This window comes from Stutzerimonas stutzeri (assembly GCF_013522825.1).
Taxonomy (GTDB): Bacteria; Pseudomonadota; Gammaproteobacteria; order Pseudomonadales; family Pseudomonadaceae; genus Stutzerimonas; species Stutzerimonas stutzeri_AK.
The window spans coordinates 57,487-115,157 of record NZ_JAAMQZ010000010.1; the positions used below are offsets into that span (position 1 = coordinate 57,487).

The following is a 57,671-nucleotide window of genomic DNA, read 5'->3' on the forward strand; positions in this document are numbered from 1 at the left end:
GAACCCTCCGGGCTTCGCGGCTCAGGTGGTGGCACTGGCGTTCGGTCTGGCCGCATCGAGCCTGTTCCCGGCGCTGATGATGGGGATCTTCTCCAAGCGCGTGAACAGCAAGGGCGCCGTTGCCGGCATGCTGGTTGGTTTGGTGAGCACCTCGGTGTACATCTTCCTGTACCTGGGCTGGTTCTTCATCCCTGGCACCAACACCTTCGCCAACGTACCGGGTGAATGGGTATTCGGTATCTCCCCGCAGGGCTTCGGTGCCATCGGTGCGGTGCTGAACTTCGCTGTAGCCTATGCCGTATCCATGGCTACCGAGGCTCCGCCGAAGGAGATCCAGGATCTGGTAGAAAGCGTTCGTACCCCGAAAGGTGCTGGCGCTGCGCTTGATCACTAAGTGATAATTCGGCCAGAAGTCGGGTTGATAAATCCGATCCACGGTTGAGATACAAGTCGGGCTTCCATTTGGAAGCCCGATTTTTTTGAGGAAAGTTTCTATGATCTGGCATCTCATTGCTGCAATCTGCGCCGGCCTGGCGGGTGCTGGGATTGCGCTGGTGTTGCGTAATCTGACTCGCAATCGACTGCCGAAATGGATCATCCCGGTATTTGCCGGTCTAGGTATGCTCGGTTACACCATTCATTATGAATACACCTGGTTCGAGACCAAGCAGGCACGTCTGCCGGAGGGCTCGGTGGTTGTTTCGAGCGAAGATGGGCATATGTTGTGGCGGCCCTGGACGACCCTGTTTCCCATGCCGTTGGCCTATACAGTACTTGATGGCGCCAATGTGCTGGTCGAGGATACGGCCAATGGGCGAATTGCCCGTTTCGTACTGTATCGCTTTGAAAAGCATCACCTGATGTCCACTGTAAAAAGTGATTCTTATCAACTTCTCTGTGATGAGAAGGTAATGTTCAGGCTGAATGAAAAAGGCGAAGCGAAGTTCGAAAGCATGATCAAACTGGATGCCGATGCGCCGCTTTACCGGGCCACTTGCGCGTCTGATCGCTATTGAAATAACGCTGAAAGGTCGCTGCTTTGCGTAATGGCTAACCTGTCGCGTGCATGGTTAGCTGGGGCGCATGCTTCGAGGGTTGGTTTTTCAGGCGATACAACGGCTTGCCAAGGATGATGATCCTCGGCAGTCGATGTCTGTAGCGGTCAGATGGAGTGGGAGGCAGCCTTGCGCGAGCGCTGCCAGGAACTGAGTGCCTGGGCCAGTTCGTCGATCTGGCCAATGCCCCTGCGCTGGGCACGATTGAGCAGGATCAGGGCGATCTCGGCAGTGGCCATTGCGTCTGCGGAGGCGTGATGCCGTTGCGGCATCTGAATCTTGAAATAGCTGAGCCAGTTGTCCAGACCGTTACGCCGGACCGGTGCTTCCGGAAACAGCATGGGAGCCAGGTCGGCCACATCGAGAAAACTGTGCTTCAGGCTGTAGCCCAGCTCCTGCTTCAGGGCGCGGGCAAGCATGCGCTGGTCGAAAGGTGCATGGAAGGCCAGTATTATGCTGTCGCCTACGAACTCCATGAAACTGAGCAGTGCTTCTTCAGGGGCCTGACCCCTGGCCAGTTCACTGGGCGCAATGCCGTGGATCAGTACACTCTCCGTGACCTCGACGTGGCGACGCAGGGTGCATTCGAACTGTTGTGAATAGTCGATGGCGCCATTTTCGATGGTGACCGCGCCGATTGAAATGACCTTGTCACGCTTGAGATGCAGCCCGGTGGTCTCGAGGTCGAGAACCACCAGCCGCTGCTTGCGCAGCGACACGGCTCCCGGCGGGACGGGCAGTGGCAGTTCATCCAGCCGCTGCTGTTGTTCGTGCGTGAGTTTGGGGCCGCGTGGGTTGAGCCAGAACATGTTCATAGTTGATAGCGCAATGCGAGACTGCCTTGAAGGCGCTGGGCTTGTCGGAAGGACTCGCGCAGGATGCGCCGGTCCAGATGGTTGAGGTCTTGCGGGTCCAGCCGGTTGGAGAAGGGCAGGCCATTGCGCGACTGTTGCTGATGGTGCTGCATGCGCGTCTGCTGGATGAAGTGATAGGCCTCTTCGTAAGCCTCGCCATCCTTGGGTTCCATGGCGCCTTTTTCCACCAGCTGGCGCAAGCGCTCCAGCGTGTTGCACTCACCGATGCCATTGGCCAGGGCCAGCAGCCGTGCGCCGTCTACAAAGGGCGTCAGGCCCTGAATCTTGAGGTCGAGCGTGTCCTTGCCATCGCCCTTGCGCTCCAGCACGAAATCGCGGAAGCGGCCTACCGGCGGGCGGTGGCGCAGTGCGTTGCCGGCCATCAGGCGCTGGAATATCGGGCTTTCGGCAACTTCGTCGAGCATGTGCTGACGCAGTTTCTCGCAGCCCTCTTCCGGGCCCCAGATCGAGCGAAGGTCGAAAAAGATGGTGCTGGACAGCAGATTTTCCGGTGTTGCTTCGCGGACGAACGAGCTGAAGCGTCGTTTCCACTCCTGGCGTGACAGGCACAGCTCGGGGTTGCTGGCCATGATGTTGCCCTTGCACAGGGTGAAACCGCAGACATCCAGATCACGGGTGATGCGTTCGGCCAGCGGCAGCAGCTTGCCGCGAATGAGTGCGGCCTCGGAGGCATCGCTGGCCTCGAAGAGAATGCCGTTGTCCTGATCGGTGTGCAGCGTCTGTTCCCGGCGCCCTTCGCTGCCGAAGCACAGCCAGGTGAAGGGAATGCCGGGATCGCCCAGGTCGGCAATGGCCATCTCGATGACGCGGCGTACGGTGTGGTCGTTGAGCAAGGTGATGATATGAGTGATCTGGGCGGACGACGCGCCATGGGCCAGCATGTTGTCCACCAGCTGATTGATGCTTGCGCGGATGGCCACCAGCGTTTCCACACGGTCGGCGTGGAGGATGGTCTGCGCCAGATGGACCAGATCGACCCGTTGCAGCGAGAACAGATCGCGCTCGGAAATCACACCACAAAGCAGGCCGTCCTTTACCACGCAGATATGCCCGATATGCCGCTCGGTCATGGCGATGGCTGCGTCGAAGGCCGTGGCCGCCGGCGGCAGATGGAAGGGCTCGTGAGTCATGAACACCGATATGGGGCTGCTCAGATCGCCCTGCTGGGTGCCGACGACCCGGCGCAGGTCGCGCAGGGTGAAGATGCCGAGCGGGTGCTGTTCTTCATCGACGATGACGATGCTGCCGACGTTCGACTCCTGCATCAGGCCGACCGCCTCGCGCAACGGCATCGAGGGCTGACAGGCGATCGGGTGATGCACGGCCAGCTCGCCGACGGTGGTTTCCAGCGAATAGCGTTCGCCCAGGCTTTCCACCGCACGGGTTTGTGCCTGCTGGTTGACCAGGTCGAGCAGGCTGCTCACGCCACGCATGGCGAAGTCGCGAAACGCGGCGGACTTGGATACCAGTTTGATGAATGCCGGCTTGTTCAGCAGCAGGCAAAAGGTGTCTTCGGCAGCGAAATGCCCGGTTCGGGTGGCGCGCTCACCCATCAGCGCAGCCATGGGAAAACACTCGCCTACGATGACCTCGAAAGTGGTATCCGTGCCGCGCTTGGCCGTATGCGGGCGCTGACCATGAACCCGGCCCTGTTTGACGATATAGAAATGCTGGACCGTGCCGTCTTCGGGAGAAATGATGCAGTCGCCTTCGGCATAGAAACGCAGCTCGCAGTTTTCCACCAAGAAGGCGAGATGCGTCGGCTCCATCTGGATGAAGGGCGGAAACTTGCGCAGGAACTCCATGGTTCCGTGGATGTTCTGCAGTACGGCAGTCTTGCCTGCCTCGGCGAAAGCGTCAGCTTTGCTCATGGTTCACTTCCAGTTTTGTTCCATGTTGGGCCGCGGGCCGCTCTGGCCCAATTGGACGTAAGTCTAGTCGTGGCTGGAATGGGGCAGGCTGATCCGTGTCAGCTTGGCGGTTGGGGCGCCTGCGTAACATCAGCAGGCTTGGCTCATCGTGGGAGCGGGCCATGCCCGCGAACGGGACCACATTTTTCCAAGGCCCAATGGCCTGTTGCACAAGGCTGCTTTTGCAGGCTCGAATTCATTCGCGAGCTTTTCGCGGAATATTCGGTGCCGGGGCATAAAAGCTCGTGGACAAGTCCGCTCCCACAGGGTATGCGGTGCGCACGGGCCATTGTGTGGGAGGGGCCTTGGCCGCGAACGGAGCCACTCGGATGGTTCGGGTATTGCCAATAAAAAACCGCCTGGGCAGGCGGTTTTTTCTGATGTGGCAGCGTGGCTACGGCAGGGTGAACAGTACCTTGACCGAATCGTTGACCGCAGCGCTGTCGACATAGCCGATGGCATCGGCTTCGGCAGCGACCCTGGCGACCATGGCCGCATCGTCCTCGACACTGGCCAGGGGCTGGCCCTTGCCGGTGAAGATCAGGCCGGACCAGTAGGATTTCAGCTGCGACTCGTTCTTTTTGGTGACCGTGGCGTAAAAGCTTTCCTTGGCCGGGGTCCAGTCCTTGAGGTCGACGCCCTTCATGGACTTGTCCTTGCCCAGAAAGATGTTGGCAACTTCCGCTTGCGAAGGCGCTTTGGCCGCGCCTGGATTGACGATCACGGCGACCTCGGCCTGAGCCAGGGAGACCGTGGCAAGCAGCGCGACGGCGCAGAGGGTGCGAAGGGATGTTTTCATCTGGACGCTCCTCAGAATACGAAATCGACGCCAACGGAGACGATGTCGCCGTCGTAGTTGCGGGCCGGGGTACCAGCGGCACCGGAAGTCATGCCATGAACCGTGTTGTCGAAAACCTCCTGGGCGTTACGGGTGAAGACGCCGTCATAGCCATTGGACGTATCGACGCGCTTGTATTCGCCCTTGACCACCACGGTCGGGGTCGCCTGGTAGTTCAGGCCCAGGGTCCAGGAACTCTGGCGACCACCGTTGTCGTCCAGTTGCGCGTAGGTCAGGTGCGGCAGGAAATCGCCGAAGCGACGACCGCCCATCAGGTAGAAGGAGTCGATTGCTTTCATACCGTCGTTTTCGATCTGTCGCGAAGTCCATTCGTTGCTGCTGATCCAGGTGCCGTTGTCGTACTGGTAGCCGATCGAGATGAACTTGCCTTTCTCTTTATCCAGGCTCAGCAGCGAGAGTGATTCGTTTGCGCCTTGGCCAATAGCGCTGGCGTCTACCACGCCGCTGATATCGGTCTTGATATCGGCTTCGACGTAGCCGATGCGCAGCGTGCCGAAATCATTCGTGGCCAGGCTCAGGCTGGCGCCGAAGAGGTTGCCGTAGTCGATATCGAACAGCTCGTCGTAGGCGTAGTAATCACGGTTCTTCGCCTGACCGCCGGCAATCTGGACAGTCACCGAACCGTAGGACAGCGGAAGCGTGTAGACCGCATCGACGCCTTCGTAATTGGTCACCTGGACCTGGCTGTAGACCTCGTCGGGCAGGCGCAGCCAGGGGTAGCTGTAGCCGACGTCGAGGCTTTCGGAATACATGTAGACCGGGCTGCGCAGACGCCCGGCACGGAGCATCAGTTGATCGCTGGTCTGCCAGGACAGGTAGGCCCACTCCAGGTTGGCCTTCCACTCGTCCTGCTCGGCCTTGGCGGTAGCCTGGACGGTCACGCCGACGGCATCGGTCAGGACGTAGCTCAGCTGGGCGCCGAACTTGGACAGCTGGTCGCCGCGCCAGGAGTCGTTGGTCTGGCCCTGAATGCCATAGCTGCGGCCATCATCTTCGCCACCCAGATGGGTGAAGCCAACGGTGCCGAAGCCGTTGAAGCGGTATTCGCCCTGATCCAGCGCAAGCGCCGGTGTTGCGGCCAGGCAGGCGGCTGCCAGGCTCATGACACGTAATGCGGTCATCGGTGATGCCCCTAAGCAAAGTTAAACACGGAACTGGGCGGTGGCCGCCCGCAGGTGGTCGCCGGTGCTGACCAGTTGCTCGCCAAGACGAGCGGTGGCTTCGGCGCCGTTTGCGGTTGCTTGTGCGTCCTGCTGCAACACTTGGGTTTCTTGTTGGATGGAACTCGACAGGCCGATCTGCTCCTGGGTGAACTGGGCGATGCCGGCGTTGAGTTCGTCGATCTGGTTGACGGTCTGGGCGATGGCTTCCAGCAGCTGGTTCGCTTCCAGCGAGCGTTCGATGCTCGCGCGGGATTTCTCGCCATTGCGGGTCATCACGTCGAGCACCGTGTTGGCGCTGGTTTGCAGGCGCTGAATGATCTGCTGGATCTCGGCGGTCGAGGTGGCGGTCTTCTGCGCCAGGTTGCGCACCTCGTCGGCGACGACGGCGAAGCCCCGGCCCTGCTCACCGGCGCGGGCCGCCTCGATGGCCGCGTTGAGTGCCAGCAGGTTGGTCTGCTCGGCGATAGCGCGAATCACGGTCAGTACGGAGCCGACTTCCTGGGTTTCTTCCTCCAGTTGCTCCATGGCCCGCACGGCGCTCTGCACGCTGTCGCCCAGATCATTGATGCCGCTCGAAAGGCTGCCGACATGTTCGCGCGCCGCTGCCGTCTGGCGGGCTGCGGCGTTGGCTTCGTCCGAGGCCTGGCGCGAGCGCTGCGCAACTTCCTGGATGCTGCCGGTCATGGTGAGGATGTCGCGGGTGATGGAGTCGGTATGCCGCTGTTGTGACTTGGCGCTTTCTTCCGAGCCTTGGGTCAGCTTGTACAGCTCTTTCGAGACCTGGCCCAGCGGGGTGGCCGCCTCGATGATCTGGCGAATGGTGCCCTGCAGCTTGTCGAGAAAACCGTTGAACAGTTCGATCATGGCGCCGATTTCATCGTTCGACTCGACGTTGACGCGCTGGGTCAGATCACCGTCGCCACGGGCGATGGACTGCAGCGAGGCGATCACGCCGCGCACGTTGGCCATCACGCTGCGGATCACCAGCCAGGCGCCAAGGCTTACCAGAGTCACCAGGGCGAGGCTGAGGATGATGCCCAGGCGTGTGGTCGCCGCGTTGGCTTCGCGGGTCTGCGCGAGCGTCTGCTGGAAGTCCTCGTAGGCACCGGAGCGGAAGTCGGCGGCCAGTTTCTGTGCCTGCGCCAGATCGCTTGCCATGCGGTCGAGGCTCGGGCGCAGGTCGTCGAACGAGGCGCTGCCGTCGATCAGTTTCGCCGAGGCGTTGAAGGCGTTGTCGGCGTAGCCCTTCACGGCGTTGCGCCAGTTATCCAGCGCCGAGTGTCGTTGCGGTTGATCGCTCAGCAACGCGGCCAGTGCCTGATGCTGGACATCGATATCCTGCAGCACGTCTCGCGCATCGCCGAGCACTTCGGCTTCGCCAGCCGCCACCGCATTGTTGAGCAGCCCCGGTATGCGCGAGAACTGGAAGATCGCCGCATCGGTTTTTTCCAGGGTGGGGTAGCTTCGGGTTTCCAGAACCACCAGGCGCGAATCGGTGGCCGACAGCTGCAGGGAGGTGTAGCCCACATAGAGAATCAGCCCGAACAGGGCGACGGCAGGCACCAGCAGCAGCTTGGCGGTCAGGGAGAAGTTCTTGAACATTGGTGGACGAAGGGCAGCGGATACTACGCAAGCGAAACTGATACCGAAAGGCCATCAGTCGGAAATATTGTGACTGAAGTTGTAATTTGAGTCATATATCGGTTGTCGCAGGTAGAAGTTGAATACCGTTGGGCGGATTCAGGTTTTTCGTGGGGGCGGCGGCTGGTGGCGTTGCGCTTCAGCCGCGAAAATTGCTAACAAGTCCGCTACAGAGGATGGTCGGGCATCTATTCGCGGGCATGGCCCGCTCCCACAGGGTATGCGGTGTACGCGGCCATCGTGGGAGGGGCCTTGGCCGCGAAGGGAACCGCTCGGGCATCGCTTCGCAGGCATGGGCTCAGTGTCCCTGTCCCGTCCTTCCCGGAAACAGGGTTGCTCCAACAACCCGCAACGGAGACATAGCCATAAAAAAACCGCCCCGAAGGGCGGTTTCTCTGACTTGCTGTGCGGTTTACAGGCCGTTCTTGGCCTTGAACTCGCGGCGGCGGCGGTGCAGGACCGGCTCGGTGTAGCCGTTGGGCTGCCTGGTGCCTTCGAGGACCAGTTCCAGCGCGGCCTGGAAGGCCACGCTGTCATCGAAGTTCGGTGCCATCGGGCGGTACAGCGGATCACCTTCGTTCTGGCGATCAACCACCGGCGCCATGCGCTTGAGGCTTTCGACGACCTGCTCCTGGGTGACCACACCATGGCGCATCCAGTTGGCCACGTGCTGGCTGGAGATACGCAGGGTGGCGCGGTCTTCCATCAGCGCGACATCGTTGATGTCCGGAACCTTGGAGCAACCGACGCCCTGCTCGACCCAGCGCACCATGTAGCCGAGGATGCCCTGAGCGTTGTTGTCCAGCTCGTTGCGCTTTTCCTCGTCGCTCCAGTTGGTGTCCTTGGCCAGCGGGATGGTCAGGATGTCGTCGACCGAGGCCTTGGTGCGCTGGGCCAGTTCGGCCTGGCGGGCGAACACGTCGACCTTGTGGTAGTGCATGGCGTGCAGGGTGGCGGCGGTCGGCGACGGTACCCACGCGGTGTTGGCGCCGGCCAGCGGGTGGCCGACCTTCTGTTCCAGCATGGCGGCCATCAGATCGGGCATGGCCCACATGCCCTTGCCGATCTGCGCCTTGCCCTGCAGGCCGCAGGCCAGGCCGACGTCGACGTTGTTGTCCTCGTAGGAACTGATCCACTTCTCGGCCTTCATCGCGGCCTTGCGTACCACCGGGCCGGCTTCCATGGAGGTGTGGATCTCGTCGCCGGTGCGGTCGAGGAAGCCGGTGTTGATGAACACCACGCGCTCGCGCGCTTCCTTGATGCAGGCCTTGAGGTTGATCGAGGTGCGGCGCTCTTCGTCCATGATGCCGACTTTCAGAGTGTTGCGCGGCAGCCCGAGAACATCCTCGACGCGACCGAACAGTTCGGTGGCGAAGGCCACTTCTTCCGGGCCGTGCATCTTCGGCTTGACGATGTAGACCGAGCCGGTACGGGTGTTCTTGCGCGTGGTATTGCCGTTGAGGTTGTGCATGGCGGCGAGGCTGGTAAACAGACCGTCCATGATGCCTTCCGGCACTTCGTTGCCTTCCTTGTCGAGGATGGCGTCGTTGGTCATCAGGTGCCCGACGTTGCGGATGAACAGCAGGGAGCGGCCATGCAGGGTCAGCTCGCCGTTGCCGTCGGCCTGGGTGTAGACGCGGTCGGGGTTCATGGCGCGGGTGATGCGCTTGCCGCCCTTTTCCAGTTCCTCGACCAGATCGCCCTTCATCAGACCGAGCCAGTTGCGGTAGACGATGGTCTTGTCGTCGGCGTCGACGGCCGCGATGGAGTCTTCGCAGTCCATGATGGTGGTCAGCGCCGCTTCCATCAGGATGTCCTTCACGCCGGCGGCGTCGGTCTGGCCGATGGGGCTGGACGGGTCGATCTGGATCTCGAAGTGGATGCCGTTGTGCTTGAGCAGCACGGCGATCGGCGCGCTGGCTTCGCCCTGGAAGCCGAGCAGCAGTTGCGGGTCTTTCAGGCCGGTGGTGCTGCCGTCTTTCAGGGAGACGACCAGCTGGCCGCCGTCGATGCGGTAGCCGGTGGAGTCGACGTGGGAGCCGTTTTCCAGCGGCGCGGCCTCGTCGAGGAAGGCGCGGGCGTAGGCGATGACCTTGTTGCCGCGAACTTCGTTGTAGCCGGGACCTTTGCTGGCGCCATCGTCTTCGGAGATGGCGTCGGTGCCGTACAGCGCGTCATACAGCGAACCCCAGCGGGCGTTGGCGGCGTTCAGCGCGAAGCGGGCGTTCATGATCGGCACCACCAGCTGTGGGCCGGCCATGCGGGTGATTTCTTCGTCGACGTTCTGGGTGGTGGCCTGGAAGTCTTCGGCTTCGGGCAGCAGATAGCCGATTTCCTGCAGGAAGGCCTTGTACGCTACGGCGTCATGAGCCTGGCCGGCACGGGCCTGATGCCAGGCGTCGATCTGTGCCTGCAGGTCGTCACGCTTGGCCAGCAGCGCGCGGTTCTTCGGCGCCAGATCGTGGATGACGCTGTCGGCACCGGCCCAGAAAGCCGCGGCATCGACGCCAGTGCCAGGGATCGCTTCGTTGTTGACGAAGTCATACAGGACTTTGGCGACCTGCAGGCCACCGACTTGAACGCGCTCAGTCATTACTCGCCTCACTTGGTTTTCTTAAAATCTGTCGGGCCGCAAAATTTCTTGTAGTCCGGGCCGGTCGATACTACATGAAGCGCAGGGGAAAATCAGTCCACTGAAAGGGGTGACTTCTCAGGGGTATCAATGCCTTGCAGCCCTTTCGCGCATCTCGAAAGGCAGCTTGAAACCTGTCGCTCACACCGCCTTGCGCATGATTCGCCAGGCATCGTAGCTGTATACCGCCAGCCCCGCCCAGATGCAGATAAAGGCCAGCTGGCGGTCAGCCGGGAAGGGTTCGTGAAACACCCACACGGCAAGAATCAGCAGCAGGGTCGGCGTGATGTATTGCAGGAAGCCCAGGGTCGAGTAGGGCAGGTGCCGTGCCGCCGCGTTGAAGCACAGCAGCGGAACCAGCGTCACCGGCCCCGCCGCCACCAGCCAAAGTGCGTCGAGCGTGGTCCAGAATGCTGGTTCGGTGCTCGGGCCGCTGCCGAAGAACAACAGCCAGACCAGCGCCAGCGGCAACAGCAGCCAGGTTTCCACCACCAGGCCGGGCAAGGCCGCCACGGGCGCCTGCTTGCGCAGCAGGCCGTAGCTGCCGAAACTCAACGCCAGCGCAATCGACACCCAGGGAAACTCACCCAGCGTGATCAGTTGCAGTGCGACCCCGAGGGCCGCCATGGCCACCGCCAGCCACTGCAAGGGTCGCAGTCGCTCGCGCAGGATCAGCAGGCCCAGCACCACATTGACCAGCGGATTGATGTAGTAGCCCAGGCTTGCCTCGACCATATGGCCGTTGTTCACCGCCCAGACATAGATCAGCCAGTTGCTGGCGATCAGCACGCTGGAAATCATCAGCACGGCGATTCTTTTCGGGTGCGCGAGTAGCTCCTGCCACCAGCCGGGATGCCTCCAGAACAGGAGCACCAGCGAGCCGAACAGCGCCGACCAGATGGCACGCTGGGTGACGATTTCCAGCGCGGCATATTGCTCGACGGCTTTGAAATACAGCGGGAACAGACCCCAGATGCAGAAGGTCGTCAGCCCCAGCAGATAGCCCTTGCGTAAGTCGGCGGTGGCCATGGATGTCCTGAATGAGCAACGGAGAGCTCGCCATTCTGCGCCTGATAGAGCTGTCTGTCTGCCGTTGCGAGCCCCTTGCACAGAGCCGTGAAGCATCTGCAAACATGCGCCGTTGAACCGCAGCGCAGGGCTGGTCGTCACAGGTAATGAGGTCCAGATGAGGTGCATGATGAAATTGCTGAACAGGATTGCCCTGGTCACTGGCAGTTCCCAGGGGATTGGTCGCGGCATCGCCGTGCGCCTGGCCGAGGAGGGTGCCGACCTGGTCGTCAATGGCCGGGAGGACAGCGGCGAGGCACGCGAGACCGTCGAACGGATTCGCGCCCTGGGGCGCCGGGTCTGCTTTATCGCCGCCGATATTGGCGTAGTCGCCGAGTGCCGCCGGCTGGTGGACGAGGCGGTCGCGCAGATGGGCCAGCTCGACATTCTGGTCAACAACGCCGGGGTGCAGCGGCACAGCCCGTTTCTCGAAGCCGACGAAGCGGATTACGACCGGGTGCTCAGCGTCAACCTGCGCGGTCCGTTTTTCCTCGCCCAGGCCTTTGCGCGGCATTTGCGCGATAGCGACCGTGGCGGGCGGATCATCAACAACAGCTCGGTTCACGAAGAGCTGCCATTTCCCAACTTCACCAGCTATTGCGCCAGCAAGGGCGGACTGAAGATGTTCATGCGCAACCTGGCCATCGAGCTGGCGCCGCTGGGCATCACCGTCAACAACGTCGCACCGGGGGCAATCGATACGCCGCTCAACCGTGCCCTGATGAACCAGCCGGACAAGCTCGCCAGGCTGCTCGGCAACATCCCCGCCGGGCGCCTCGGCCAGCCGCGAGACGTGGCCGGCGCGGTGGCCTTTCTCGCCTCTGACGAAGCCAGCTACATCACCGGCACTACGCTGGTGATCGATGGTGGACTGCTATGGAACTACAGCGAACAATGACCGATAGCGACCGGATCTCCTGCAATGAGCCACCCTTCAATCATGATATTCATGCGGTTTCCGCTGCCGACACCCTGACGCCGGCGGATCGCTATCAGGAACTCTTCATCGCGGTGCAGATGCAGCGCGTCTTTTCTGACAGCAAGACCTTCGTCGATTGCGCGCCGCGCCAGCATCCCGAGGAGATTCTGGAGGCTTATCGGGCGCGCTGTGATGATCCGGATTTCGACTTGCCGGCCTTTGTCGCGGAGCATTTCAGCACGTTCGAAATGCCGTCCAAGGAATTCGTCGCCAACCCCGACGACAGCCTCGGCGATCACATCGACCGGCTCTGGCCGGTGCTGATCCGGCATCCACAGGATCATCCGGCGCACTCCTCGCTGTTGCCACTGCCGCATGACTACGTGGTGCCGGGTGGGCGTTTCACCGAGCTGTACTATTGGGATTCGTACTTCACCATGCTGGGGCTGGACGAGAGTGGGCATTGCGATCTGCTGCGGTCCATGGCTGACAACTTCGCCTACCTGATCGATACCTACGGCCATGTACCCAACGGCAATCGCACCTATTACCTGGGCCGCTCGCAACCGCCGGTGTTCGCGTTGATGGCCGACCTGTTCGAGGAGCACGGCGTGCATCGCGCCAGCGATTACCTGCCGCAACTGCTCAAGGAACATGCCTTCTGGATGGCGGGTGGCGACGCGTTGCGACTGGGCGAGGTGAGTCAGCGCTGCGTTTGTCTGGCCGATGGCAGCGTACTCAACCGTTACTGGGACGAGCGTGATACGCCGCGCGAAGAGGCCTATCGGGAAGATATCGAAACCGCGCGGGCCTCGGGCCGCCCGGCGCACGAGGTCTACCGCGACCTGCGCGCAGGCGCTGAATCCGGCTGGGATTTCAGCTCTCGCTGGCTGGACGACTCCGAGCAGCTGTCGAGCATCCGCACCACCTGCATCATCCCGGTGGATCTGAACAGCTTTCTCTACAAACTCGAATGCCAGATCGCCCGACTCAGCGAGGTGAAAGGGCAGGATGACCACGCCAGGGCATTCCGCCTGCGTGCCGAGGCGCGCCTGGCGGCCATCGACCGTTACCTGTGGAGCGAGCGCGAGGGCGCCTATTTCGACTATGACTGGACGCTGCAAAGGCAGCGCGACAATCTTACGGCGGCGACGCTGACACCCTTGTTCGTGCAGGCGGCCAGTTCCGCTCAGGCCGAGCGCGTGGCCGATATCGTGCGGCGGCGCCTGCTTGCCCCCGGAGGCCTGGCAACCACCGAGAGCAGTGCCAGCGGCGAGCAATGGGACCGCCCCAACGGTTGGGCGCCCCTGCAATGGATGGGCATCCGTGGGCTGCAGCATTACGGCCAGGACGCGCTGGCGCTGCAGATCGAGGAGCGCTGGCTGGGTATCGTCGCCTACCTCTTCGAGCGGGAAAGCAAGCTGGTGGAGAAGTATGTCCTGCGAGCCTGCACCGAGCATGCCGGCGGCGGCGAATACCCGCTGCAGGACGGTTTCGGCTGGACCAACGGTGTCACCCGCAAACTCATGCAGGAAGACCCGACCCATGAGGCGAACCGTTGCCGGGCGGGTCGCTGTTGCGAGTAGTTCGTGAGTGTCGTGTGCCCTTTCAGGGTACGCGCCGATAGGGGTTGGTGCTGACGTCGGGCAGCTTCAGCGTGCCTTTCTCGACGAAGCGCTGGGTGCCGAACAGACCGCCGGCCAGCTTGCCGCGCAGCACATAGGGCACCTGCTCCTGACCGAGGCGCTCGGCCAGCCCGAACGCCTGGCGCGCCGCCGAGAAGGCGGAGACGGTTACCGGCACCTGCAACAGGCTTTCACCGAAGCGTGGCACGCTGCCCTGGTGGTCGCTGACGCCGCTGGCCAGACGTCGACCATTGACCTCCAGTTCGAGCGCCACGCCGTTGTAATCGAGGGCTATATCGTTGGGGTTCTGGATCCGCAGCTTTACCAGCATGCGCAGTTCCAGACCTTCACCGGGCAGCGGCTCGATACCGGCGACCTGCACATTCAACGGATCGCGCGGGGTGAACAGCGCACAGGCGCTCAGGCTCAGCAACAGGCTGACGAGCAGCAGACGGGCAAGGACAGCGGTGGGGCGCATCGGCATCGGGAGTCTCCTGGGCAGGAACGTGTCTACCGCAGTATGGCTGAACGCGGCAACGTGGCTCACCGTGAAACGTCAACAGAGCCTCGAAAGCTCGGCTGCTTCTTGTCGGAGCGAGCCATGCTCGCGAAAGCAGCCGCGCCGGTGCGTGACTTCGCGGGCATGGCCCGCTCCTACAGCGCAGGCGTGCAGGTGGCCATGATGGGAGGGCCTTGGCAGCCTTTTCCCAAGGCCATAGCCTAATGACCTGTTGCACGAGCCAACTGCCTTCGTGAGCTTTTCGTGGAAGATTCGCGTCACGGTCCATGTTCGACTTTCAGCGAATGGCAGCGGTTCGTTATTTCTGAGATGGTTAGCTTGCTAAGCGTAAGTTTGGTGGTGCGTATGGCTCACAAGGCGGCTCGCATCGACGCAGCAGGACTGGCCCAACCCTGGCCAGTCGCGTCTCTTTCCCTTTGCGCTTGGTTGCGCCTCGGCGACTCAAACGGTTGCCGCTGATTCCGACAACCGCTGCCCCGGTGGCGGTTGCCGCTTTCCTTTCTGCGATGACCTTTCTCGTTCCCTCACTACGGAACCCGTCGACAGCGTTCGGGTCGATTCAGCGTGGGTTTTCTGCTGAGAGGACATTGAAGATGGATCTGCTACGCATACTGATCGCGATTCTTTTGCCACCGTTGGGTGTTTTCCTGCAGGTCGGTTTTGCTGGGGCGTTCTGGCTGAACATTCTGCTGACGCTGCTGGGCTACATTCCAGGAATCGTGCACGCGGTCTGGATCATCGCCCGGCGCTGACAGTTTCCCGGCACTTGCCAAGCAGTGGTTGATACGCCAAAGAGCCCGGCTATTCGTCAGGCTTTTTGTGCTGGTAAACAGGCCGGTGGTAGAGTCGCCAGCTGGCTTGTTTCCTGACAAAAACCTCGAACGCGTCGAGAACAAAGCGTTTACCGTACGACGCATCGATCAGCTTGCCGAAGGCAACTGTCACCAACCGCCATCGTGCAGCGACTGGAAAGGAATCACATGGGCGACTCTTTCATCGAACAAAACCAGTTCAGGCGCATTCTCAACCGTAATGTGGCCGTGCCGCTTGGTTTCGGATTTCTCAGCGCGTTCTTCTTCAGCGCCATCGTCTACTACCTGCTGAACGTCAGTCACTGGGTCGATCAGTCGGTCCGGGGCGTGTCACACGCTCACGAGACGCTGAAAATAATCGGCGACCTGGAGGCTTCGATGCGCGGTTATCTGATCGCTGGCGAGGACATCTTTCTCGAACCCTACCGACGCGAATTGCCCCTGCTGACCGACGAACTGAAGCAACTGAAGGCGTACGCCAGCAATAATCTGGTACAGCTCAATCGCATCGAGCGTATTGCCGCACTGCAACGCGAATGGGCCGAGTTTGCCGAAACAGCCATTGCCCGTCGTGCCCTGAACGAGCCGATAACCGACTACATCCGCAGCCAGCGAGGCCTGGAATTGAAGCAGGAACAGCGCCGGCTGCTTGCTGAATTCGTTGCCAGCGAGCGCCAGGCCAGGGAAGAACGCACCGATACCTCGGAAACGATCACCACCTTGCTGATCGGCGCTTTTCTGCTGTTCAGCCTGATCTTCAGCGGCTTGCTGGTGTATTTCGGTCGGCGCGACCTGCTCAGCCTGTCCGACAGCTACGCCAGCTCGCTGAGTCAGCAACAGGCGCATGCGGCTGCGCTGGAAAAGCAGGCCTGGTATCGCACCGGGCAGACGCAGCTGAGCGAGTCGATCATCGGCGAGCAGACGTTGCCGATGTTGGGCCAGAACATCCTCAACTTCCTTTCCGGCTACCTGGGCGTCGCTGTCGGCGCGCTGTATGTGACCCAGGATGGCAAGCTGCAGCGTGTCGCCGAGTTCGCCTGGAGCAAGGGCAGCGCGGACCGGGCACGGACGCTGGAACTCGGCGAGAGCCTGGTCGGTCAGGCTGCGCTCGAGCGCCGGGCGATGGCGCTGGAGAACATTCCGCCAGGTTATCTGAAGGTCAGTTCGGCGCTGGGCAGCACTGATGTGCAGTCGTTGCTGATCATGCCAGTGGAAGACAGCGGCCTGCTCAATGCGGTGCTGGAAGTGGGCTTTCTGCGGCCCTTGCGTGAAGAGGACAGCGAGTTGCTGCGGCGCATCAGCGAGAGCGTCGGTTCGGCCATCGAAGCGGCGCGCTATCGCCAGCGTCTGCAGCATGTGCTGGCCGAAACCCAGCAGCTCAACGAGGAATTGCAGGTTCAGCAGGAAGAGCTGCGCGCGGCCAACGAAGAACTCGAAGAGCAATCCAGTGCACTGCGCGAGTCGCAGGCGCATATGGAAGAACAGCAGGCCGAACTGGAACAGACCAATGAGCAGCTTGCCGAGCAGGCTCAGGAACTGGCGCGCCAGCGTGACGAAATGGACCTGAAGAACCGCCATCTGCATGATGCCCAGCTGATGCTTGAAGAGCGCGCAGAGGACCTGCAGCGCGCCAGTCGCTACAAGTCCGAATTCCTCGCCAACATGTCCCACGAGCTGCGCACACCGCTCAACAGCTCGCTGATCCTGGCCAAGCTGCTGGCAGACAACCCCGAGGGCAACCTCAGCGGTGATCAGGTGCAGTTCGCGCGCTCCATCTACTCGGCGGGCAATGACCTGCTCACCCTGATCAACGACATCCTCGACATTTCCAAGGTCGAGGCCGGCAAGCTCGACGTGCATCCTGAACTGCTGGTGCTTGCGCGCATGCTCGACGGCTTGAAAAGTCTGTTCCTGGCTCAGGCGCTGGAAAAGTCGCTGCGCTTCGAGGTCACCCTCGATGGCGACTTGCCGACGAGCTTGTACACCGACCGCCAGCGGCTTGAACAGATTCTCAAGAATCTTCTGTCGAATGCCTTCAAGTTCACTGACAAGGGCTCGGTCGAACTGCGGATCAGCCGCCATGACGAAGGTCACATCGCCTTTGCCGTGCGCGATACGGGCATCGGCATCGCTGAAGAGCAGCAGGCGGTGATCTTCGAAGCCTTCCGTCAGGCCGATGGCACCACCAACCGGCGTTACGGCGGTACCGGTCTGGGCCTGTCGATTTCCCGCGAACTGGCCCAGTTGCTCGGTGGCACCATCGAAGTGGACAGCGCGCCGGGAGGCGGCAGCCTGTTCACCCTGATCGTGCCGGAAAACTACAGCGAGCCTGCGGCGGAGCAACTGCCGGCGCCCGTCGCAGCCGTCGCGGCGCCGCTGCTCCAGGCAACGATGCCGCCAGCGCCGCCCGTCACGACTGAGCCGGCACCGATGGCGCTGGAGGATGATCGCAGGAACTTCCCCTTCAGCGAACGTTCGGTGCTGGTGATCGAAGACGAACCGCAGTTCGCCTGTATCCTGCGCGATCTGGCCCACGAGCTGAAATACAGCTGTCTGCTCGCGCAGAATGCCGATCAGGGCTTCGACCTGGCCGTGCAGTACCGACCCGATGCCGTCCTGCTGGACATGCGCCTGCCCGACCATTCCGGCCTGACCGTTCTCGAACGGCTCAAGGAAAACCCGACCACCCGGCATATCCCGGTGCACATCATCTCAGTCGAGGACCGCAAGGAGACTGCGCTGCAGATGGGGGCCATCGGCTATGCCATCAAGCCGGCTACGCGAGATGAGCTGAAAGAGGTGTTCAAGCGGCTGGAGGCCAAGCTCGCGCAAAAGGTCAAACGCATCCTGCTGGTCGAGGACGACGCACTGCAACGTGAAAGCATGGCGCGTCTGATCGAGGACGAGGACGTGGAAATCACCGCCGTCGAGTTCGGCGCGCAAGCCCTCGAACACCTGCGCTCGACCGTATTCGACTGTATGGTCATCGACCTCAAGCTGCCCGACATGGACGGTCACGAACTGCTCGAACGCATGGCGCGCGAGGATATCTGCTCCTTCCCGCCGGTGATCGTCTATACCGGGCGCAACCTGACCCGCGATGAAGAAGCGGCACTGATGAAGTATTCGCGTTCGATCATCATCAAGGGTGCACGCTCGCCCGAGCGGCTGCTCGATGAGGTCACGCTGTTCCTGCACAAGGTCGAATCGGACATGCCGCCCGAGCGACAGAAGATGCTCAAGAGCGTGCGCAGCCGTGAAAAGGCTTTCGAGGGCCGCAAGATCCTGGTGGTCGATGACGATGTGCGTAACGTCTTTGCCCTGACCAGTGCGCTGGAGCAAAAGGGTGCGCTGATCGAAATCGCCCGCAATGGCCATGAAGCCATCACGCAATTGCAGAACGTGGATGACATCGATCTGGTGCTGATGGACATCATGATGCCGGAAATGGACGGCTTTACCGCGATGCAAGAGATCCGCAAGGATCCGCAATTCGCCAAGTTGCCGATCATTGCAGTCACTGCCAAGGCGATGAAGGACGACCAGGAGCGCTGTCTGCGCGCCGGCGCCAACGATTATCTGGCCAAGCCCATCGACCTCGACCGCCTGTTCTCGCTGATTCGCGTCTGGCTGCCGAAAGTGGAGCTGCTGTGACATGCCGGAGCGCAACCAGGCCATCGAACTGAAGCTGCTGATCGAAGCAATTTACCTGCGCTACAGCTACGATTTTCGCGATTATTCCCAGGCTTCGCTCAAGCGCCGGGTACTGCTGGCGCTGCGGCAGATGAAGTGCGACAGCATCTCGCAGCTACAGGGGCGGATTCTCTACGATGCCCAGGCATTCATGGAGCTGTTGCAGTTTCTCACCATCCCGGTCAGCGAGATGTTTCGTGACCCCGGTTATTACCGGGCATTGCGTGAACAGGTCGTGCCGGTGCTGCGCACCTATCCCTCGCTGAAGATCTGGATTGCCGGTTGCAGCACCGGCGAGGAAGTCTATTCGATGGCGATCCTGCTCAAGGAAGAGGGCCTGCTGGAGCGGACCATTCTGTATGCTACCGATATCAATCCGCGTTCGCTGGAGCGTGCTCGCCAGGGTATTTTCAATATCGCCGACATGAGCCAGTACACGGCCAACTACCAGCGGGCCGGTGGCAGGCACAGCCTCAGCGACTATTACACGGCAGCCTATGACTCGGCGATCATGGACAAGTCCCTGAAGGAGCAGATGACCTTCGCCGACCACAGCCTGGCGACTGACAGCGTGTTCGCTGAAACCCAGCTGATTTCCTGCCGCAATGTACTGATCTACTTCAACAAGCCGCTGCAGAATAGGGCCTTCGAGCTCTTTCACGACTCCTTGTGCCATCGCGGCTTTCTCGGCCTGGGCAGCAAGGAAACCGTCGAGTTTTCCGCGTGTGGCGACCGCTTCGATGCCTTCGACAAGGAACAGAGGATCTTTCGCAAGCTATGAAAGGCTTGGCCCCCAACGCACATGCCCAGCGACCTGCAGTGGATGCCGTGGTGATCGGTACCTCGGCGGGGGGACTGGCTGCGTTGAGCGCTCTGGTCAGCGGCCTGCCGGCGACATACCGGCTGCCGCTGCTGGTGGTGCAGCACGTGCCCGACAGCGGGCCGACGCAACTGGTGGAGATCTTCCGGCGCAAGACCGGGCTGCGGGTCAAGGAGGCCGACGACAAGGAGGCGCTAGGCGGCGGAACGCTGTATTTTGCAGCGCCGGGCTATCACCTGCTGGTCGAGGCAGACCTGACCCTGTCGCTCAGCCAGGATGATGCGGTGCATTTTTCCCGCCCCTCGATCGATGTGCTGTTCGAGTCCGCCGCCGATGTCTGGGGTGAGCGGGTCGCCGGGATCCTGCTGACCGGCGCCAACGAGGACGGGGCTGCGGGTCTGCGGATGATCGCGCAGGCCGGTGGTCTCACCATCGTTCAGGACCCCGTCGAGGCCGAGATGCCGACCATGCCGCTCGCCGCACTCCAGCGCTTTGCGCCGGACCATATTCTGCCCCTGCGCGATATTCATCGACTGTTGCGCGAACTGGAGTGACCCATGCCTGACCAAACCGATGAAGCGAACCTGCTGATCGTCGATGACCTGCCGGAGAACCTGCTGGCGCTGGATGCCGTACTGCGGGCGCCGGGCATCCATGTGCATCAGGCCGAGTCGGCGGAGCAGGCGCTGGAGCTGTTGTTGCGTCATGAGTTCGCCCTGGCCATTCTCGACGTACAGATGCCCGGCATGGATGGCTTCCAACTGGCCGAGCTGATGCGCGGCACCGAGCGCACCAAGCAGATTCCCATCGTCTTCGTCAGCGCCGCCGGGCGCGAACTCAACTACGCATTCAAGGGCTACGAGAGCGGCGCGGTGGACTTCATGCACAAGCCGCTGGACACCCATGCGGTGCGCAGCAAGGTCAGCGTGTTCGTCGACCTGTACCGTAACCGCAAGCGCATGGCCCGCCAGCTCGAAGCGCTCGAACGCAGCCGCCGCGAGCAGGAAGTGCTGCTCACCGAGCTGCGCAGCACCAAGGCCGAGCTGGAGGAAGCCGTGCGCATGCGCGACGACTTCATGTCCATTGTCTCCCATGAACTGAAAACGCCGCTCAACACGCTGATTCTCGAAGTGCAGTTGCGCCAGATGCAGCTGGCGCGCAACAACTTCGCGGCATTCGACGAGGGGCGGTTGCGACAGATGGCGGACAAGGACGAGCGGCAGATCCAGAGCCTGATCCGCCTGATCGACGACATGCTCGATGTATCGCGCATTCGCACCGGCAAGCTGTCGATCAGGCCGACGACGGTCGATCTCGGCAAGCTGGTGGCCAGCGTGGTGGAGAACTTCGCGCCGCAGATGGAGGCCTGTGGCTGCGCTCTGTTGTTTCAACGACCGGAGCCGCTGCTTGGCATCTGGGACGAGTTTCGTATCGAGCAGGTGCTGGCCAACCTGCTCACCAACGCCATGCGCTACGGCGCCGGCAAGCCGGTGCAGGTCAGCGTCTGCGCCATCGCCGAAGGCGCCTGCATCGAGGTGCGTGATCGTGGCATCGGCATCAGCCAGAAAAGCCTGGAACGCATCTTCCATCAGTTCGAACGGGCCGAAGGCAGTGAAAGCAGCGCGGGCCTGGGCCTTGGTCTGTTCATCGCCGAACAGATCGTCAAGGCCCATGGGGGCCGCATCCAGGTGGAAAGCGAGGAAGGCCAGGGTGCGTTGTTTCGCGTCACGCTGCCCTTGAATCCATACAACGCTGGGTAACGTATCCGAGCTCCTCCCGGATTACGCCTTCGGCTAATCCAGGCTACGGTGGCGATGCTTCGTAGGATGGAATCGCCAACGGCGCTTCCCTCGCACCGGTCGTATCGCTTGTACAACCACCGGGCCTGTCACGACGAACAGCTGATCTCCAGATGCTTGCCCCACTCCGGTGGGCGTTCGGCGTAGCGCTGCATGCCGGGTTGTTCGTCGAAGGGGCGTGAGAGTACCGCGTGCAGCTCGCGCACCGGGCCGTAGTCGCCCTGTTCGGCGGCTTCGATGGCCTGCTGGGCCAGGTAGTTGCGCAGGATGTACCTGGGATTGACCGCGCGCATCCGCACCTGGCGTTCGGCCTGGGCAGTGCCTTCACGCTCGCAGCGCTGTCGATATTGCTCGGCCCAGGCGTCGAAGCCCTTGATATCGATGAAATCTTCCCGCAGCCGGCGCAAGGCCTGCTCGGGCGCGCTGTCGCCGAGTTCACGGAAAAAGCGCGTGTAGTCGATGGCGCTGTCCTGCATCAGCTGCAGCAGGCGTTGTACCAGCGCCTTGTCGGCCTCTTCGACCGTGCGCAGGCCCAGGCGCTGGCGCATCAGGTCGAGCCAGGCGGCTTCGTAGCGGGGCAGGAACAGGCTCATGGTTTCGCGTAGCTGCTCCACTGCGACGAAGGGTGTCAGCGCCTGGGCCAGGGCGGCGAGGTTCCAGTGGGCGATGGGCACCTGGTTCTCGAAGGAATAGCGGCCCTGGTCGTCGGAATGGTTGCAGATGAAGCGGGCGTCGAAGTCGTCGAGGAAGGCGTAGGGGCCGAAGTCGAAGGTGATGCCAAGGATCGACATGTTGTCGGTGTTCATTACCCCGTGGCAGAAACCATAGGCCTGCCAGTAGGCAATCATGTCGGCGGTGCGTTCGAGCACCTGTTGGAAGAACGCCTGACCAGGCTCGGGCTGTCCCAGGCATTCGGGGAAATGGCACGCGATTACATGATCGAACAGTTGCCTGAGCGCTTCGTGCTGCCTGGTGTAGTAGAAAAATTCGAAATGGCCGAAGCGTACATGGCTGGGTGCCAGGCGCAGCAGCATGGCACCTCGCTCCTGGCGTTCGCGATACACCGGCTCGCTCGAACCGGTCACGCAGAGCGCGCGCGAACTGGGGATGCCGAGTGCATGCAGGTGTTCGCTGGCGAGGAACTCGCGAATCGAAGAGCGCAGCACCGCGCGACCGTCGCCCATGCGTGAGTAGGGCGTCTGCCCGGCTCCCTTGAGGTGCAGGTCCCAGTATTCGCCGGCCTGGTTGCGCACCTCGCCGAGCAACAGGCCACGGCCATCGCCGAGCTGCGGGTTGTAGCTGCCGAACTGGTGGCCGGAATAGACCATCGCGCGCGGCTCGGCGGTGGACCACAGCTTGTGCCCGGCGAACAGTTCGGTGAACAGCGGCAGCTCGGCCTGTGCCGGGTCCAGGTCCAGCAGGGCCATGGCCGCCTCGCTCGCCACCACCAGCGTCGGGTCGCTCAGGGGCTGCGGTTGCACAGGTGTGGAAAAGGTGTCGCCCAGGCGGGCGAAGCGGTTGTCGAAGGTCAGCTGGGTCAGGGTTTTCACGGCAGCTCCAGGTGCGCGGCGGGTAACGGGAGACGAAAGGGCGCCCGTATTATGACCCCGCTCCAGTGGCGGGGTTGTCAGCTGGCATGGCCGAACAAGTTCGGCCCTACGCTTCGTTTGGCCGCTCCGGCAAGGCCAGCTCCTGGCCCGCACGGTTTTTCAGGTGCACATCCAGCTGGCGGAAGGCGATGGTGATGCCGCGCTCGCGGAATTCGCGATCGACCCGGCGGTTGATCTCGTCGATCACCGGGTTGCGGTCGGCCAGATCACGGACGTGCAGGCGCAGCTCATGTTCCAGGCGGCTGTCGCCGAAACTGAGGAAGAACACCTGGGGTTCGGGCTCCTTCAGCACGCGGGGGTTTTCCCGTGCGGCCTGGAACAGCAGCTCGCGAACCTGTTCGAGGTCGGAGCCGAATTCCACGCCGATGCGGATGGTCACCCGCGTGACCGTGTCGCTCAGCGACCAGTTGACCAGCTGGTCGGTGACGAAGGTCTTGTTGGGGACGATGATTTCCTTGTGATCGAAATCGGTGATGGTGGTAGCGCGGATACGAATGCGACTGACGGTGCCGGACAGGTTGCCGATGGTCACCACGTCGCCGATGCGCACCGGCTTCTCGAACAGGATGATCAGGCCGGAGACGAAGTTGGCGAAGATTTCCTGCAGGCCGAAGCCCAATCCCACGGAAAGCGCGGCCACCAGCCACTGCAGCTTGTCCCAGCTCACCCCCAGGGTCGAGAGCACCGAGACGATGCCGGTGCCCACCAGGGTGTAGGACAGCAGCGTGCCGGTGGCGTAGGCGCTGCCCGGCGCCAGGCGCAGGCGCGAGAGCACCAGCACCTCCAGCAGCCCCGGCAGGTTGCGCGCCAGGATCAGGGTGATGCCGCCGATGGCCAGGGCGCCGAGCAGGTCGTTGAGGCTGATGGCCGAGGTCGTCAGGGCATCGCCCGAACCGCTGGTGAATTCGTACAGCGCGACATTATCCAGATAGGACACCACCGAAATCAGGTCCGACCAGACCCAGTAAAGCGCCACGAGGAACAGGCCGAAGGTGGCCAGGCGGGTCAGGCGCAGCGATTGCTGGTTGACCTGCTCGATATCCAGGTTGGGTTCTTCGATGTTTTCCAGGTGCTCGCCTGTGCCTTCCTCTTCCGCCGCCTGGCGTCTGTCCATGACCCGCTGGTAGGCCAGGCGCCGCGCAGCGATGGTCAGCGAGCGGACCAGCATGGATTCCAGGGCGATCCAGATCATCAGCAGGTAGAGGGTGTCGATCAGGCGCTCGGTGAGTTTCAGCGCGCTGTAATAGTAGCCCGTGCCGACCACCACGATCAGCGCCAGCGGCAGCAGGCTGAAGATCACCCCCAGAAACAGCCGGGCCGGTGGTGCGTTCTCGCTGGCCGGCCCCTTGAGCAGGATGCGCATCAGGCGCCAGCTCATCAGCGCGTAACAGGTGAGGATGACTACCAGCCCGAGGGCGTCCTCGGCCAGGCTCGCCGGCTGTTGCTCGGCAATGCTGACGACCACCACCAGCACTAGTACCACCAGGCCGAGGCGGCGGATTTCATTGCGCAGAAAGGCGACCTGCGGCAGGGACCAGCGGAAATGCAGTTCGGCCAACCGCCCTGGCGACAGCAGTCGGTAGGCCGTGTAGAACACCAGCCAGGCCTGGGCCATCTGATACATCGCCGCGCTCAGCCCCAGGTTCTGCCCGCGCGCATCCATCTGCAGCAGATAGCCGCACAGGGTCAGGAACAGGGCGCCGGGCAATGCCAGCAACACGTTGAGCAGCAACGCCAGTGGCGTATGCCGCTGGCTGTCATTGCGAAAATGCCCCACGTCCCGGCTCAGCTCGTCGAGCTTGTCGTTGATCATCCGGCGACGCCAGAGCAGCCAGGCAATCGACAGCAGCAGGGGCAGGAAGAGCAGGGGCCGCTCCTTCAGTCCGGCAGCCATCTGTGACAGGGCCGAGTGCCAGCCGATGGTGCCCAGTTGCCGCTCCAGGCGTTGCGGGAAACTGGTCAGCCAGCTGAAGTCCAGCGGCTTGTTGCTGGGAATCCAGAACATCTGCTCGTCCAGCGTGGCGCTCAGCGCGCGGGCGGTGTCGTGCAGTTGTTTCTGGTTCAGCTGCAGGGTGATGGATTCGTTGAGCAGCGCATTGAGCTCGCGGTTCAGGCGGTCCAGCAGTTCGCTGCGGGTCTTGAGCAGGTCGAGCAGGGCGCTGCGCAGTTGCGGCGTGATCTGCTCCTCGGGCTGCCCCGCCAGCAGCTGATCGACATAGCTTTGCGGGTTGCCGGCACGGTCGCGCGCCTGGTTCAGCTCGAACTGGTAGAGGCGCAGGTCGGCGATTTCGTCGGCGAGGTTCTTGTCCAGCTGCACCTTGGGCAAGTTGAGCTTCTGCTGGTAGAGGATTCTGGACAGCAGCAGGCTGCCTTCGAGTACGGCGATCTGCTCTTCCAGCGCCTGGTCGGCCTGGTTCAGAGTGTCGAGCTGCTGGCGTGCCTGCAGGTTCATCTGGTTCAGCAGGTTGAGCCGCTCGGTGGCGCGCAGCAGATAGTCGGAGAGCTTCAGGTTCTCGGCGCTTTCAGCCGCCAGCAGCGTGTCGGAGCCGGCCAGCTGCGCCCTGGCCGAGAGCTCGGCCACGGTCTGCTCGGACTCGGCGCGGCGCTTGGCATTGATCAGGCCCTGCAGGGCCTGGGTTTCCTGCTCGGCGCGGGTTATGCGCTCGGCGAGCAGGTTGCGCCGGGCCTTGCCCAGATCCTGCAACAGGTTGTTGCCTGACAGCTCCTGGCGACGCAGTTCGATCTGGGCCTGCAGCGCGGCAATCTCCGCTTCGAACAGGCTGCGCTGCTCATCGCTGATCGCCTTGCCATTGTCGAGCCCGCTCTTGAGGCGATTCTGCAACGCCTGAATGCGCGACTGGCTGGTGCTGATCTGCGCCTGGGAGCGCTCGGGACGCGTCTGGGCGGTGATGATCAGGCTGTTGGCATCGGTCAGCTGTTTGTTCCACTCGCTCAGCTCGGCAAGGCGGGTGGCCAGGCGCTGCTCGAGCGCCGCGACGCCCAGGGTGGCGAAGCGTTCGCTCGGCTCGGGTGCCGGGCCTGCCTTGAGCCGGGCCAGATCGCGCTGGGCGGTGCTGATTTCCTGGGGCGCCTGGGCCAGCTGTTTCTGCAGGGTTGCGAGCTGCTGGCTGCGGGCGGTGGTCTGCTCTGCGTACTGTTTCACCTGGTCGGCCAGGCTGGGTTGCGCCGGCCTGGCTTCGCTTTCGGCCGCCTGCTGGCCGCCGGTCAGGCTGTCGAAGGGCTGCGCCTGAAGAGTGCCGGGAATGTGCAGAAAGCTGACCAGAAGGGTCAGCAGAAAGACGCGTGAAAAGGACATGTCTGCCGTCGAAGAACTGAACGAGCGCTGAGTCTACGGGCTGCGAATCAGGAGTGCGAGCCCGGGGACCTCAGTGTTCCGTGCATGCGACTGAAGGTCAGAACATCAGCTGCGGACCTGGCTTTTCCGCTTCGGGGAAGCGCAGGCCGACCTTGAGTACATCGTCGCCATCCATCTCGGCAATGGTCCAGATCAGCCCGTTCCATTCCACCTGGTCACCGACGACGGTGTGTTTGCTGATCTTGTCAGAGATGAACTGGCCAATGGGTTGATTGCCATCCACATCGCCAAGCTTGAGGCCGTAAAGCATTGCAACGGCGCCCAGTTCGGCGTCGCCTTCGAGAATGAAATCACCGAAGAAACGCATGTCCCGGCCACGTTGCGGCGCCTGACTGAACAGCTTGCCGAGCGCCGGTAGGTCGTCTTCGTGGCCGATGACGCAGAGGATGTCGTTTTCCTGCAGCCGGGTACTGCCGGACGGGTGGAGCAGGGCGTGACCACGAAACAGGGCGGCGATGCGCGTGCCCGGAGGCATCTTCAGTTCGCGAAGTGCCGCGCCGATGCACCATTTCTTTGTGGTCAGACGATAGATGAAAAGCTCCCACTGGCTGGTGGTATGCACCTGTATGCCGGTGCGAGAGATCGGCGCGGGTGACGGCGGTACTTCGACCTTGGCCTTTTTTGCCGCCCAGCCGAGGGTTGTGCCCTGCAACAGCAGTGAGACCAGCACGATGAAGAAGGCGACATTGAAAAACAGCTGGGCATTGTCGAGGCCGGCCACCAGCGGGAATACCGCCAGAATCACCGGGACCGCGCCACGCAGGCCGATCCAGGAAATGAACAGCCGCTCGCGCAGTTTGAAGCTCTTGAAGGGCAACAGGCCGACGAACACCGACAGCGGGCGCGCGATGAGGATCATCCACAGCGACAGGAGCAGGGCGGGAATGGCGATCGGCAGTAGTTCGCTGGGCGTCAGCAGCAGGCCAAGCACCAGAAACATCCCGATCTGGCTGAGCCAGGCCAGGCCATCGAACATGTGCAGAATGCCGTGACGGTTGCGAATTGGCCGGTTGCCCAGCATCAGGCCGCAGACATACACGGCGATGATGCCGCTGCCGCCCACCGCGCCGGACAAGGCGAAGATCATGATGCCGCCGCTGACCGCCAGCAGGGGATAGAGGCCATCGGCTACGGAGAGGCGATTGATCAGCAGCAGCAGCAGCCAGCCACCCGCCAGGCCGAGCACGATGCCGATACCGAATTGCTGGATCAGGCTGACCAGCACGGTCCAGCTGAATGAGGTCTGCCCCGAGGCAATCATGCTGATCAGGGTGACGGTGAGGAACATCGCCATCGGGTCGTTGCTGCCCGATTCGATCTCAAGGGTCGGGCCGACACGTTCGTTCAGGCCCTTGCCGTTGAGCAGGTTGAACACGACCGCAGCGTCCGTGGAACCAACGATGGCACCGATCAGCAGACCTTCAATCAGGCGCAGGTCGAACAGCCAGGTGGCGGCGACGCCGGTCAGGCCCGCGGTGATCGCCACGCCGAAGGTAGCCAGTGACATTGATGGCCAGAGCGCGACGCGGAAGGTGGCCTTGCGTGTTCGCATGCCGCCGTCGAGCAGAATAATCGCCAGCGCCAGGTTGCTGATGATAAAGGCGAGGCGGTAATCCTCGAAGACGATGCCGCCGATGCCGTCGACTCCGGCCAGCATGCCGACGCCGAGAAAGATGACCAGAATCGGTACGCCCAGACGCGCAGACAAGGAGCTCATCAGGATACTGGCAGCAACCAACAGGGCACCGACTAAAAAAAGGTGGTTGAGGTTGCCGACGTCCAAATGCTGCCTCCGGAAAAAACAAGGTTTCCCGGCAACTTATGCACGGGACATGCCAGCGATTCTAACCCGATGATTTGACGGGCTGTCAAAAAAAATGCCTCTTGGGCAAGAGGCATTCATGCGCGTCAGTAAATCAGAACCAGGCAGCCGTTCAGCGTTGGATGCCTGCCTCGCCTACGTTCTTCAAAGGCCTGTTAACAGGCCTTTGGCCCTTTGTCAGGGAACTTCTGGCATCCTGCGTGCGCTCCAAACTGACAAGGGGGAAGCAGCGCATGAACGAAACCGAACTGACGACGCGCAAGAACCAGCATCTGGATATCGTCCTGGCGTCGCAGCGCACCAAAGCGGTTGTCGGCAGTGGTTTCGAACGCCTGCACTTCGAGCATTGCGCGCTGCCGGAGCTGGACCTGGCGGCGGTGGACCTTTCCACCTCCCTGTTGGGCAAGCCGCTGGCCGCGCCGCTGCTGATCAGCTCGATGACCGGCGGGGCGAAGCGGGCCGAAGCGATCAATCATCACCTTGCCGAGGCCGCCGAAGAGTTGGGCATTGCCCTGGCGGTGGGCTCGCAGCGGGTTGCACTGGAGCGGGGCGGCGACGGCACCGGTTTGACGCGCGAACTGCGACGTCTGGCGCCGAGCGTGCCGCTGCTCGGCAATATCGGAGCGGCGCAGCTGGTGCGGGGCTATGGCGTGGATCAGGCGCGCCGGGCACTGGAAATGATCGGGGGCGATGCGTTGATCATCCACCTGAACCCGCTGCAGGAGGCCGTACAGCATCGTGGCGACCGCGACTGGCGCGGCGTGCTGAGTGCCATCGAGCGCCTGGCTGCCGTTCTGGAGGCGCCACTGGTGGTCAAGGAGGTCGGTTCGGGATTGTCGGCGCGGGTTGCCCGGCAACTGCTGGATGCCGGCGTTGCGGTGCTGGATGTGGCCGGTGCCGGGGGCACCAACTGGGCGGCGGTCGAGAGCGAGCGTGCCGCCAATGCTCAGCAGCGTGCCGTGTCCGAAGCCTTCGCAAACTGGGGGATTCCCACCGCGCAAGCCATCGCCGAAGTACGTCGGGCCTGCCCGGATGCAGTGGTGATCGGCTCTGGCGGCATCCGCGACGGCATCGATGCGGCCAAGGCGATCCGTCTCGGCGCCAACCTGGTCGGCCAGGCCGCCGCCGTGCTGGAAAGCGCGCTGATCTCCAGCGAGGCGGTGGTGGAGCACTTTCGCGTATTGATCGAGCAGTTGCGCATCGTCTGCTTCTGCACCGGCTCGGCGAGCCTGGCCGAGCTGGCGCGGGCGCCCTTGCTGTGCGCTACGAATTGTAGGTCGGATTAGCCAAAGGCGTAATCCGACGATGCGGGGCGTAATCCTGCGGATGGCCCTGAGCCCGCTCGTCGGGTCGGTGAAGCGTGCCCCGACCTACACCAGACCGTAGCCTGGATTAGCCGAAGGCGTAATCCGGGTTTCCGAAGGCGTAATCCGACGATGCGGAGCGTAATTCCTGCGGATGACCTCGAGCCCGCTCGTCGGGTCGGTGAAGCGTGCCCCGGCCTACACCAGACCGTAGCCTGGATTAGCCGAAGGCGTAATCCGGGTTTCCGAAGGCGTAATCCGACGATGGGGAGCGTAATTCCTGCGGATGACCTCGAGCCTGCACGTCGTGTCGATAGCGCGTGCCCCGACCTACGAGAAACAGCGCCGTACATCACCTGTGCGGCTCGTGACCCTAGGCCGCCTGCACGCGGAACTGCCCCACCAGTTGCTTCAAGCGCAACATGCTCTGCCTGATTTCCTCCACGGCGCTGACCGTCTCGCTGGCCGCCCTGGTGCTTTCCTCGGCGATAAGCTCGATCTCGGAGATGCTGCGGTCCATGTCGATGGCAACGCTGCTCTGCTCTTCGGCGGCGGTGGCGATCTGTGCCGTCATCTGGTTGATGGTTTCGGCGGATGAAACGATGCGCAGCAGGGCGCTGCCGGACTCCCTGGTCAGGGCGACACTGGCATCGGCCTCCTGCTGGCTGCGCTCCATCGTCTCGACCGCCTGGTGCGCCTGGCCCTGTAGCAGGCTGATCATGGCGTTGATTTCCTCGGTGGACTGGCCAACCCGCGTGGCCAGGCTGCGCACCTCATCGGCGACCACCGCGAAACCGCGCCCATGTTCACCGGCGCGAGCGGCCTCGATGGCGGCATTGAGCGCCAGCAGGTTGGTTTGCTCGGCGACGCTGTTGATTACTTTGAGGATCACGCTGATCTGGCTGCTGTCCGTCTGCAGGTTGCGTATGGTCTGGGCCGCCTGGCCGATTTCGTGCGCCAGCTGATCGATACTGTTGGCGGTGTTCTGCACCACGTCACGACCGCTGCGGGCCTGGATGTCGGTTTCCTGGGTGGCTTGCGCCGCCAGGCTGGTATTGCCCGCCACCTCCTGCACCACGGCGGCGATTTCAGTCATGGCAGTGGCCACCTGGGCGATGGCGTCGCGTTGGCGGCTGACGCCCATTTCGGTCTGCGTGGCGGCGGTCGCAACCTGTTCGGTGCCGCTGCTGACCGTAGCGGCGGCTTCATTCACCGCCTCGATAATGTTGCCGAAGCGTTCCAGCATGGTGTTGTAGGCGCGCCCGAGCTGAGCCAGCTCGTCATGCCCGGCCTCGTCCAGGCGCAGGCTGAGGTCGTTGTCGCGTTCGACCTGCTGAATGGAGGCTACCGACAGTTGCAGGCGAGTGCAGATCGTCCTGACCAGCACAAACAATGCGGCCGTGATCAGCAGCACCCCCGCACTCATGACGATGGACACCCAGAAGCCGCGCAGGGCTTCATCGTTGGCCTGGGCCGCATCGGTCGCCGCGCTGCCACTGATGACCTGGCCGAAGGCGAGCAGGCTGTCGATGGCCGTCGTGGCAGCCTCCAGCCACTGTCGGTCGGTAAGTGGATAGTTGCCCGTGGCGCCAGCGGCGTAGACCTGGCTGCGCACGCTCTCGAAGTCGGCGATAAAGCTCTCGTGCAGCCTTTTCCAGGCATCGGCAATCGCCGGGTTCGCCTCGCTGCCCAGGGACGGCAGTCCGACTTCCTTGAGGTACGTCAGCTGCGCATCGACCACGTTGCGGTTGCTCAGCAGGCTTTCACGCGCTGCTGCATCCAGTGGCTGGCGGCTGGCAATGATCACGGCCAGTTGCGCGCGCTCGCGCCCGGCGTATTCGGATGCCAGCCAGATCGACTGTTTGAGCTCGGTGTTCTTGAAGGCGGCGCTGGCGAGTGCGCTGTCGGGGAGAAAAGCATCGTTGCGCAATCGCGCGCCTGCCGAGATCAGTGCGGACATGGCGCCGACCCAGTGGGCGGCCTCCATGGCATTGCCGGTATCGAGCCGCTGGCGAAGGGTGTGGATGTTCTCCTGATTGCGCCGGACGTTGGCGATGCTCTGTGTGAGTTGTTGCACGGCCCACCCGCTGTCGACCAACTCGTCGGCCAGTTCGAGCGCTCGCGACATCGCCGCATCGCCTTTTTGGCGAGCCTCACGGATCTGCGCCAATGAGGCCTGGCTGCGCCCGACAGCTGCGACGCTGCCCAGCAAGCCTGTCGTGAATCCGCGCTCTTTCGCCTGTTCGGCGGCGGCTTCCAGCAGGTTGTCCGACATCAGGTTGGCGGTCTGATAGGCCTGCGCCTGTTGCGCCTGCGGCCAGTAGACGAACGCCAGCTGCCAGAGGATGACGACCAATAGCAGCGTCGAAATGAACAGGATCGGGATGATCAGCGAAACGCGCAGCGGAAGTTGCCGGATGATGTTTGCCATGCTCAATGTTCCACTGTCCTTGTTTTGTTTATGGGCTTCTTCACGGCCATGTCCCTGTTGCGTGTTGCTGGAGCACTCCCACAGGAGGTTCGTCGCATCTGGTAGGCCGGGTCATGTTTCACCGACCCGACAGACGACCGGCCAGATGCGTTACATGCTGCTGTCAGGCATGGACTGTCGTACGCCTTTGGATTGTCGGATTACGCCTTCGGCTAATTCGACCTACAACAGTCTGCACCTTGGATATCGCGTCTGAAGCCGTTGCCACAAGGGGCATTCCTCACGGAACGCAACACGTCACTGGACATGGTTTATCTAGAGGCGCTGCACACCTCATCATGAGGTACCCGAATAGTTTGGGCCTTTGATGAGGCGAGCAGCCCTTCGGCTCGCTGTTGGCGAGCCGAGGACAACATTGATCAGGCGATGGCTATATGCCTTGATGATGATCAAGTCTGGCTGCTCTGGCCTGGCAGGCCTGCTCGTTGGCTGAACAGGACGCGCCGCTGTCAGCCCGTCCAGCCAGCGGCCAGCTCACGGGTCAGCTGCGCCGCCGGGATTTCGCGACAGCCGCTGGCGTTCTGCCCGGCCCACAGCGGTGTGCAGTGATCCAGGTCGAGGCTTTCCGTCTTTTGTCGCAGCGCGCCGATGGCGTTGCCAGCCAATGGGAAGTCCGGCACGCCGTCGGGCAGTGGGCCGAGTTCGTGCATGATCCGGTTGAAAATGCCGCGTGCCGGGCGCCCGGTGAACAGCGTGGTCAGTGCCGTGTGCCGGGCGCGCGGGCTTTTCAGCGCGGCGCGATGCAGGGCACTGGTGCGGCTTTCCGGGCACAGCAGGTAGGCGGTGCCGGGCTGTACGCCGGCGGCGCCCAGCGCCTGGGCCGCGGCGACACCCTTGGCATCGGCGATGCCGCCGGCGGCGACTACCGGCACATCGAGGGCTTCGACCAGTTGCGGCAGCAGGGCGAAGGTGCCGAGCTGGGTGGTCAGATCCTCGTTGAGGAAGATGCCGCGATGGCCGCCGGCTTCCAGTCCTTGGGCGATCACCAGATCGACGCCGTGCTGCTGCAGCCAGAGGCCTTCCTCCAGAGTGGTGGCGCTGGAGGCGATCTTCGCCCCGGTGGCGCGGGCACGTTGCAGCAACTCGGTTGACGGCAGGCCGAAATGGAAGCTGATCAGGGCCGGGCGATGACGCTCCAGTACTTCGGCCATTGACGCATCGAATGGCTGGCGGGTCGGGCCACCGGGAATGCTGGCCGGGTCGATGCCGAACTCTGCGAACCAGGACGCCAGCAGTTCGTGCCAGGTCTCGATACGCGCCGGGTCGCTGGCTGGCGTCTGGTGGCAGAAGAAGTTGACGTTGTAGGGGCGGTCGGTCAGCGCCTCGATGGCACTCAGTTCGCTTTCCAGTGCCTGGGCATCGAGCATGCCCGCCGGAATCGAGCCCAGGCCGCCGGCTTCGCATACCGCGGCGGCCAGCAGATGGTTCTGCGCCCCCGCCATGGGCGCCTGGATGATGGGAAGTTCGGTGCCGAGTAGATCGCACAGGCTCATGGGGTAGCTCCGTTCATGGTTTAGGGAACGCTCACTGTAGTTCGCAGCACCCATGAGGGACACGTTATTGGTCATGTTCGTCCTGCACAGTGCCGGGCGGCACGGTAAACTGCGCGGTTCCTAGGGTCTGTTGCCGTTTCGTTCGCGACCGCGCCGGAGCCTGTTTTGGCGCGAGGCAAGGCACGAGGAGTGTGGTTTGGTTGTTCCAAATAAACGACGAGAAACGCCGCATCGCGTCAAAACAGGCCCGGCCCTTCGGGTTGCGCGGCAAATGTCGCCAGGCGGCGTTGCGGGACTTGGCAAGGGAACAACCATTGCCTGCGTCCCGCGCCTTGCCTGGCGACATTTGGCGCAGCAACGCGGTTTGCGATGAAACGGCAACAGACCCTAAGGAGCGCCCGATGAACTACCGCCACGCCTTCCACGCCGGCAACCATGCCGATGTGTTCAAACACCTGGTCCTGAGCCGGATATTCGCCCTGCTGTCGCGCAAGGAGACGCCGTTCGCCTACCTCGACAGTCATGCCGGCATCGGCCTCTACGACCTGGCGGGCGATCAGGCCAGCCGTACCGGCGAGTGGTTGCAGGGTATCGAGCGCATCTGGCGGGCCGATGCGCGTCCTGCGCTGCTCGACGACTACCTCGGCGTGATCCGCTCGCTCAATCCCGACGGTACGCTGCGCTATTACCCCGGCTCGCCCGAGCTGGCGCGGCAGCTGACGCGCCAGCAGGATCGTCTGCAGCTCAACGAAAAGCATCCCGAGGATGGTCGTCTGCTCAAGGACAATATGGCTGACGAGCGCGTCGCGGTACACCTGGGCGAAGGCTGGCACGTGCCGCGGGCGCTGATGCCGACGCGGGAAAAGCGCGTGGTGCTGCTGATCGATCCGCCGTTCGAGCAGGCCGACGAGCTCAGCCGCTGCGTGACGGCGCTCAAGGAGGCGCTGGGTCGCATGCGCCAGACCATTGGTGTGATCTGGTATCCGATCAAGGACGAGCGCCAGCTCAAACGCTTCTACCAGGAGCTGTCGCGTAGCGGCGCGCCGAAGCTGCTGCGCGCCGAACTGTTCGTCCATCCCACCGACGAATCCCTGCGCCTCAACGGCTCGGGCCTGGCCATCGCCAACCCGCCGTGGGGGCTGGAAGACGAGTTGCGCGAACTGCTGCCCTGGCTGGCCGAGCAACTGGCGCAGAGCGAAGGCGGCTGGCGGCTGGATTGGCTGATCGAAGAAAAACAGTCATAGACCCGTAGGGCGGTCAGGTTTTTCGTAGGTCGAATTAGCCGAAGGCGTAATCCGACGAGCAAGGCCTCGACTCTTTGCAGTGCCTGATGGCCTTCTTGTCGGGTCGGTGAAGCGTGACCCGGCCTACGACAGCATGGGGCCATGTTTTTCGTAGGTCGTGTTAGCCGAAGGCGTAACCCGACGAGCAAGGCCTCGACTCGTGCAGTGCCTGATAGTCTGCTTGTCGGGCCGGTGAAGCGTGACCCGGCCTGCGACAGCATGGGGCCATGTTCTTCGTAGGTCGAATTAGCCGAAGGCGTAATCCGACAATCAGAAGGCGTAATCCGACGAGCAGATGCCGCAAAAATCCTATGTCTCGTTCGTCCGCCGCAAGTCGTTAGCCTCGCCTTCAGAACAGCTTCAACGGCTCCTCCTGCAGCGCCGATATCTGTTCGCGCAATATCAGCACCTGGTCGCCCCAGTAGCGTTCGCTGCCGAACCAGGGAAAGCTCATCGGAAAAGCCGGATCATCCCAGCGGCGGGCCAGCCAGGCGCTGTAGTGCAGCAGGCGCAGGGCGCGCAGGGCTTCGATCAGCGGCAGTTCGCGCGGGGCGAAGTCGTGGAATTCGTTGTAACCCTCGACCAGCTCCGAGAGCTGCCCGAGGCGCTCGTGACGCTCGCCGGCGAGCATCATCCAGATGTCCTGCACCGAAGGCCCCATGCGGCAGTCATCCAGATCGACCAGATAAAAGGCGTCGTCGCGGGCGAGGATATTGCCGGGGTGGCAGTCGCCATGCAGGCGGATCGGCTGGAAGTCGGTTTGTGCAAACACATCGTCGACCCGCTTGAGCAGATCACGCGCCACGGACTCGTAAGCCGGCAGCAGGCTCTTCGGGATGAAGCCGCCGTCCAGCAGGGTCGCCAGCGAGTCGTGGCCGAAGCTCTGCGCGTCGAGGGTCTGCCGGTGCTCGAAGGTGCGGCTGGCGCTGACCGCATGCATGCGCCCGAGCAGCTGTCCCAGGCGATAGAGCTGGTCGAGGTTGCCCGGCTCGGGCGCGCGACCGCCACGCCGGGGGAACAGCGCGAAGCGAAAGCCGGCATGCTCGAATAGGGTTTTGCCGTCACGCGCCAGCGGCGCCACCACCGGGATTTCCCGCTCGGCCAGTTCAAGGCTGAACCGATGCTCTTCGGCAATGGCTTCGTCGCTCCAGCGTCCAGGGCGGTAGAACTTGGCGATCAGCGGGGTTTCGTCCTCGATGCCCACCTGGTAAACGCGATTTTCGTAACTGTTCAGCGCCAGCACGCGCGCATCGCTGATATAGCCGGCACTTTCCACGGCATCGAGCACAAGGTCCGGCGTGAGTGTGTCGAAGGGATGGCTCATGGTCGGCTCCGCGAATGGGCCGATCAGTGTATTGCACCGGGGCTTTTAAACAACCGGCGCTCAGCCGCCTTGAGTTTGCAGTTCAGTCAGTCACCCGGTTTGGGCGTGCGCGCAAGGCAGTAGATATCCACCCGTGCTGCGCCGGCTCGTTTCAGCAGCCGCGCCAGCGCTTCGGCGGTGGCGCCGGTGGTGAGCACGTCATCGATGATGGCGAAATGCTGATCGCGCAGCGGTTGTTCGTCAGGCAGGGCAAAGGCGCGGCGCAGGTTGCTGTGTCGGGCCGCGGCGTCCAGTTGCTGTTGGGGCGGCGTGTCCTGGATGCGCAGCAGAAGGTCGTTGCGCACCGTAATCTTCAGCGCGGGGCTTAGCCAGTCGGCCAGCATCGCTGCCTGGTTGAAGCCGCGCTGGCGCAGCCGTTTGCGCGCCAGAGGCACCGGCAGCAGTGCGCTCGGGCGCGGCAGGCCTTCGTCGAAGAGATGTAAGAGGTGCTGCGCCAGTTGCTCGGCCAGCAGCCGCCCGAACGGCCAACGCGACTGGTGCTTGAAGCGGGTAATCAGGCTGTCTATGGGGAAGTCGAAGCGCCAGGGGGCGACCACATGATCGAATGCGGGCGGGCGCTTCAGGCACTGGCCGCAGGTCATGCCGGCGGCGGGTAGCGGCAGTGCGCAGATTGAGCATTGCCCGCCGAGCCACGGCAGATCGGCTTCGCAGGCGTCACACAGCGAATGGGCGTCTTCGCAGCGGTCATCGCAGAGTGGGCAGTAGTGTTCGATTCTTAACCAGTTGTAAACCATGATTCCTTTCCTGGTTGACAGTGTCTTCGGCTTGGCTAACCATTTCGCATCCGTGCCAAGAACCCTATTTACAAGGAATGCCCTATGAGCGCCACTGCCGCTTGCGCCACCCGCCACGACTGGAGCCTCGCCGAGGTCAGGGCGCTCTTCGAGCAACCCTTCAACGATCTGCTGTTTCAGGCGCAAGGCGTGCATCGCCGGCACTTCGACGCCAACCGTGTGCAGGTGTCCACCCTGCTGTCGATCAAGACCGGCGCCTGCCCGGAAGACTGCAAGTACTGCCCGCAGTCCGGCCACTACAACACCGGCCTGGACAAGGAAAAGCTGATGGAGGTGCAGAAGGTGCTGGAGGCGGCGGCTGAAGCCAAGGCCATCGGCTCGACGCGCTTCTGCATGGGCGCGGCCTGGAAGCATCCGTCCGCCAAGGACATGCCCTACGTGCTGAAGATGGTCGAAGGCGTGAAGGCCCTGGGCCTGGAAACCTGCATGACCCTGGGCAAGCTCGATCAGGAGCAGACACGCGCGCTGGCCGCCGCCGGGCTCGATTACTACAACCACAACCTCGATACCTCGCCGGAGTTCTACGGCAACATCATCACCACGCGCACCTACGGCGATCGCCTGGAGACGCTGAGCTACGTGCGCGACGCGGGGATGAAGATCTGTTCCGGCGGCATCCTCGGCATGGGCGAGTCGCTGGACGACCGCGCCGGCCTGCTGATCCAACTGGCCAACCTGCCGGAGCATCCCGAGTCGGTGCCGATCAACATGCTGGTCAAGGTGAAGGGCACGCCGCTGGCCGAAGAGCAGGACGTCGACCCCTTCGACTTCATTCGCATGCTCGCCGTGGCGCGGATCATGATGCCCAAGTCCCACGTGCGCCTGTCCGCCGGGCGCGAGCAGATGAACGAGCAGATGCAGGCCCTGGCCTTCCTCGCCGGCGCCAATTCGATCTTCTACGGCGAGAAACTACTGACCACCGGCAACCCGCAGGCCGACAAGGACATGCTGCTGTTCAAGCGCCTGGGCATCCAGCCCGAAGCGCGTGAAGAGCACGACGATGAAGTGCATCAGGCCGCTATCGAGCAGGCGCTGATGGAGCAGCGCGATTCGAAGCTGTTCTATAACGCTGCACTATAAAAAGCCGCTGAAGGCTTGAGGCTGAAGGCTGGACGAGAGGGTTCTTTCGTCCAGCCTCTAGCGTCCAGCCGCTTTTATCGAGCCTTTATGCCTTTCGATCTCGCTTCCCGCCTCGCCGCCCGCCGTGCCGAGCACCTCTATCGCCAGCGCCCGTTGCTGCAAAGCCCGCAGATGCCCGAGGTGGTGGTCGATGGCGAGCGGCTGCTGGCCTTCTGTTCCAATGACTACCTGGGCCTGGCCAATCACCCCGAAGTGATCCATGCGATGCGCCAGGGGGCCGAACGCTGGGGTGTCGGTGGCGGTGCCTCGCATCTGGTGATCGGCCATGGCACGCCACATCATGAATTGGAGGAGGCGCTGGCCGAGTTTACCGGGCGGCCGCGCGCGTTGCTGTTTTCCACCGGCTATATGGCCAACCTCGCCGCCGTCACGGCGCTGGTCGGGCAGGGCGATACGGTGCTGGAAGACCGCATCAACCATGCCTCGCTGCTGGATGCCGGGCTGCTCAGCGGCGCGCGCTTCTCGCGCTATCTGCACAACGATGCGACGAGCCTGGCCAAGCGCCTGGAGAAGGCCTGTGGCAATACGCTGGTGGTCACCGATGGCGTATTCAGCATGGACGGCGACCTGGCCGATCTGCCGGCGATCTGCGCCGAAGCGAAGCAGCGCAACGCCTGGGTGATGGTCGATGACGCCCATGGCTTCGGCCCGCTGGGCGCTACCGGCGGCGGCATCGTCGAGCATTTCGGCCTGGGCCTCGACGAGGTGCCGGTACTGGTCGGCACCCTGGGCAAGGCCTTCGGCACCGCCGGTGCCTTCGTCGCCGGCAGCGAGGAGCTGATCGAGACGCTGATCCAGTTCGCCCGCCCCTATATCTACACCACCAGCCAGCCGCCGGCTGTCGCTTGCGCAACGCTGAAAAGCCTGGAGTTGCTGCGCAGCGAACACTGGCGTCGTGAACACCTGAACCGGCTGATCGCGCGCTTCCGCCAGGGCGCCGCCGATATCGGTCTGACCCTGATGGACAGCCCGACGCCGATCCAGCCAATCCTGATCGGCAGCAGCGAGCGCGCGCTGGCATTGTCCGCTGCGCTCAGGGCGCGTGGCATTCTGGTCGGCGCGATTCGTCCGCCAACGGTACCGGCCGGCAGTGCGCGACTGCGTGTCACCTTCAGTGCGTCGCATGGCGAGGCGCAGGTGGAACATCTGCTGGAAGTCCTGGCCGAATGCTGGAATCGATTGGCCGAGGAGCCTGAAGCACATGCGTGATCAGCTGATTCTGTTGCCCGGCTGGGCGTTCGGCGCGGCGGCGTTGCAGCCGTTGTGCGAGGCGCTGAGCCAGCAGGCGCCGAACCTTGAGGTAAGCATCGAAGCATTGCCGGAACTGGCCGAGGCCGACGCCTGGCTGGATGAGCTGGATCGCCGCCTGCCGCGCGATGCCTGGCTCGCCGGCTGGTCGCTGGGCGGCATGTTGGCGACCGGGTTGGCGTCGCGGCGCGTCGATGTCTGCCCAGGTCTCATTACCATCGCCAGCAATCCCTGTTTCCGTGCCCGCCCACAATGGCCCGAGGCGATGGCGGCGGATATCTTCGATGCCTTCCAGGAAGCCTTCCGGCTCGATCCCGAGCAAACCCTGAAGCGCTTTCGCTCGCTGTGCAGCCGTGGCGCCTTCGATGCGCGCACCCTGGCCCGGCAGCTGCAGGTCAGTCAGTTGCAACTGCCGGTGGTGATGCTGGATGCGGGCCTGCAACTGCTGGCGCAACTGGATGGCCGCGAGGCGCTGCATGGTTACTTCGGGCCGCAACTGCACATATTCGCCGGAGACGATGCGCTGGTGCCGGTGGCCGCTGCCGGGGCGCTACGCAACTGGCTACCCGGCGCCCGCATAGACGTGCTGGAAAAGGCCAGCCATGCCCTGCCGCTGGAGCAGGCTGATGAACTGGCAGTGCTGGTGGCAGGCTTTATCCAGGAGCACCGTGGATGAACGCTGCCGCCGACTCCGCTGCGCTGCCGGACAAGCGCCGCGTCGCCGCGTCGTTTTCCCGCGCCGCCGCCAGCTATGACGCCGTGGCCGAGTTGCAGCGTGCGGTCGGCCAAAGCCTGATCGATCGCCTGCCGGATGGTCTGCAGCCGGCGCGCTGGCTCGACCTGGGCTGTGGTACCGGTTATTTCTCTCGTCGTCTGGCTCAGGGCTTTCCCCAAGGCGAAGGCATGGCGCTGGATATCGCCGAAGGCATGCTGCGCCACGCCAGACCGCAGGGCGGCGCCAGTGCTTTCATCGCCGGCGATGCCGAATGCCTGCCACTGCGCGACGGCTGCGCCGACCTGATCTTCTCCAGCCTGGCCCTGCAATGGTGCGAGGACTTTGCGGCGGTGCTGGACGAGGCCGCACGTGTGCTGCGCCCCGGCGGTGTCTTCGCTTTCAGCAGCCTGTGCAGCGGCACCCTGCAGGAGCTGCGCGACAGCTGGCAGGCGGTGGACGGCTTCGCCCACGTCAATCGCTTCCGCACGCGCGACACCTACCGGCGGCTGTGTGCCGACAGCGGCCTGCAACTGTCCGGCATCGAGGTGCAGCCGCAGGTGCTGCATTTCGCCGAACTGCGCCAGCTGACCCACGAACTTAAGGCCCTGGGCGCGCACAACCTCAATCCCGGTCGACCTGGCGGGCTCACCGGCCCGGCTCGCATCCGTGCATTGATTGCGGCCTACGAGCAATTTCGCACGCCATCCGGGCTGCCGGCCACCTATCAGGTGGTTTACGGCGTGCTGCGCAAGGAATCCTGACATGGCTGCGGCCTTCTTCGTCACCGGCACCGATACAGACGTCGGCAAGACCACCATCGCCGCTGGCCTGCTGCATGCGGCGCGGCAGGCAGGGTTCAGCACGGCTGCGGCGAAGCCGCTGGCATCCGGCTGCGAGATGACACCCCAGGGGCTGCGCAACGGCGACGCGCTGGCATTGCTGGCCGAATGCACGCTGCCGATGCGCTACGAGGCGGTCAACCCCTTCGCTTTCGAACCGGCCATCGCGCCGCACCTGGCCGCGCGCGAAGCCGGCATCGAACTGAGCGCCGCGCGGCTGGCCGAACCGGTCCGGCGGATGCTGGCGCTGCAGGCGGACTTCTCCCTGGTCGAAGGCGCCGGCGGCTGGCGCGTACCCCTGGCGGGCCGCGAAAACCTCTCCGACCTGGCGCTGCTGCTGGGGCTGCCGGTGATCCTGGTGGTAGGCGTGCGCCTGGGCTGCATCAACCATGCGCTGCTCAGCATGGAGGCCATCGAACGCGACGGCCTGCGCCTGGCGGGCTGGGTCGCCAATATCGTCGATCCGCAGACGTCACGGCTGGAAGAGAACCTCGCGACCCTGGCCGAACGGCTCCAGGCGCCTTGCCTGGGGCGGGTGCCGCGTTTGCCGGTAGCCAATGCGGCTGAGGTCGCGCGCTCGCTCGATCTGCGGCTGCTGCGCTGATCGGCCTGGTGCGGCATAACCACCCGCTCGTTATAACCAGGTGTCACTGGCGGCAGAGCGCTGTCTCTGCTTCAATGATGGCCAGCTGATTGCGGGAGCAGCCTCATGGAAATCAACAGCCTTATCTCGTCCGGTCTCGGTGCTTTTCAGGCCGGGCAGCAGCGTATCGACCAGGCCGGTGCGACGATTGCCGGTGCCAGCCTGCCTGTCGCCGACACGTCCCAGGCCTTGAATGAAGTGGCCGAGCTGACCGAGCAACTCGTTCAGATGAAAGTCGGCGAGCACGCGGCCAACGCTGGTGTGCGGATGATCCAGAGTGCCGACGAGGTACTCGGAACCCTGATCAATACCACCGCCTGAATCGCCGGCCTTCCAGGCCAGCTGGCAAGCGCCCGTCCGCGGCACCCTTGCTCTTTCTTTGCAAAACCAAAAGGATGCCGATTACGGTGTTCCGATCACGGCTTGACATCGTTCAGGCCGAAACGTATGTTTCAAACGCCTGTTTGATCTGGTGTGTGCTGTCGCCGGTCACTATTCAAATCAACGATTGAGCATTCAATCGTCACTTGTTCAAAAAGAACCCACCGCTGAGGTTTACGCTATGCCCGACTACAAGGCCCCCTTGCGCGATATCCGCTTCGTACGTGACGAGCTGCTCGGTTACGAGGCGCATTACCAGAGCCTGCCGGGTTGTGAGGACGCCACCCCGGACATGGTCAACGCCATCCTCGATGAAGGCGCCAAGTTCTGTGAGCAGGTGCTGGCGCCGCTCAATCGTGTCGGCGACATGGAAGGCTGCACCTGGAGCGAGTCCGGTGTGAAGACGCCGACCGGCTTCAAGGAAGCCTACCAGCAGTTCGTCGAAGGTGGCTGGCCAAGCCTGGCCCACGATGTCGAGCACGGCGGCCAGGGCCTGCCGGAATCCCTCGGCATGGCCATCAGCGAGATGATCGGTGAAGCGAACTGGTCCTGGGGCATGTACCCCGGCCTGTCCCACGGTGCCATGAACACCCTGCACGCCCACGGCACACCCGAGCAGCAGCAGACCTACCTGACCAAGCTGGTAACCGGCGAGTGGACCGGCACCATGTGCCTGACCGAGCCGCATTGCGGCACCGACCTGGGCATGCTGCGTACCAAGGCCGAACCTCAGGCGGACGGCAGCTACAAGGTCAGCGGCACCAAGATATTCATTTCCGCGGGCGAGCACGACATGGCCGAGAACATCGTCCATATCGTCCTGGCCCGCCTGCCCGATGCGCCGGAAGGCACCAAGGGCATTTCGCTGTTCATCGTGCCGAAGTTCATGCCGGGCGCAGACGGCGGCGTTGGCGAGCGCAACGGTGTTTCCTGCGGTTCGCTGGAACATAAGATGGGCATTCACGGCAACTCCACCTGCGTGATGAACTTCGACAGCGCCACGGGTTTTCTGATCGGCCCGCCGAACAAAGGCCTGAACTGCATGTTCACCTTCATGAACACCGCGCGTCTGGGAACCGCCCTGCAGGGCCTGGCCCATGCCGAGATCGGTTTCCAGGGTGGCATCAGGTACGCTCGCGAGCGTCTGCAGATGCGCTCGCTGACCGGCCCGAAAGCGCCTGAGAAAGCCGCTGACCCGATCATCGTGCACCCGGATGTGCGCCGCATGCTGCTGACCATGAAGGCCTTCGCCGAAGGCAACCGCGCGATGCTCTACTTCGCCGCCAAGCAGGTCGACATCACTCAGCGCAGCCAGGACGAGGAGCAGCGCAAGGCCGCCGACGCCATGCTGGCCTTCCTTACCCCGATCGCCAAGGCGTTCATGACCGAAGTGGGCTTCGAGGCCGCCAACCACGGCGTGCAGGTCTACGGTGGCCACGGCTTCATCGCCGAGTGGGGCATGGAGCAGAACGTGCGCGACAGCCGTATCTCCTGCCTGTACGAAGGTACGACTGGCATCCAGGCGCTCGACTTGCTGGGCCGCAAGGTGCTGATGACCCAGGGCGAAGCGCTCAAGGGCTTCACCAAGGTGGTGCACAAGTTCTGTCAGGCCAACGAAGGCAACGAGTCGATCAAGCAGTTCATCGAGCCGCTGGCCAGGCTGAACAAGGAGTGGGGCGATCTGACCATGAAGGTCGGCATGGCAGCCATGAAGAACCGCGAGGAAGTCGGTGCCGCTTCGGTGGACTACCTGATGTACTGCGGTTATGCCTGCCTGGCCTATTTCTGGGCGGACATGGCGCGTCTGGCCTCCGAGAAGATCGCAGCCGGCGAAGACACCGACGGCTTCTACACTGCCAAGGTGCAGACGGCGCGCTTCTACTTCCAGCGCATCCTGCCACGCACCCGCGCGCATGTTGAAACCATGCTCTCCGGTGCCGACAACCTGATGGACATGGACGAAGCTCATTTCGAGCTGGGCTATTAAGCTGCCGTGACCAAGGCCGCTGCTTCGGCAGCGGGCCGGGGTTGATGACAGAACCTCGCTCCCCGGAGCGGGGTTTTGTCTTTTCTGGAGACAGGGTTGTGAGTGATTTCGGCGGAAATAGCCTCTGGAATCGCAGTTTTTCTTGCGGTGGGATGAATGAGTGGTCGCGCGCTGGCAAAATGCCTGACCCTTATGCTCAACCTTCGGGATCTTCGTGCCTCGTCTGTCCGCTGTGCGCTTCAGTCATTTCTACTCGCCGCTGGCTTTGCTGGTGGGTGGGCTGGTGGCTGCACGGCAACCGAGCCTCAATGAATTCTTCACTTCGCTGTTCAACGTATTGCCGACCGTGCTCCTGCTGCTGGGCGCGGCGTTCTGCATCGCCTATGGGCGGATGCGTGAGGCCTTTCTGCTGCTGGTCGTGTATCTGGTCTATTTTCTGCTCGATACCCAGGCAGATCACTACCGGGCAACAGGCGCCGTGCTGCCGGAGGCTGCGCTGACTTTTCATCTGTGCTGCGTACTGTTACCGGTGTTCTATGGTCTGTATGGCGCATGGCAGGAACGGAGCCAGCTGCTGCAGGAGGGGAGCGCGCGGCTGGCCGTACTGCTCGTGGTGTGTGTGGTCGCGCTGGCGCTGGCGCGGCGGTTTCCCGAAGGGCTGCTGGCCTGGTTGACCGAAGTACGCTGGCCGTTTCTGCATGCCGACTGGCTCAACCTGATCCAGCTGGCCTATCCGCTATTTCTGCTGGCCTTCGTGGTGCTGGTGGTACAGTACGTCCGGCAGCCGAGACCGGTGCATGCGGCACAGTTCATTGCGCTGATCGGCTTGCTGCTGATGCTGCCGCAGGTCTTCAGTCAGCCCGGTGCGCTGAACGTGCTGAGCAGCCAGGCGATGCTGATCCTGGTGGTATCGACTGCCCAGGAAGCCTACCAGATGGCGTTCCGCGACGAGCTCACCGGCCTGCCGGGCCGGCGGGCCCTGAACGAACGGCTGCAGCGACTCGGGCGGCAATACGTCATCGCCATGGCCGATGTGGATCACTTCAAGGCCTTCAACGATACCCATGGCCACGATGTCGGCGATCAGGTGTTGCGGCTGGTGGCGAGCCGGCTGCGCAAGATCGGTGGTGGTGGTCGTGCTTACCGGTATGGCGGCGAGGAGTTCACCCTGGTGTTCCCTGGCCGCGATCTGCAGGACTGTCTGCCGCACCTCGAAGCCGTGCGTCAGGCGGTGGAAGGATACGTCATGCAGCTGCGCGACAAGGCCAGCCGACCCAAGGATGCGCAGCAGGGCAAGCGTCGGCGTGGCAGCGGCAGCCGTGATCAGGTTTCGGTAACCATCAGCATCGGTGTGGCCGAGCGCCTGCCGATACAACGCAGCCCGGAGGATGTGATCAAGGCTGCGGACCAGGCGCTCTACAGCGCCAAGAGTGCCGGGCGCAACTGCGTGCGAGCCTACGGCCAGAACCGCCGCGGTGCGGTACGCACGCGGCTGCAACCAGCAGCCGATGCCTAGCGTCTCCCGGTCTGTATTCGCTGACATGGCAGAACTGAATGGTCATAAAAAGACGCTTCGGGCGTCTGTTGGCGTCCGTTAGACTCGCAACAACCTGCGGCCAACCGGCCGGGTGACATGTTTTCTGCGAGGTCTCTCCATGGCTGACTACAAAGCACCGCTGCGCGACATGCGTTTCGTCCTGAATGAAGTATTCGATGCGCCGGCACTCTGGCAAAGCCTGCCGGCGCTGGCCGAAGTGGTCGATGCACAAACCGCCGACGCCATTCTCGAAGAAGCCGGCAAGATCACCGGCAACACCATCGCACCGCTCAACCGCAGCGGCGATGAAGAAGGCTGCCAATGGGACGAGGGTGCGGTCAGTACGCCTGCCGGTTATCGTGAAGCCTATCGCCTGTACGCCGAAGGCGGCTGGGTGGGCGTCGGTGGCGATCCAGCTTACGGCGGCATGGGCATGCCCAAGGCGATCTCTGCTCAGGTCGAAGAGATGATGAATTCGGCCAGCCTGGCCTTCGGTCTCTATCCGATGCTGACCTCCGGTGCCTGCCTGTCCATCTACGCCCATGCCAGCGAAGCGCTCAAGCAGCAGTACCTGCCGAACATGTACAGCGGCGCCTGGGCCGGATCGATGTGCCTGACCGAACCCCATGCCGGCACCGACCTGGGCATCATCCGCACCAAGGCCGAACCCCAGGGCGATGGCGCCTACAAGATCAGCGGCACCAAGATCTTCATCACCGGCGGCGAACACGATCTGACCGAGAACATCATTCATCTGGTGCTGGCCAAGCTGCCCGATGCGCCGGCCGGCTCGCGCGGCATCTCGCTGTTCCTGGTGCCCAAGGTGATGGTCAATGACGACGGCTCGCTGGGCGAGCGCAACTCGCTTTCCTGCGGCTCCATCGAGCACAAGATGGGCATCCAGGCCTCGGCCACCTGCGTGATGAACTTCGACGGCGCCACCGGCTGGATGGTCGGTGAGCCCAACAAGGGTTTGGCGGCGATGTTCACCATGATGAACTACGAGCGCCTGGGCGTCGGCATCCAAGGCCTGGCGACCGGCGAGCGCTCCTACCAGAGCGCCATCGAATACGCCCGCGAGCGCATCCAGAGCCGTGCCCCGACCGGCGCAGTGGCGCCGGACAAGGCTGCCGATCCGATCATCGTGCATCCCGACGTGCGTCGCATGCTGCTGACCATGAAGGCGCTCAACGAAGGCGGTCGCGCGTTCTCCAGCTACGTCGCGTTGCAGCTGGATATCGCCAAGTTCAGCGAGGATGCCCAGGCGCGTCAGAGGGCTGAATCCCTGGTGGCGCTGCTGACGCCGGTGGCCAAGGCCTTCCTTACCGATATGGGGCTGGAAACCACGATTCATGGCCAGCAGGTCTTCGGTGGTCACGGTTTCATTCGCGAGTGGGGTCAGGAGCAACTGGTACGTGACTGCCGCATCACCCAGATCTACGAAGGCACCAATGGCATCCAGGCGCTGGACCTGCTGGGGCGCAAGGTGGTTGGCAGTGGCGGCGAGCTGTATCGGGTCTTCGCTGACGAGATTCGCAGCTACTGTGCCTCGGCTGATGCGCAGCTGGCCGAGTTCGTCACGCCATTGAAAGCTGCCCTGGATACGCTCGACGAACTGACCGGCTTTGTCCTGGAGCGCGCGAAGAACGATCCCAACGAGATTGGCGCGGCTTCGGTCGAATACCTGCATGCCTTCGGCTACACGGCGTACGCCTACATGTGGGCGCGCATGGCCGCCACTGCTCTGAGCAAGGAAGAGCAGGACGATTTCTACGCGAGCAAGCTGGGCACGGCACGTTTCTACTTTGCCCGGTTGCTGCCGCGTATCGGGTCTCTCAGTGCCTCGGTCAGGGCCGGTAGCGATTCGTTGTACCTGCTCGATGTGACGCAGTTCTAGAAAGCGTCAAGGCACAATGAAATTAATTGGCCATCTTCGGGAACAACGCATCGCTGTATCAAGTCATAAAAAGGTGCCGTTTGTAGTCAATTGCTTACAGGGTTACCGGAAGGTCTCTCTGTAAGCAATAGCTTACAAGTTGCGGTGCGGATGACTACTACAGCTTTATGCAGGCCATCGGTAGTCTTCTGCCACAAGGACGCCGCGCACGGAAGCGCAGACAACAATAAGGATGCTCGGGGAGCGCGCCAGGAAGGCGCAATTCACGGATGTCAGATTCAGTCTGCAAAGACCCTGCTTCGGCGGGGTTTTCTTTTTCTGCCTCCGCCATAGGCCTGATCCAACGATGGCGGCGGTGTTGCTGTCATCTGCGGTGTCTGCGACGCAAGCGCCTGCTGCGATTCCATCCCGCTCGTTCAGGCGCAGCCTCGTTTATGGCTCGGCTGCTTCAGACGAGGCTGGCATGCAGACTCCCGTACCACCAAGCCCGCAATAGCCGCCGGGGTTCTTTGCCAGATATTGCTGGTGATACGCCTCGGCGTAATAGAAGGCTGGCGCCTCGGCAATCTCGGTGGTGATCGGGCCGAAGCCGTGCTCGTTCAACTGGCTCTGGAAGCGCTCCTGGCTGCTTTGCGCCTGGGCCAGTTGTGCGCTATCGAAACAGTAGATGGCGGAGCGGTACTGGGTGCCGATATCGTTGCCCTGGCGCATGCCCTGGGTGGGGTTGTGGGCTTCCCAGAACAGCTTGAGCAGTTCGTCGTAAGTGATCGTCTGCGGGTCGAATACCACCAGCACGGCTTCCGTATGACCGGTCAGGCCGGAGCAGACTTCTTCGTAGCTGGGGTTGGGCGTGATGCCGCCGGCGTAGCCTACGGCAGTAGTCCAGACGCCCGGTTGTTGCCAGAAGCGTCGTTCCGCACCCCAGAAACAGCCCATGGCGAACAATGCCTGCTGCAAATGTGCGGGAAAGGGCGGCTGCAGTGAGTTGCCATTGACGAAATGGGCCGCCGGCACCTGTACCGCAGTGGCGCGGCCTGGCAGGGCCTGTTCCGTCTCCGGCAGAGACTGCTTGTGAACGAGAATCTGTGAGCGCAGGGTCATGGCGTACTCCGGGCAGGGGTTTTGTGCACAGCCTAGCAGGCTGCCGTGCCGATATCAGGCCCAGCGCGGATAGCGTCTCAGGGCTTCGACGAGCTGGGTGCCGGGGATCGGTTTGTCGAACAGGTAGCCCTGGCCGATATCGCAGCGATGATGGCGCAGGAAGGCCAGTTGTGCGGTCGTCTCGATACCCTCGGCGACGACGCTCAGACGCAGGTTGCGCGCCATGGCGATGACGGCGGACGTGATTTCCATGTCGTCCTGATTGCCTGGAATATCCTTGATGAAGCTCCGGTCGATCTTGATCACGTCGATGGGGAATTTCTTCAGGTAACTCAGGGACGAATAGCCGGTGCCGAAATCATCCATCGCCAGCGTTACGCCGAGCGCCTTGAGGCCGAGCAGTTGCTGGCGGGTCTCCTCAGTGGCATCGAGCAGCAGGCTTTCGGTCAGCTCTAGTTCCAGCAGATCGGGTGGCAGCTGTTCTTCGCGAAGAATGGTGGCGATGGAGTCGACCAGGTCGGGGTCGGAAAACTGCTTGGGTGACAGGTTGATGGCGATCTGTGGTGCGCCGAGGCCCAGGGTGGCCAGTTGCACACCGGTGCGACAGGCCTCCCGTGCGACCCACTTGCCGATGGGGATGATGAGCCCGGTTTCCTCCGCCACGCCAATGAACTGATCGGGCCGGATCATGCCCTTTTCAGGATGCTGCCAGCGCAACAGGGCCTCCAGGCCTTGCAGCCGCCCCGTGCGCAGGCACAGCTTGGGCTGGTAGAAGACTTCGAGCTCATCCTGGCTCAGGGCGCGGCGCAGGTTGTTCTCCAGAAACAGCTTGTAGTTGGCCTCGGCGTGCAGGGCTTCGGTGAACACCTGCACCTGATTCTTGCCGTTCGCCTTGGCCTTGTGCAGGGCTTGCCCGGCATGTTTCATCAGCGTTTCCGGGTCGCGCCCGTGCAGCGGGGTGCAGGCCAGGCCCAGCGAGCCGCTGACGCTGATGAGCTGCTTGTCGACGAACAGGGGTTTGTCGGGGTGCTCAGGACCTGATTGGCCAGGCGCTGGCCTTCTTCCAGTCCCATATCGTCGAACAGCAGGGCGAATTCATTGCTGGCGAAGCGCGCCAGCACGCCGTCACGGCTGAGGCCGTTGCGCAGGCGTCGCGCCAGGCTGCTGAGCAGCTTGTCGCCGGTCTGGTGGCCCAGGCTGTCGTTGATACGCTTGAAATTGTCGATATCGACCAGCATCAGGCACAGCCGGGGTTCCTTGCCGCTGGCGAAGCGTTCTTCGAGGCTGCGGATGAAAAAGGGGCGGTTGGCCAGGCTGGTCAGGTTGTCGGTGTAAGCCAGCCGCTCGATATGTTGCTGCGCCAGCTTGCTATGGGTGATGTCTTCGTAGATGCCGATGTAGTGCGTCAGTTCGCCGCTTTCGGCGAACACCTTGGAGATCGACAGCTGCCCCCAGTAGGGCTCCAGATTCTTGCGGCGGCTGTGGAACTCGCCTTGCCAGCTGTTGTGTTGCGCCAGGCTGGACGAAGTGTCGAACAGCATCTCGCTGAGGTTCTCCAGTGCCGTCAGTTCGGCGAGGGGGCGCCCCCGGACCTCGTCCGCGGAATACTGGGTGATGGAGGTGAAGCTCGGATTGACGTAATCGACGATGCCTTCGCGGTCGACCAGAATGAAGGCGCTGGCACTCTGCTCGACCGCACGCTGGAACAGGTGCAGCGTATGGGTGGCGCTGAGTCGCTGCTGGTTGGCCAGTACCTGCGCATACTGGTCGGCGAGTTCGCCGGCAAAGGCGATTTCATCGGGATGCCAGGTGCGTTGATTGCCAGCATTCTCCAGGCAAAGTACGCCGCTCACTTCGCCGCCGAGCCGGATGGTCGCGTCCAGGATGGATGTGATTGCACGGGGTTTGAAAAAGCCCTCGACCAGCTCCTGGGTGCGTGGATCATCGCGGACGTTGCTCACGTCGAGCGCGCGTTCGCTGTGCAGTGCTTGCAGGTAACGCGGGTAGCGCGTCATATCCAGCGCCGTCGGGTATTCGTGGCTGTCGTTGTCGCGTCGGTAGGCGACGATGGCTTCCAGCCGATTGCCGTTCAGATGCCAGATGGCGGCGCGGGAGATTCCGTAGGCCTCGCAGGCGGCCTGGGTGATCAGTTGCGCTGCTTCGAGTTGCGGGTTGGACGAAGTGTAGCGATGCCGGGCAAGGCGAACGATCAGGCTCTGTTGCGCGCGGGAGCGGATCAGGTGTTCCAGATGATTGTCCTGGGCCTGCTGATGGAAATCGAGCATGGCTGAGGGCAGAGCTTGCTGCGGTGCCATGTCCGCGGCGGTCTGTTGCTCGATGATCAGGTAGCCACGGATCAGTTCGCGTCCATACTGCTGGCAGACCTCACCGATCTCCAGCATGTTCAGCGGACCGCTGGCTGCGTGCAGGCGATAGCGGATGGAGTAGTGACCCTGGCTGGCCAGCTGCGTTTGTATGATGTCATGCAGGCGAAGGCGCGCAGGGGGTTCCATCAGGCAGGCATAGGGCGAGTCGATCAGTGAGCAGAGCTCCTCCGCGGGCTGATCCAGGTAGCGCTCGCAGGCGGGGTCCAGATACAGCAAGGCCCAGCTGGATTCGTTCAAACGTTCGAAGCGCAGCATCCCGAGCCTTGAGGGCACTGGCAACTGCGTCACAACCTCGGTCGCCAAACGGCTGGCGGCATCGGTATGTATTTTCATCGAGCGGTTTGCTTCCAGTATGCTGCGGGAGTCTTTCACCAGCTGCGGCGTGTGTGCCCTGAGGCGCTTGCGTGGCTGAATTCATTCAACGACGGCAAGGGTGCATCATGCGGCAAGGCCTGACAAGTCGGCTTTCGAAGTTACTGGTTCTCTCGGTTTTCCTGGTCGTCGGCATCCCCGTGCAGGCGGCTGAGACCAATACCCTGGGCTCCGATGAGCCGGGGAAATACCTCGCCGAACTCAAGGCCCTCTATCTGACTGCCGATGAGCGCATGGCGCTGCTTGCCCATGGCAATGCCCTGCTTGAAACCTACGGGCTGCGGGCGGCCTATCAGGTCGGCCAGGCCAATCCGCAGGACCTGCGCTATCGCCTGGATACGGGTGCGCCAGGCGAGCTGCGCATTCGCGAAGAGCGGCGTGACGCAACCGGCGGCCTCGCAGTGCGCACCCGCAGTTTCTCGGTTTACGGTATGGATCCCTATGTGCAGTATCAATGTCCGCCGCAGGGGGTTGTCTGCACATTCGCCAGTCCCGGTGGCGAGCCCTGGTTGACCATCCTGCGTGATCCCAAGGGTGCCGAGGCGCTGGCCAAGGCATTGTCCTTCCTGTTCCGCAATCTGCAGAAAGGTTGAGCGGAGAGTCGCAAAAGCTTCGCGGCTGAAGCCGCTCCCACGGTGGGTGCAATGCCTCGTAGGTCGGATCACGCTTCACCGACCCGACGAGTAAGGCTATCAGGCGCTGCAAGAGTCGAGGTCTTGTTCGTCGGATTACGCCTTCGGAAACCCGGATTACGCCTTCGGCTAATCCAGGCTACGAAACCTGAAGACGTAGGATGGAATCGCCAACGGCGCTTCCGTCGATGAGCTAAAGGCGAATAAAAACGCCGCATCCGGTTGAAGGCATGCGGCGTTTTTGTCTGCTCAGACGATCACAGCAGTATCGTGCGAATGTCCGCCAGCAGCTCGGAGAGACGCTTGGTGAAGCGCGCCGCCGCGGCCCCGTTGATCACGCGGTGATCGTAGGACAGCGACAGCGGCAGCATCAGGCGTGGCTCGAAGGCCTGACCATCCCATACCGGCTGCATGGTCGCCTTGCTGACACCCAGGATCGCCACTTCCGGCGCGTTGACGATCGGCGTGAAGCCGGTGCCGCCGATGTGACCCAGGCTGGAGATGGTGAAGCAGGCGCCCTGCATTTCATCCGCCGAGAGCTTCTTGCTACGCGCTTTCTCGGCCAGTTGCGCCGCCTCGCCCGCCAGCTGCAGCAGGCTCTTCTGATCGACGTCGCGGATGACCGGCACCATCAGGCCGTCCGGCGTATCCACGGCGAAGCCGACGTGCACGTACTTCTTGCGGATCAGCGCCTTGCCGCTGGGTGCCAGCGAACTGTTGAAGTCCGGCAGCTCCTTGAGCAGGTGTGCGCAAGCCTTGAGCAGCAACGGCAGCACGGTGAGTTTCACCCCGGCTTTTTCCGCCACGGCCTTCTGCGCGGTGCGGAAGGCTTCCAGCTCGGTGATGTCGGCTGACTCGAACTGGGTCACGTGCGGCACGTTGAGCCAGCTGCGGTGCAGGTTGGCGGCGCCGACCTGCATCAGGCGGGTCATCGGCACTTCTTCGGTTTCGCCGAAGCGGCTGAAATCGACCGTCGGAATCGGCGGAATGCCGGCGCCACCGGTGGCCTGGTCGCTGTCCTTGCGCTGCTGCAGCGTGGACTTGACGTAGGCCTGGACGTCTTCCTTGAGGATACGGCCTTTCGGCCCCGTACCCTTGACCTCGGCCAGATCGACGCCGAATTCACGCGCGGTCTGGCGTACCGCCGGACCGGCATGCACCTTGCTACCGGCCTTGCTCGGCCCGCTGACCACCGGCGGCGCCTTGCTGGCTGCTTCGGCTGCCGGCACGCCCTGCTTGTTCGGTGCGATGGACTGCTGCGGAACGGCTTCCTCGGGTGCATCGGCTTTTTTGGTTTCCGCGGCCTGCGGTTTGGCCTTTGCCGGCGCCGTGCCGGCGACCCTCAGTCGCAGGATCAGGTCGCCGGTCTTGGCCTGGTCGCCAATCTTGATTTCCAGGCTTTCCACCACGCCGCCCTTGGGTGCCGGGATTTCCATGCTGGCCTTGTCGGACTCCAGGGTGATCAGCGACTGTTCCGCTTCCACCGTGTCGCCGACGCTGACCATCACCTCGATGACCTCGGCGGTGCCGCTGGAACCGATGTCCGGAACCCGTACCTCTTCGACACTCTCGCCCGCAGGCGCTTCGGCGGGTGCCGAGGCATCGTCATCGCCAGGCGGTGTCGATGCTTCGGTTTCATCCGCCGCGCCGCCGCTGGCCGCACCAGCCGGCTCGGCAGCCGCTTCGGCTGCAGGCGCAGCCTCTTCGGCACCTTCGCTTTCCAGCTCCAGCAGCTCGTCGCCTTCCTTCAGCTTGTCGCCCATCTTGACCTTCAGGCTTTTCACCACGCCGGCTTTCGGCGCGGGGATTTCCATGCTGGCCTTGTCCGACTCCAGCGTCAGGATGCTCTGGTCGGCTTCGATACGGTCGCCGATCTTGACGAACAATTCGATTACTTCACCCTCACCGCTGCCGATGTCGGGTACGCGTATGGTTTCACTCACGATAGGTTCTCCTGTGCGCACGCAGCATCAGCAATCCAGGGGATTGCGCTTCTCGGGGTCGATACCGAACTCGACGATGGCCTCGGCCACCACCTTGCGCTCGATGGCGCCGCGATCGGCCAGCGCCTGCAGCGCGGCGACCGTGACCCAGCGGCGATCGACTTCGAAGAAGTCCCGCAGCTTGCGCCGCGAGTCGCTGCGACCGTAGCCATCGGTGCCCAGCACCTGGTATTCACGCGACGGAACCCACTGGCGAATCTGGTCGGCGAACAGCTTCATGTAGTCGGTCGACGCGATGACCGGGCCTTCGCGCCCCGCCAGGCACTGCTCGACGTAGCTCTTGCGCGGTTCTTCCGTTGGATGCAGACGGTTCCAGTGATCCACTGCCAGACCGTCGCGACGCAGTTCGTTGAAGCTGGTGACGCTCCAGACATCGGCGCCCACGCCCATCTTGGCGAGGATGTCCACCGCGGCCCGCACTTCCAGCAGGATGGTGCCCGAGCCCATCAGCTGCACGCGGTGCTTGAAGTCGCCCTTGGCTTCTTCGAGCAGGTACATGCCCTTGACGATGCCATCCTCGACACCCTCCGGCATGGCCGGCTGCTGGTAGTTCTCGTTCATCACGGTGATGTAGTAGTAGACGCTCTTCTGCTGCTCCATCATCTCGTGCATGCCGTGATGCATGATCACCGCCAGCTCGTAGCCGTAAGTGGGGTCATAGCTGCGGCAGTTGGGGATGGTGCTGGCGAGGATATGGCTGTGGCCGTCCTCGTGCTGCAGGCCTTCGCCGTTGAGCGTGGTGCGCCCGGAGGTGCCGCCCAGCAGGAAGCCGCGCGTCTGCGCGTCGCCCGCCGCCCAGGCCAGGTCGCCGATACGCTGGAAGCCGAACATCGAATAGAAGATGTAGACCGGCAGCATCGGCTGGTTGTAGTTGCTGTAGGCGGTACCGGCGGCGATGAACGAGGAGAAGGCGCCGGCTTCGTTGAGGCCTTCCTGCAGAATCTGCCCATTCTTCTCTTCGCGGTAGTACATCACCTGGTCGCGGTCGACCGGCTCGTACAGCTGCCCCACCGGGGAGTAGATGCCCAGCTGGCGGAACATGCCTTCCATGCCGAAGGTACGCGCCTCGTCGGCGAGGATCGGCACGATGCGCTTGCCCAGATCCTTGTCCTTGATCAGCTGCGAGAGGATCCGGCCAAAGGCCATGGTGGTGGAAATTTCGCGCTCGCCGGAGCCGTCGAGTACGGCCTTGAGGGTTTCCAGCGGCGGCGTCGGGATGCTGAAACTCTTGGGCCGGCGCTGCGGCAGCGAACCGCCGAGCTTCTCGCGGCACTTGCGCAGGTAGCGCATTTCCACGCTGTCTTCGGCGGGGCGGTAGAAGGGCAGATCTTCCAGCTGCGAGTCATCGACCGGGATGTTGAAGCGATCGCGGAATTTCTTCAGGCTCTCGGTATCGACCTTCTTGGTGTTGTGGGCGATGTTCTTCGCCTCGCCGGCACCGGTGCCGTAGCCCTTGATGGTCTTGGCCAGGATGACGGTGGGCTGGCCCTTGTGGTTGACCGCCTGGTGGTAGGCCGCATAGACCTTGTACGGGTCATGGCCACCACGGTTGAGGTTCCAGACCTCCTGGTCGGAGAGCTTCTCGACGCGCTTGAGCAGTTCCGGATCGGCACCGAAGAAATGCTTGCGCACATAGGCGCCATCGTTGGCCTTGTAGTTCTGGTACTCGCCGTCGATGGCTTCGTCCATGCGGCGCTGCATGCGGCCATCTTCGTCGGCGGCGAACAGCGGGTCCCACAGGCGTCCCCAGATGACCTTGACCACGTTCCAGTCGGCGCCGCGGAAGTTGCCTTCCAGTTCCTGAATGATCTTGCCGTTGCCGCGCACCGGGCCGTCGAGGCGCTGCAGGTTGCAGTTGATGACGAAGATCAGGTTGTCGAGGTTTTCGCGCCCGGCCAGTGAAATCGCGCCCAGGGTTTCCGGCTCGTCGCACTCGCCGTCACCGATGAAGCACCATACGCGCTGCTTGCCGGCGGGGATGAAGCCGCGGTTTTCCAGGTACTTCATGAAGCGTGCCTGGTAGATTGCCTGGATCGGACCCAGCCCCATGGACACTGTGGGGAACTGCCAGAAGTCGGGCATCAGGTGCGGGTGCGGATAGGACGAAAGACCGTTGCCATCGACTTCCTGGCGGAAGTTGTTCATCTGATCTTCGGTCAGGCGGCCTTCGAGGAAGGCGCGGGCGTAGATGCCGGGCGAGGCGTGGCCCTGATAGTAGATCAGGTCGCCACCGTGTTCCTCGTTCGGGGCCTGGAAGAAATAGTTGAAGCCGATGTCGTAGAGCGTCGCGCTGGAGGCGAAGGTGGAGATATGGCCGCCCAGGTCAGGGTCCTTCAGGTTCGCGCGCATCACCATCGCCAGCGCGTTCCAGCGGACCAGGGAGCGGATGCGTCGCTCCATGAACAGGTCGCCGGGCATCAGCGCTTCGTGGCTGGCGGGAATGGTGTTGCGGTAGGGCGTGGTGATGGCGTAGGGCAGCTGGGTGCCGGTGCGGGTGGCCAGTTCACCCATGCGGGTCAACAGGTAGTGCGCTCGCTCTTCACCCTCGTTATCGAGTACGGATTCGAGGGCGTCCAGCCATTCCTGGGTTTCGACGGGATCGAGATCTTGCATGGCTTGCTCCAGGGCGGAAAGGCTTCCAGAATCGGTTGCCTGCTTCGCTGCCGGCTTTGTGGGCCGGCGCGTATATGTTCTTGGATTTTGTGCCGGGGGTAGAACCGGTCCTGTAGTTTTACTACAAAACTACGGTTGATTCAGCCCCCTGCAACATTCTTTCGTAGTAAAACTACAATTGCGGCGACTCAGCCTGTCCGGCTGATTTCAGCGCCAAGGCTCTAGCCTAGGTGTTTGCGCTGCCCGCAGCCGTTATCGGCACTGAGGATGCTATATGAGTCTGCCATCATTGGTTGCACTGCCGACATCGCTATTGCCATTGGTCACCCGTGCCAGGGAGTCGTTCCTCGATGCGGCGCGTGATGTCTCGGCGCAGGCCGTGGAGGAGTTCCTCGCCTGGCCTGTCGAGCGAGGTGAGGCTTTCGAGCGGGTCTGCGCGGCCAGCGATTTTGTCACCGAACAGGTTAGCCGAGATCCCGAAATGTTGCTGCAGCTGGCCGAGGCCGGGTTGCTTGAACGCCGCCTGCGCACGGGCGAGATGCACACGGCGCTGAATGCGCTGCTGGCCGATTGCGCGGACGAAGCCGCTCTGGCGACCCTGCTCAGGCGTTTTCGCAATCGCCAGCAGGTGCGGATCATCTGGCGTGATCTGACGCGCCAGGCGGACCTGGCCGAAACCTGCGGCGATTTGTCCGACATGGCCGATACCTGCATCGATCTGGCCTATCGCTGGCTGTATGCGCGCCATTGCGAACAGTTTGGCGTGCCGACCGGGCGCAGAAGCGGTCGCCCGCAACATCTGGTGGTGCTCGGCATGGGCAAGCTGGGCGCTCATGAACTCAATCTGTCATCGGATATCGACCTGATCTTCGGCTATCCGGAAGGCGGCGAAACCACGGGCGCGCGGCGCTCGCTGGACAACCAGGAGTTTTTCGTCCGCCTCGGACAACGACTGATCAAGGCGCTGGATGCACCCACCGTCGATGGTTTCGTGTTCCGCGTGGACATGCGTCTGCGCCCCTATGGCTCATCCGGCGCGCTGGTGATGAGCTTCAGCGCGCTGGAGCAGTATTACCAGGACCAGGGGCGCGACTGGGAACGCTACGCAATGATCAAGGCGCGAGTGGTCGGCGGCGATCAGGAGGCCGGCCGGGAGCTGCTCGATATCCTGCGGCCTTTCGTCTATCGGCGTTACCTGGATTTTTCCGCCATCGATGCGCTACGCGGC

43 protein-coding genes (2 of these 43 only partly in view) are annotated in these 57,671 nt (G+C 62.9%); 23 read left to right on the plus strand and 20 right to left on the minus strand.

What is annotated here, in order from left to right; all coding sequences use genetic code 11:
- Both G7020_RS08510 and G7020_RS08515 read left to right on the plus strand, forming a co-directional pair.
- A protein-coding gene (locus G7020_RS08510) for a sodium:solute symporter family protein (protein ID WP_181083701.1) crosses the window boundary here: on the plus strand, nt 1-394 show its 3' end. 1,376 nt of this gene lie to the left of the window's left edge; the window shows 394 of its 1,770 coding nt (coding positions 1,377-1,770); its start codon lies beyond the left edge, outside the window; the stop codon is at nt 392-394.
- A gap of 100 nt (nt 395-494) precedes the next feature.
- On the plus strand, nt 495-1,016 hold the full coding sequence (locus tag G7020_RS08515) for a hypothetical protein (protein WP_181083703.1): 522 nt from the start codon (nt 495-497) through the stop codon (nt 1,014-1,016).
- Nucleotides 1,017-1,162: 146 nt separating this feature from the next.
- Here the strand turns inward: G7020_RS08515 and G7020_RS08520 are convergent, their stop codons facing one another.
- The 7 genes from G7020_RS08520 to rarD form a co-directional block, all read right to left on the minus strand.
- Nucleotides 1,163-1,870, minus strand: coding sequence for a 3'-5' exonuclease (locus G7020_RS08520; protein ID WP_181083705.1), 708 nt, complete (start codon nt 1,868-1,870; stop codon nt 1,163-1,165).
- Nucleotides 1,867-3,801, minus strand: coding sequence for a putative nucleotidyltransferase substrate binding domain-containing protein (locus G7020_RS08525; protein WP_181083707.1), 1,935 nt, complete (start codon nt 3,799-3,801; stop codon nt 1,867-1,869). The genes G7020_RS08520 and G7020_RS08525 overlap by 4 nt, the downstream gene beginning before the upstream one ends.
- 433 nt (nt 3,802-4,234) lie before the next feature.
- Nucleotides 4,235-4,639, minus strand: a complete 405-nt coding sequence (locus G7020_RS08530) for a phosphate ABC transporter substrate-binding protein (RefSeq protein WP_181083709.1) — start codon at nt 4,637-4,639, stop codon at nt 4,235-4,237.
- Between the two features lie 11 nt (nt 4,640-4,650).
- Complete coding sequence (locus G7020_RS08535; protein ID WP_181083712.1) at nt 4,651-5,820, minus strand: hypothetical protein; 1,170 nt, start codon at nt 5,818-5,820, stop codon at nt 4,651-4,653.
- Between the two features lie 21 nt (nt 5,821-5,841).
- Nucleotides 5,842-7,464: a methyl-accepting chemotaxis protein gene (locus G7020_RS08540; protein WP_181083714.1), complete on the minus strand. Its 1,623-nt coding sequence runs from the start codon at nt 7,462-7,464 to the stop codon at nt 5,842-5,844.
- A gap of 451 nt (nt 7,465-7,915) precedes the next feature.
- Complete coding sequence (locus G7020_RS08545; RefSeq protein WP_181083716.1) at nt 7,916-10,096, minus strand: malate synthase G; 2,181 nt, start codon at nt 10,094-10,096, stop codon at nt 7,916-7,918.
- 180 nt (nt 10,097-10,276) lie between these two features.
- Nucleotides 10,277-11,164 carry an EamA family transporter RarD gene (rarD, locus tag G7020_RS08550; protein ID WP_181083718.1) on the minus strand — a complete coding sequence of 296 codons (888 nt, stop codon included), beginning with the start codon at nt 11,162-11,164 and terminating at the stop codon, nt 10,277-10,279.
- Between the two features lie 169 nt (nt 11,165-11,333).
- Between rarD and G7020_RS08555 the strand changes: the two genes are divergently transcribed.
- Both G7020_RS08555 and treF read left to right on the plus strand, forming a co-directional pair.
- A complete protein-coding gene (locus G7020_RS08555) occupies nt 11,334-12,101 on the plus strand; it encodes a glucose 1-dehydrogenase (RefSeq protein WP_181083720.1) in 768 nt (255 codons plus the stop codon).
- Nucleotides 12,098-13,708, plus strand: a complete 1,611-nt coding sequence (gene treF / locus G7020_RS08560; protein WP_258189282.1) for an alpha,alpha-trehalase TreF — start codon at nt 12,098-12,100, stop codon at nt 13,706-13,708. The genes G7020_RS08555 and treF overlap by 4 nt, the downstream gene beginning before the upstream one ends.
- Nucleotides 13,709-13,730: 22 nt before the next feature.
- Here the strand turns inward: treF and G7020_RS08565 are convergent, their stop codons facing one another.
- Complete coding sequence (locus G7020_RS08565; protein ID WP_423835626.1) at nt 13,731-14,225, minus strand: LEA type 2 family protein; 495 nt, start codon at nt 14,223-14,225, stop codon at nt 13,731-13,733.
- Nucleotides 14,226-14,348: 123 nt separating this feature from the next.
- Between G7020_RS08565 and G7020_RS24010 the strand changes: the two genes are divergently transcribed.
- The 6 genes from G7020_RS24010 to G7020_RS08590 all read left to right on the plus strand — a co-directional run bounded on the left by G7020_RS24010 (nt 14,349) and on the right by G7020_RS08590 (nt 21,352).
- A complete protein-coding gene (locus tag G7020_RS24010) occupies nt 14,349-14,471 on the plus strand; it encodes a hypothetical protein (protein WP_258189283.1) in 123 nt (40 codons plus the stop codon).
- Nucleotides 14,472-14,860: 389 nt separating this feature from the next.
- Nucleotides 14,861-15,019: a YqaE/Pmp3 family membrane protein gene (locus G7020_RS08570; RefSeq protein WP_037024013.1), complete on the plus strand. Its 159-nt coding sequence runs from the start codon at nt 14,861-14,863 to the stop codon at nt 15,017-15,019.
- A 228-nt stretch (nt 15,020-15,247) separates the two neighbouring features.
- Complete coding sequence (locus G7020_RS08575) at nt 15,248-18,733, plus strand: response regulator (RefSeq protein WP_181083726.1); 3,486 nt, start codon at nt 15,248-15,250, stop codon at nt 18,731-18,733.
- A gap of 1 nt (nt 18,734) precedes the next feature.
- Nucleotides 18,735-19,553, plus strand: coding sequence for a CheR family methyltransferase (locus tag G7020_RS08580; RefSeq protein ID WP_181083728.1), 819 nt, complete (start codon nt 18,735-18,737; stop codon nt 19,551-19,553).
- A complete protein-coding gene (locus tag G7020_RS08585; protein WP_181083730.1) occupies nt 19,550-20,146 on the plus strand; it encodes a chemotaxis protein CheB in 597 nt (198 codons plus the stop codon). The genes G7020_RS08580 and G7020_RS08585 overlap by 4 nt, the downstream gene beginning before the upstream one ends.
- 3 nt (nt 20,147-20,149) lie before the next feature.
- On the plus strand, nt 20,150-21,352 hold the full coding sequence (locus G7020_RS08590; RefSeq protein WP_181083732.1) for a hybrid sensor histidine kinase/response regulator: 1,203 nt from the start codon (nt 20,150-20,152) through the stop codon (nt 21,350-21,352).
- A gap of 128 nt (nt 21,353-21,480) precedes the next feature.
- Here G7020_RS08590 and selO read toward each other — a convergent pair whose 3' ends face one another.
- The 3 genes from selO to G7020_RS08605 form a co-directional block, all read right to left on the minus strand.
- The gene (gene selO, locus G7020_RS08595) at nt 21,481-22,941 is read right to left on the minus strand and encodes a protein adenylyltransferase SelO (RefSeq protein ID WP_181083734.1); all 1,461 of its coding nucleotides are present in this window, start codon (nt 22,939-22,941) and stop codon (nt 21,481-21,483) included.
- A gap of 106 nt (nt 22,942-23,047) precedes the next feature.
- Complete coding sequence (gene mscK, locus G7020_RS08600; RefSeq protein ID WP_181083736.1) at nt 23,048-26,317, minus strand: mechanosensitive channel MscK; 3,270 nt, start codon at nt 26,315-26,317, stop codon at nt 23,048-23,050.
- Between the two features lie 97 nt (nt 26,318-26,414).
- Nucleotides 26,415-28,160: a potassium/proton antiporter gene (locus G7020_RS08605; RefSeq protein WP_181083738.1), complete on the minus strand. Its 1,746-nt coding sequence runs from the start codon at nt 28,158-28,160 to the stop codon at nt 26,415-26,417.
- Between the two features lie 272 nt (nt 28,161-28,432).
- On the opposite strand from G7020_RS08605, the gene fni reads away from it, so the two are divergent.
- Nucleotides 28,433-29,485, plus strand: coding sequence for a type 2 isopentenyl-diphosphate Delta-isomerase (fni, locus tag G7020_RS08610; protein WP_181083740.1), 1,053 nt, complete (start codon nt 28,433-28,435; stop codon nt 29,483-29,485).
- A gap of 391 nt (nt 29,486-29,876) precedes the next feature.
- Here the strand turns inward: fni and G7020_RS08615 are convergent, their stop codons facing one another.
- Together G7020_RS08615 and G7020_RS08620 are read right to left on the minus strand one after the other, a co-directional pair.
- Nucleotides 29,877-31,934 (minus strand): methyl-accepting chemotaxis protein, encoded by a 2,058-nt coding sequence (locus G7020_RS08615; RefSeq protein ID WP_181083742.1) that lies wholly within the window; start codon nt 31,932-31,934, stop codon nt 29,877-29,879.
- 509 nt (nt 31,935-32,443) lie between these two features.
- Nucleotides 32,444-33,487 carry an NAD(P)H-dependent flavin oxidoreductase gene (locus tag G7020_RS08620; protein ID WP_181083744.1) on the minus strand — a complete coding sequence of 348 codons (1,044 nt, stop codon included), beginning with the start codon at nt 33,485-33,487 and terminating at the stop codon, nt 32,444-32,446.
- A gap of 401 nt (nt 33,488-33,888) precedes the next feature.
- Here G7020_RS08620 and G7020_RS08625 point away from each other — a divergent pair, with 401 nt between their 5' ends.
- Entirely contained in the window at nt 33,889-34,731 is an 843-nt protein-coding gene (locus G7020_RS08625) for a 23S rRNA (adenine(2030)-N(6))-methyltransferase RlmJ (protein WP_181083746.1), read from the plus strand.
- A gap of 388 nt (nt 34,732-35,119) precedes the next feature.
- On the opposite strand, the gene G7020_RS08630 is transcribed toward G7020_RS08625, so the two are convergent.
- Both G7020_RS08630 and G7020_RS08635 read right to left on the minus strand, forming a co-directional pair.
- The gene (locus G7020_RS08630) at nt 35,120-36,094 is read right to left on the minus strand and encodes a serine/threonine protein kinase (RefSeq protein ID WP_181083748.1); all 975 of its coding nucleotides are present in this window, start codon (nt 36,092-36,094) and stop codon (nt 35,120-35,122) included.
- Between the two features lie 86 nt (nt 36,095-36,180).
- Complete coding sequence (locus G7020_RS08635; protein WP_181083750.1) at nt 36,181-36,888, minus strand: ComF family protein; 708 nt, start codon at nt 36,886-36,888, stop codon at nt 36,181-36,183.
- An 84-nt stretch (nt 36,889-36,972) separates the two neighbouring features.
- Between G7020_RS08635 and bioB the strand changes: the two genes are divergently transcribed.
- The 9 genes from bioB to G7020_RS08680 all read left to right on the plus strand — a co-directional run bounded on the left by bioB (nt 36,973) and on the right by G7020_RS08680 (nt 47,335).
- The gene (gene bioB / locus G7020_RS08640; protein WP_181083752.1) at nt 36,973-38,028 is read left to right on the plus strand and encodes a biotin synthase BioB; all 1,056 of its coding nucleotides are present in this window, start codon (nt 36,973-36,975) and stop codon (nt 38,026-38,028) included.
- An 87-nt stretch (nt 38,029-38,115) separates the two neighbouring features.
- Nucleotides 38,116-39,297: an 8-amino-7-oxononanoate synthase gene (gene bioF, locus G7020_RS08645; protein ID WP_181083754.1), complete on the plus strand. Its 1,182-nt coding sequence runs from the start codon at nt 38,116-38,118 to the stop codon at nt 39,295-39,297.
- Complete coding sequence (locus G7020_RS08650) at nt 39,290-40,012, plus strand: alpha/beta fold hydrolase (protein WP_181083756.1); 723 nt, start codon at nt 39,290-39,292, stop codon at nt 40,010-40,012. The genes bioF and G7020_RS08650 overlap by 8 nt, the downstream gene beginning before the upstream one ends.
- On the plus strand, nt 40,009-40,812 hold the full coding sequence (bioC, locus tag G7020_RS08655) for a malonyl-ACP O-methyltransferase BioC (protein WP_181083758.1): 804 nt from the start codon (nt 40,009-40,011) through the stop codon (nt 40,810-40,812). Before G7020_RS08650 ends, bioC begins: the two co-directional genes overlap by 4 nt.
- 1 nt (nt 40,813) lies before the next feature.
- Nucleotides 40,814-41,494, plus strand: a complete 681-nt coding sequence (gene bioD, locus G7020_RS08660) for a dethiobiotin synthase (RefSeq protein WP_181083760.1) — start codon at nt 40,814-40,816, stop codon at nt 41,492-41,494.
- Nucleotides 41,495-41,599: 105 nt separating this feature from the next.
- Nucleotides 41,600-41,854: a hypothetical protein gene (locus G7020_RS08665; RefSeq protein WP_181083762.1), complete on the plus strand. Its 255-nt coding sequence runs from the start codon at nt 41,600-41,602 to the stop codon at nt 41,852-41,854.
- Between the two features lie 241 nt (nt 41,855-42,095).
- On the plus strand, nt 42,096-43,901 hold the full coding sequence (locus tag G7020_RS08670) for a phenylacyl-CoA dehydrogenase (RefSeq protein WP_181083764.1): 1,806 nt from the start codon (nt 42,096-42,098) through the stop codon (nt 43,899-43,901).
- Nucleotides 43,902-44,115: 214 nt separating this feature from the next.
- Nucleotides 44,116-45,417: a diguanylate cyclase gene (locus tag G7020_RS08675; protein ID WP_181083766.1), complete on the plus strand. Its 1,302-nt coding sequence runs from the start codon at nt 44,116-44,118 to the stop codon at nt 45,415-45,417.
- A 139-nt stretch (nt 45,418-45,556) separates the two neighbouring features.
- Entirely contained in the window at nt 45,557-47,335 is a 1,779-nt protein-coding gene (locus G7020_RS08680) for an acyl-CoA dehydrogenase C-terminal domain-containing protein (protein ID WP_181083768.1), read from the plus strand.
- A gap of 432 nt (nt 47,336-47,767) precedes the next feature.
- On the opposite strand, the gene msrA is transcribed toward G7020_RS08680, so the two are convergent.
- Genes msrA through G7020_RS08690 form a run of 3 tightly spaced genes read right to left on the minus strand, consistent with a single transcriptional unit; the run spans nt 47,768 to nt 51,156 of the window.
- Nucleotides 47,768-48,436: a peptide-methionine (S)-S-oxide reductase MsrA gene (msrA, locus tag G7020_RS08685; protein WP_181083770.1), complete on the minus strand. Its 669-nt coding sequence runs from the start codon at nt 48,434-48,436 to the stop codon at nt 47,768-47,770.
- A 54-nt stretch (nt 48,437-48,490) separates the two neighbouring features.
- Nucleotides 48,491-49,450, minus strand: a complete 960-nt coding sequence (locus G7020_RS24330) for a putative bifunctional diguanylate cyclase/phosphodiesterase (RefSeq protein ID WP_423835628.1) — start codon at nt 49,448-49,450, stop codon at nt 48,491-48,493.
- Nucleotides 49,363-51,156: a diguanylate cyclase domain-containing protein gene (locus G7020_RS08690; RefSeq protein ID WP_423835621.1), complete on the minus strand. Its 1,794-nt coding sequence runs from the start codon at nt 51,154-51,156 to the stop codon at nt 49,363-49,365. Before G7020_RS08690 ends, G7020_RS24330 begins: the two co-directional genes overlap by 88 nt.
- A gap of 107 nt (nt 51,157-51,263) precedes the next feature.
- Here G7020_RS08690 and G7020_RS08695 point away from each other — a divergent pair, with 107 nt between their 5' ends.
- Nucleotides 51,264-51,788, plus strand: a complete 525-nt coding sequence (locus G7020_RS08695) for a hypothetical protein (RefSeq protein ID WP_181083772.1) — start codon at nt 51,264-51,266, stop codon at nt 51,786-51,788.
- A gap of 296 nt (nt 51,789-52,084) precedes the next feature.
- Here G7020_RS08695 and aceF read toward each other — a convergent pair whose 3' ends face one another.
- Nucleotides 52,085-53,770, minus strand: coding sequence for a dihydrolipoyllysine-residue acetyltransferase (gene aceF / locus G7020_RS08700; RefSeq protein WP_181083774.1), 1,686 nt, complete (start codon nt 53,768-53,770; stop codon nt 52,085-52,087).
- A 27-nt stretch (nt 53,771-53,797) separates the two neighbouring features.
- Complete coding sequence (aceE, locus tag G7020_RS08705) at nt 53,798-56,443, minus strand: pyruvate dehydrogenase (acetyl-transferring), homodimeric type (RefSeq protein ID WP_181083776.1); 2,646 nt, start codon at nt 56,441-56,443, stop codon at nt 53,798-53,800.
- Between the two features lie 274 nt (nt 56,444-56,717).
- Here aceE and glnE point away from each other — a divergent pair, with 274 nt between their 5' ends.
- Nucleotides 56,718-57,671 carry the 5' portion of a bifunctional [glutamate--ammonia ligase]-adenylyl-L-tyrosine phosphorylase/[glutamate--ammonia-ligase] adenylyltransferase gene (gene glnE / locus G7020_RS08710; RefSeq protein WP_181083778.1) on the plus strand. Its footprint extends 1,992 nt past the window's final position, so the window shows 954 of its 2,946 coding nt (coding positions 1-954); the start codon lies at nt 56,718-56,720; its stop codon lies off the right edge, out of view.

Coding starts and splice junctions, on each gene's coding strand:
- G7020_RS08665 (WP_181083762.1), top strand. CDS start 41,600: ATGGAAATCAACAGCCTTATCTCGTCCGGTCTCGGTGCTTTTCAGGCC.
- fni (WP_181083740.1), top strand. CDS start 28,433: ATGAACGAAACCGAACTGACGACGCGCAAGAACCAGCATCTGGATATC.
- G7020_RS08620 (WP_181083744.1), bottom strand. CDS start 33,487: ATGAGCCTGTGCGATCTACTCGGCACCGAACTTCCCATCATCCAGGCG.
- aceE (WP_181083776.1), bottom strand. CDS start 56,443: ATGCAAGATCTCGATCCCGTCGAAACCCAGGAATGGCTGGACGCCCTC.
- G7020_RS08585 (WP_181083730.1), top strand. CDS start 19,550: ATGAAAGGCTTGGCCCCCAACGCACATGCCCAGCGACCTGCAGTGGAT.
- G7020_RS08565 (WP_423835626.1), bottom strand. CDS start 14,225: ATGCGCCCCACCGCTGTCCTTGCCCGTCTGCTGCTCGTCAGCCTGTTG.
- G7020_RS08590 (WP_181083732.1), top strand. CDS start 20,150: ATGCCTGACCAAACCGATGAAGCGAACCTGCTGATCGTCGATGACCTG.
- G7020_RS08630 (WP_181083748.1), bottom strand. CDS start 36,094: ATGAGCCATCCCTTCGACACACTCACGCCGGACCTTGTGCTCGATGCC.
- G7020_RS08695 (WP_181083772.1), top strand. CDS start 51,264: ATGCGGCAAGGCCTGACAAGTCGGCTTTCGAAGTTACTGGTTCTCTCG.
- bioC (WP_181083758.1), top strand. CDS start 40,009: ATGAACGCTGCCGCCGACTCCGCTGCGCTGCCGGACAAGCGCCGCGTC.
- bioD (WP_181083760.1), top strand. CDS start 40,814: ATGGCTGCGGCCTTCTTCGTCACCGGCACCGATACAGACGTCGGCAAG.
- G7020_RS08575 (WP_181083726.1), top strand. CDS start 15,248: ATGGGCGACTCTTTCATCGAACAAAACCAGTTCAGGCGCATTCTCAAC.
- G7020_RS24010 (WP_258189283.1), top strand. CDS start 14,349: ATGCTCGCGAAAGCAGCCGCGCCGGTGCGTGACTTCGCGGGCATGGCC.
- G7020_RS08670 (WP_181083764.1), top strand. CDS start 42,096: ATGCCCGACTACAAGGCCCCCTTGCGCGATATCCGCTTCGTACGTGAC.
- G7020_RS08535 (WP_181083712.1), bottom strand. CDS start 5,820: ATGACCGCATTACGTGTCATGAGCCTGGCAGCCGCCTGCCTGGCCGCA.
- G7020_RS08650 (WP_181083756.1), top strand. CDS start 39,290: ATGCGTGATCAGCTGATTCTGTTGCCCGGCTGGGCGTTCGGCGCGGCG.
- bioB (WP_181083752.1), top strand. CDS start 36,973: ATGAGCGCCACTGCCGCTTGCGCCACCCGCCACGACTGGAGCCTCGCC.
- mscK (WP_181083736.1), bottom strand. CDS start 26,317: ATGTCCTTTTCACGCGTCTTTCTGCTGACCCTTCTGGTCAGCTTTCTG.
- G7020_RS08570 (WP_037024013.1), top strand. CDS start 14,861: ATGGATCTGCTACGCATACTGATCGCGATTCTTTTGCCACCGTTGGGT.
- G7020_RS08515 (WP_181083703.1), top strand. CDS start 495: ATGATCTGGCATCTCATTGCTGCAATCTGCGCCGGCCTGGCGGGTGCT.
- G7020_RS08690 (WP_423835621.1), bottom strand. CDS start 51,156: ATGAAAATACATACCGATGCCGCCAGCCGTTTGGCGACCGAGGTTGTG.
- G7020_RS08680 (WP_181083768.1), top strand. CDS start 45,557: ATGGCTGACTACAAAGCACCGCTGCGCGACATGCGTTTCGTCCTGAAT.
- rarD (WP_181083718.1), bottom strand. CDS start 11,164: ATGGCCACCGCCGACTTACGCAAGGGCTATCTGCTGGGGCTGACGACC.
- G7020_RS08545 (WP_181083716.1), bottom strand. CDS start 10,096: ATGACTGAGCGCGTTCAAGTCGGTGGCCTGCAGGTCGCCAAAGTCCTG.
- G7020_RS08580 (WP_181083728.1), top strand. CDS start 18,735: ATGCCGGAGCGCAACCAGGCCATCGAACTGAAGCTGCTGATCGAAGCA.
- msrA (WP_181083770.1), bottom strand. CDS start 48,436: ATGACCCTGCGCTCACAGATTCTCGTTCACAAGCAGTCTCTGCCGGAG.
- treF (WP_258189282.1), top strand. CDS start 12,098: ATGACCGATAGCGACCGGATCTCCTGCAATGAGCCACCCTTCAATCAT.
- G7020_RS08540 (WP_181083714.1), bottom strand. CDS start 7,464: ATGTTCAAGAACTTCTCCCTGACCGCCAAGCTGCTGCTGGTGCCTGCC.
- G7020_RS08555 (WP_181083720.1), top strand. CDS start 11,334: ATGAAATTGCTGAACAGGATTGCCCTGGTCACTGGCAGTTCCCAGGGG.
- G7020_RS08625 (WP_181083746.1), top strand. CDS start 33,889: ATGAACTACCGCCACGCCTTCCACGCCGGCAACCATGCCGATGTGTTC.
- G7020_RS08615 (WP_181083742.1), bottom strand. CDS start 31,934: ATGGCAAACATCATCCGGCAACTTCCGCTGCGCGTTTCGCTGATCATC.
- G7020_RS08530 (WP_181083709.1), bottom strand. CDS start 4,639: ATGAAAACATCCCTTCGCACCCTCTGCGCCGTCGCGCTGCTTGCCACG.
- G7020_RS08520 (WP_181083705.1), bottom strand. CDS start 1,870: ATGAACATGTTCTGGCTCAACCCACGCGGCCCCAAACTCACGCACGAA.
- G7020_RS08635 (WP_181083750.1), bottom strand. CDS start 36,888: ATGGTTTACAACTGGTTAAGAATCGAACACTACTGCCCACTCTGCGAT.
- bioF (WP_181083754.1), top strand. CDS start 38,116: ATGCCTTTCGATCTCGCTTCCCGCCTCGCCGCCCGCCGTGCCGAGCAC.
- G7020_RS08525 (WP_181083707.1), bottom strand. CDS start 3,801: ATGAGCAAAGCTGACGCTTTCGCCGAGGCAGGCAAGACTGCCGTACTG.